This window comes from Enterobacter sp. 03-F-07-AD-ECC, assembly GCF_047530935.1.
GTDB classification, from domain to species: Bacteria; Pseudomonadota; Gammaproteobacteria; order Enterobacterales; family Enterobacteriaceae; genus Enterobacter; species Enterobacter cloacae.
In genome coordinates, this window is sequence record NZ_JBLKBZ010000024.1 from 1 (window position 1) to 56382 (window position 56382).

General features: G+C 44.9%; 56 protein-coding genes and 2 pseudogenes. 40 read left to right on the top strand and 18 right to left on the bottom strand.

The annotated features are described in order from the left end of the window. Nucleotides 1–98 precede the first annotated feature (98 nt). From ACMWKA_RS22060 to trhN, 5 genes and pseudogenes are all read left to right on the top strand, one after another. Nucleotides 99–779 (top strand): annotated as a pseudogene (locus ACMWKA_RS22060) (hypothetical protein); the annotation flags it as partial. A 277-nt stretch (nucleotides 780–1056) separates the two neighbouring features. Next, a complete protein-coding gene (gene trhF / locus ACMWKA_RS22065) occupies nucleotides 1057–1569 on the top strand; it encodes an IncHI-type conjugal transfer protein TrhF (protein WP_001286760.1) in 513 nt (170 codons plus the stop codon). Then, complete coding sequence (locus tag ACMWKA_RS22070) at nucleotides 1556–3067, top strand: TrbC family F-type conjugative pilus assembly protein (protein WP_001256132.1); 1512 nt, start codon at nucleotides 1556–1558, stop codon at nucleotides 3065–3067. Before trhF ends, ACMWKA_RS22070 begins: the two co-directional genes overlap by 14 nt. 144 nt (nucleotides 3068–3211) lie before the next feature. Beyond that, on the top strand, nucleotides 3212–4267 hold the full coding sequence (gene trhU / locus ACMWKA_RS22075) for an IncHI-type conjugal transfer protein TrhU (RefSeq protein WP_181231580.1): 1056 nt from the start codon (nucleotides 3212–3214) through the stop codon (nucleotides 4265–4267). 18 nt (nucleotides 4268–4285) lie between these two features. After that, nucleotides 4286–7474 carry an IncHI-type conjugal transfer protein TrhN gene (gene trhN, locus ACMWKA_RS22080; RefSeq protein ID WP_000776701.1) on the top strand — a complete coding sequence of 1063 codons (3189 nt, stop codon included), beginning with the start codon at nucleotides 4286–4288 and terminating at the stop codon, nucleotides 7472–7474. Between the two features lie 28 nt (nucleotides 7475–7502). Here trhN and ACMWKA_RS22085 read toward each other — a convergent pair whose 3' ends face one another. Then, nucleotides 7503–8375: a hypothetical protein gene (locus ACMWKA_RS22085; protein ID WP_000771834.1), complete on the bottom strand. Its 873-nt coding sequence runs from the start codon at nucleotides 8373–8375 to the stop codon at nucleotides 7503–7505. Between the two features lie 179 nt (nucleotides 8376–8554). Between ACMWKA_RS22085 and trhI the strand changes: the two genes are divergently transcribed. The 23 genes from trhI to ACMWKA_RS22200 all read left to right on the top strand — a co-directional run bounded on the left by trhI (nucleotide 8555) and on the right by ACMWKA_RS22200 (nucleotide 29770). Beyond that, complete coding sequence (gene trhI, locus ACMWKA_RS22090; protein WP_000517885.1) at nucleotides 8555–10339, top strand: IncHI-type conjugal transfer helicase TrhI; 1785 nt, start codon at nucleotides 8555–8557, stop codon at nucleotides 10337–10339. A 394-nt stretch (nucleotides 10340–10733) separates the two neighbouring features. After that, nucleotides 10734–11606, top strand: coding sequence for a hypothetical protein (locus tag ACMWKA_RS22095; protein WP_000041927.1), 873 nt, complete (start codon nucleotides 10734–10736; stop codon nucleotides 11604–11606). Nucleotides 11607–11663: 57 nt separating this feature from the next. Continuing rightward, the gene (locus tag ACMWKA_RS22100) at nucleotides 11664–12041 is read left to right on the top strand and encodes a hypothetical protein (protein WP_000120822.1); all 378 of its coding nucleotides are present in this window, start codon (nucleotides 11664–11666) and stop codon (nucleotides 12039–12041) included. Nucleotides 12042–12101: 60 nt separating this feature from the next. Beyond that, nucleotides 12102–13079 carry a hypothetical protein gene (locus ACMWKA_RS22105; protein ID WP_000810361.1) on the top strand — a complete coding sequence of 326 codons (978 nt, stop codon included), beginning with the start codon at nucleotides 12102–12104 and terminating at the stop codon, nucleotides 13077–13079. A gap of 57 nt (nucleotides 13080–13136) precedes the next feature. After that, nucleotides 13137–14195, top strand: a complete 1059-nt coding sequence (locus tag ACMWKA_RS22110) for an ATP-binding protein (protein WP_031942298.1) — start codon at nucleotides 13137–13139, stop codon at nucleotides 14193–14195. Between the two features lie 131 nt (nucleotides 14196–14326). After that, the gene (locus ACMWKA_RS22115; protein WP_031942299.1) at nucleotides 14327–14500 is read left to right on the top strand and encodes a hypothetical protein; all 174 of its coding nucleotides are present in this window, start codon (nucleotides 14327–14329) and stop codon (nucleotides 14498–14500) included. A 63-nt stretch (nucleotides 14501–14563) separates the two neighbouring features. After that, on the top strand, nucleotides 14564–15691 hold the full coding sequence (locus ACMWKA_RS22120) for a DUF3150 domain-containing protein (protein WP_000174396.1): 1128 nt from the start codon (nucleotides 14564–14566) through the stop codon (nucleotides 15689–15691). Between the two features lie 77 nt (nucleotides 15692–15768). Then, nucleotides 15769–17775 carry a VWA domain-containing protein gene (locus tag ACMWKA_RS22125; protein ID WP_000762700.1) on the top strand — a complete coding sequence of 669 codons (2007 nt, stop codon included), beginning with the start codon at nucleotides 15769–15771 and terminating at the stop codon, nucleotides 17773–17775. 72 nt (nucleotides 17776–17847) lie between these two features. After that, nucleotides 17848–18069: a hypothetical protein gene (locus ACMWKA_RS22130; RefSeq protein WP_000192120.1), complete on the top strand. Its 222-nt coding sequence runs from the start codon at nucleotides 17848–17850 to the stop codon at nucleotides 18067–18069. Between the two features lie 113 nt (nucleotides 18070–18182). Beyond that, a complete protein-coding gene (locus tag ACMWKA_RS22135; protein WP_000220379.1) occupies nucleotides 18183–19415 on the top strand; it encodes a toprim domain-containing protein in 1233 nt (410 codons plus the stop codon). A gap of 269 nt (nucleotides 19416–19684) precedes the next feature. Continuing rightward, a complete protein-coding gene (locus tag ACMWKA_RS22140; protein ID WP_001011130.1) occupies nucleotides 19685–20206 on the top strand; it encodes a hypothetical protein in 522 nt (173 codons plus the stop codon). A 78-nt stretch (nucleotides 20207–20284) separates the two neighbouring features. Further along, nucleotides 20285–21163, top strand: coding sequence for a hypothetical protein (locus tag ACMWKA_RS22145; protein ID WP_000762003.1), 879 nt, complete (start codon nucleotides 20285–20287; stop codon nucleotides 21161–21163). Between the two features lie 69 nt (nucleotides 21164–21232). After that, nucleotides 21233–22168 carry a hypothetical protein gene (locus tag ACMWKA_RS22150; RefSeq protein WP_000691119.1) on the top strand — a complete coding sequence of 312 codons (936 nt, stop codon included), beginning with the start codon at nucleotides 21233–21235 and terminating at the stop codon, nucleotides 22166–22168. Between the two features lie 68 nt (nucleotides 22169–22236). After that, a complete protein-coding gene (locus tag ACMWKA_RS22155) occupies nucleotides 22237–23157 on the top strand; it encodes a hypothetical protein (RefSeq protein ID WP_031942300.1) in 921 nt (306 codons plus the stop codon). Nucleotides 23158–23223: 66 nt separating this feature from the next. Then, nucleotides 23224–23844: a hypothetical protein gene (locus ACMWKA_RS22160; protein ID WP_031942301.1), complete on the top strand. Its 621-nt coding sequence runs from the start codon at nucleotides 23224–23226 to the stop codon at nucleotides 23842–23844. A gap of 489 nt (nucleotides 23845–24333) precedes the next feature. Continuing rightward, nucleotides 24334–25290, top strand: a complete 957-nt coding sequence (locus ACMWKA_RS22165; protein ID WP_000149830.1) for a hypothetical protein — start codon at nucleotides 24334–24336, stop codon at nucleotides 25288–25290. A 263-nt stretch (nucleotides 25291–25553) separates the two neighbouring features. Beyond that, a complete protein-coding gene (locus ACMWKA_RS22170; protein ID WP_001004201.1) occupies nucleotides 25554–25829 on the top strand; it encodes a hypothetical protein in 276 nt (91 codons plus the stop codon). 44 nt (nucleotides 25830–25873) lie between these two features. Continuing rightward, nucleotides 25874–26464 (top strand): hypothetical protein, encoded by a 591-nt coding sequence (locus ACMWKA_RS22175; protein WP_000578891.1) that lies wholly within the window; start codon nucleotides 25874–25876, stop codon nucleotides 26462–26464. A gap of 7 nt (nucleotides 26465–26471) precedes the next feature. Beyond that, on the top strand, nucleotides 26472–26729 hold the full coding sequence (locus tag ACMWKA_RS22180; protein ID WP_001371933.1) for a hypothetical protein: 258 nt from the start codon (nucleotides 26472–26474) through the stop codon (nucleotides 26727–26729). 73 nt (nucleotides 26730–26802) lie between these two features. Continuing rightward, a complete protein-coding gene (locus ACMWKA_RS22185; RefSeq protein ID WP_000107167.1) occupies nucleotides 26803–27339 on the top strand; it encodes a hypothetical protein in 537 nt (178 codons plus the stop codon). Nucleotides 27340–27355: 16 nt separating this feature from the next. Then, nucleotides 27356–27802: a hypothetical protein gene (locus tag ACMWKA_RS22190; protein WP_000549069.1), complete on the top strand. Its 447-nt coding sequence runs from the start codon at nucleotides 27356–27358 to the stop codon at nucleotides 27800–27802. 90 nt (nucleotides 27803–27892) lie between these two features. Beyond that, complete coding sequence (locus ACMWKA_RS22195; RefSeq protein ID WP_414760612.1) at nucleotides 27893–28855, top strand: DNA replication terminus site-binding protein; 963 nt, start codon at nucleotides 27893–27895, stop codon at nucleotides 28853–28855. Between the two features lie 9 nt (nucleotides 28856–28864). Beyond that, nucleotides 28865–29770 carry a hypothetical protein gene (locus ACMWKA_RS22200; protein WP_001198595.1) on the top strand — a complete coding sequence of 302 codons (906 nt, stop codon included), beginning with the start codon at nucleotides 28865–28867 and terminating at the stop codon, nucleotides 29768–29770. 301 nt (nucleotides 29771–30071) lie between these two features. Here the strand turns inward: ACMWKA_RS22200 and ACMWKA_RS22205 are convergent, their stop codons facing one another. Next, nucleotides 30072–31247: a tyrosine-type recombinase/integrase gene (locus ACMWKA_RS22205; protein ID WP_000795949.1), complete on the bottom strand. Its 1176-nt coding sequence runs from the start codon at nucleotides 31245–31247 to the stop codon at nucleotides 30072–30074. 169 nt (nucleotides 31248–31416) lie between these two features. On the opposite strand from ACMWKA_RS22205, the gene ACMWKA_RS22210 reads away from it, so the two are divergent. Beyond that, nucleotides 31417–31629 carry an Hha/YmoA family nucleoid-associated regulatory protein gene (locus ACMWKA_RS22210; RefSeq protein WP_001285422.1) on the top strand — a complete coding sequence of 71 codons (213 nt, stop codon included), beginning with the start codon at nucleotides 31417–31419 and terminating at the stop codon, nucleotides 31627–31629. 360 nt (nucleotides 31630–31989) lie between these two features. Then, complete coding sequence (locus ACMWKA_RS22215) at nucleotides 31990–33072, top strand: hypothetical protein (protein ID WP_001232447.1); 1083 nt, start codon at nucleotides 31990–31992, stop codon at nucleotides 33070–33072. 165 nt (nucleotides 33073–33237) lie between these two features. Here the strand turns inward: ACMWKA_RS22215 and ACMWKA_RS22220 are convergent, their stop codons facing one another. From ACMWKA_RS22220 to ACMWKA_RS22280, 13 genes are all read right to left on the bottom strand, one after another. After that, complete coding sequence (locus ACMWKA_RS22220; RefSeq protein WP_001284318.1) at nucleotides 33238–34737, bottom strand: helix-hairpin-helix domain-containing protein; 1500 nt, start codon at nucleotides 34735–34737, stop codon at nucleotides 33238–33240. Between the two features lie 25 nt (nucleotides 34738–34762). After that, complete coding sequence (locus tag ACMWKA_RS22225; protein WP_000081060.1) at nucleotides 34763–36400, bottom strand: PP2C family serine/threonine-protein phosphatase; 1638 nt, start codon at nucleotides 36398–36400, stop codon at nucleotides 34763–34765. Further along, a complete protein-coding gene (locus ACMWKA_RS22230) occupies nucleotides 36400–37440 on the bottom strand; it encodes a TerY-C metal binding domain-containing protein (RefSeq protein WP_001253656.1) in 1041 nt (346 codons plus the stop codon). The genes ACMWKA_RS22225 and ACMWKA_RS22230 overlap by 1 nt, the downstream gene beginning before the upstream one ends. An 84-nt stretch (nucleotides 37441–37524) precedes the next feature. Then, nucleotides 37525–38163: a vWA domain-containing protein gene (locus tag ACMWKA_RS22235; RefSeq protein ID WP_001253658.1), complete on the bottom strand. Its 639-nt coding sequence runs from the start codon at nucleotides 38161–38163 to the stop codon at nucleotides 37525–37527. Next, nucleotides 38163–38804, bottom strand: a complete 642-nt coding sequence (locus ACMWKA_RS22240; protein WP_000116681.1) for a TerD family protein — start codon at nucleotides 38802–38804, stop codon at nucleotides 38163–38165. Before ACMWKA_RS22240 ends, ACMWKA_RS22235 begins: the two co-directional genes overlap by 1 nt. A 22-nt stretch (nucleotides 38805–38826) precedes the next feature. Beyond that, nucleotides 38827–39465, bottom strand: a complete 639-nt coding sequence (locus ACMWKA_RS22245) for a vWA domain-containing protein (protein WP_001253657.1) — start codon at nucleotides 39463–39465, stop codon at nucleotides 38827–38829. Nucleotides 39466–39927: 462 nt separating this feature from the next. Then, entirely contained in the window at nucleotides 39928–40395 is a 468-nt protein-coding gene (gene terW, locus ACMWKA_RS22250; protein WP_001176767.1) for a tellurium resistance protein TerW, read from the bottom strand. A 17-nt stretch (nucleotides 40396–40412) separates the two neighbouring features. Then, nucleotides 40413–41621, bottom strand: coding sequence for a DUF4236 domain-containing protein (locus ACMWKA_RS22255; protein WP_011152964.1), 1209 nt, complete (start codon nucleotides 41619–41621; stop codon nucleotides 40413–40415). Nucleotides 41622–41631: 10 nt separating this feature from the next. Next, the gene (locus tag ACMWKA_RS22260; protein ID WP_031942304.1) at nucleotides 41632–42588 is read right to left on the bottom strand and encodes an HpcH/HpaI aldolase/citrate lyase family protein; all 957 of its coding nucleotides are present in this window, start codon (nucleotides 42586–42588) and stop codon (nucleotides 41632–41634) included. Continuing rightward, nucleotides 42588–43667 carry a cysteine protease StiP family protein gene (locus ACMWKA_RS22265; RefSeq protein ID WP_001585166.1) on the bottom strand — a complete coding sequence of 360 codons (1080 nt, stop codon included), beginning with the start codon at nucleotides 43665–43667 and terminating at the stop codon, nucleotides 42588–42590. Before ACMWKA_RS22265 ends, ACMWKA_RS22260 begins: the two co-directional genes overlap by 1 nt. 1 nt (nucleotide 43668) lies before the next feature. Continuing rightward, a complete protein-coding gene (locus tag ACMWKA_RS22270; RefSeq protein ID WP_001040058.1) occupies nucleotides 43669–44442 on the bottom strand; it encodes a hypothetical protein in 774 nt (257 codons plus the stop codon). Beyond that, complete coding sequence (locus tag ACMWKA_RS22275; protein WP_001280115.1) at nucleotides 44435–45577, bottom strand: phosphoribosyltransferase domain-containing protein; 1143 nt, start codon at nucleotides 45575–45577, stop codon at nucleotides 44435–44437. The genes ACMWKA_RS22270 and ACMWKA_RS22275 overlap by 8 nt, the downstream gene beginning before the upstream one ends. A 9-nt stretch (nucleotides 45578–45586) precedes the next feature. Further along, a complete protein-coding gene (locus tag ACMWKA_RS22280) occupies nucleotides 45587–46645 on the bottom strand; it encodes an ATP-grasp domain-containing protein (protein WP_012695441.1) in 1059 nt (352 codons plus the stop codon). Between the two features lie 320 nt (nucleotides 46646–46965). On the opposite strand from ACMWKA_RS22280, the gene ACMWKA_RS22285 reads away from it, so the two are divergent. From ACMWKA_RS22285 to ACMWKA_RS22320, 8 genes are all read left to right on the top strand, one after another. Further along, nucleotides 46966–47547 (top strand): tellurium resistance-associated protein TerZ, encoded by a 582-nt coding sequence (locus tag ACMWKA_RS22285; RefSeq protein ID WP_000254137.1) that lies wholly within the window; start codon nucleotides 46966–46968, stop codon nucleotides 47545–47547. Then, complete coding sequence (locus ACMWKA_RS22290) at nucleotides 47547–48704, top strand: TerD family protein (RefSeq protein WP_001054786.1); 1158 nt, start codon at nucleotides 47547–47549, stop codon at nucleotides 48702–48704. The genes ACMWKA_RS22285 and ACMWKA_RS22290 overlap by 1 nt, the downstream gene beginning before the upstream one ends. 22 nt (nucleotides 48705–48726) lie before the next feature. Beyond that, nucleotides 48727–49182, top strand: a complete 456-nt coding sequence (locus ACMWKA_RS22295; protein WP_000007449.1) for a tellurite resistance TerB family protein — start codon at nucleotides 48727–48729, stop codon at nucleotides 49180–49182. A gap of 22 nt (nucleotides 49183–49204) precedes the next feature. Beyond that, nucleotides 49205–50245, top strand: coding sequence for a tellurium resistance membrane protein TerC (gene terC, locus ACMWKA_RS22300; protein WP_000255079.1), 1041 nt, complete (start codon nucleotides 49205–49207; stop codon nucleotides 50243–50245). Nucleotides 50246–50293: 48 nt separating this feature from the next. Further along, nucleotides 50294–50872, top strand: a complete 579-nt coding sequence (gene terD / locus ACMWKA_RS22305; RefSeq protein WP_000116680.1) for a tellurium resistance membrane protein TerD — start codon at nucleotides 50294–50296, stop codon at nucleotides 50870–50872. Nucleotides 50873–50940: 68 nt separating this feature from the next. Then, the gene (locus ACMWKA_RS22310) at nucleotides 50941–51516 is read left to right on the top strand and encodes a TerD family protein (RefSeq protein WP_000301247.1); all 576 of its coding nucleotides are present in this window, start codon (nucleotides 50941–50943) and stop codon (nucleotides 51514–51516) included. A gap of 428 nt (nucleotides 51517–51944) precedes the next feature. Then, nucleotides 51945–53186, top strand: a complete 1242-nt coding sequence (locus ACMWKA_RS22315; protein ID WP_001053340.1) for a vWA domain-containing protein — start codon at nucleotides 51945–51947, stop codon at nucleotides 53184–53186. 90 nt (nucleotides 53187–53276) lie between these two features. Then, complete coding sequence (locus ACMWKA_RS22320) at nucleotides 53277–53732, top strand: hypothetical protein (RefSeq protein ID WP_000374058.1); 456 nt, start codon at nucleotides 53277–53279, stop codon at nucleotides 53730–53732. Between the two features lie 240 nt (nucleotides 53733–53972). Here ACMWKA_RS22320 and ACMWKA_RS22325 read toward each other — a convergent pair whose 3' ends face one another. Together ACMWKA_RS22325 and ACMWKA_RS22330 are read right to left on the bottom strand one after the other, a co-directional pair. Next, entirely contained in the window at nucleotides 53973–54164 is a 192-nt protein-coding gene (locus ACMWKA_RS22325; RefSeq protein ID WP_000398479.1) for a hypothetical protein, read from the bottom strand. 91 nt (nucleotides 54165–54255) lie between these two features. Then, on the bottom strand, nucleotides 54256–54597 hold the full coding sequence (locus ACMWKA_RS22330; RefSeq protein WP_001151572.1) for a hypothetical protein: 342 nt from the start codon (nucleotides 54595–54597) through the stop codon (nucleotides 54256–54258). A 625-nt stretch (nucleotides 54598–55222) separates the two neighbouring features. On the opposite strand from ACMWKA_RS22330, the pseudogene ACMWKA_RS22335 reads away from it, so the two are divergent. Together ACMWKA_RS22335 and ACMWKA_RS22340 are read left to right on the top strand one after the other, a co-directional pair. Next, nucleotides 55223–55443 (top strand): annotated as a pseudogene (locus tag ACMWKA_RS22335) (type I restriction-modification system subunit M N-terminal domain-containing protein); the annotation flags it as partial. A gap of 140 nt (nucleotides 55444–55583) precedes the next feature. Next, nucleotides 55584–55838: a hypothetical protein gene (locus ACMWKA_RS22340; RefSeq protein WP_000880375.1), complete on the top strand. Its 255-nt coding sequence runs from the start codon at nucleotides 55584–55586 to the stop codon at nucleotides 55836–55838. Between the two features lie 2 nt (nucleotides 55839–55840). Here ACMWKA_RS22340 and ACMWKA_RS22345 read toward each other — a convergent pair. Then, nucleotides 55841–56382, bottom strand: a 542-nt coding sequence (locus ACMWKA_RS22345) for a 3'-5' exonuclease (protein WP_414760613.1), incomplete at its 5' end; no start/stop codon positions are given.

Genomic DNA, 56382 nt, shown 5'->3' on the forward strand with positions numbered 1-56382 from the left:
AGTGCACTGGGGTATCGTTCGCCACGGGAATATCTGCGGCGACGAACCAGTCATGGGTTAAGTGATAAAAAGTGTATGGAAATATAGGGGCCAATCCATTTACAATTGAAAATCCTGGCAAATATACATTGATGGTTGTTTTCAAAGATAACCGAAACAATGAACAGCGTATCGAAAATACCTTTGTTGTCGATGAACAAACGCCAATGAACGTTGAGATGACACCCAAGTTCTCTAACAAATATATGAGAGCTCCACTCGATGTAACCTTAAGGTCAAACATCAAGCTATCTCATTCGGCGGACTCGATAGATACGGTCACATACAAGGTGAACGGTGAAGTAATACCCAGCGGCAAAAATTATTGGGCTCAACTGATCTCGGGTTTAAAAGAAAAGAAATACGAGATTACAATTGATGTTGTTAGTAAACTTGGACAGAGAGGTTCAGCATCTGTTGAGTTTGATGTCGTTAAAAACGCAGTGCCTAATTGTACATTGAGCTACACGGAAACCAACCTAAGCTGGAGCTTTACCAATAAATGTGATGATACTGATGGAAAAATGGTTAGATATGAATGGTTCATCAACGGCGAATTAAGGAACGTTTTCGGTAGTACGGCTACACTTTCTAAAAACCTTAACCGTGGTAAGCAGGACATAAAAGTAATTGCTTATGATGATAGTGGAGACTTTGCAACACAGCACGTGACAGTTTTCGGACCGGCTGAAGAGGCAAGTAAGTCTGAAAACACTGTATCAATACCAAGCAGTGAGTAGTTAATTTTTAAATATAAAGCCGGGACATTATGTCCCGGCTTTTTTATACCCAATAATTGGACCTTTGAAAAATTAATGTCGGAAAGTAACTTTGCTCCAAAGGCATCTTTCATGGCCGCTAACAAAGCTGCGTATACATGCTGAGGAATTAACATTCTTATAGGTGAATATTAGGTTAGTTTGCAGACTTCCGAGCGTTGAAAAACATGGATAATAGTTACTTGGATAGAGGTGCATCTGCCTAGTAAAAATATTCTTCAGTGCCAGTGAGAAAAATATGAGCGACTACATACCTAAAAAGAGAGGGCTGCTTATACTGGATTGGTATGTCCCCCTTAATATTTTATTGCTGATTCTCGTTATGTGTGTCTTTTTCACCCGTTATACATTTGGATACGGTTTATTGAATGGGTGCCTGCCTGCTGATTTTTATATGATTGATCATTCGGATAAAAGTATTAAAACTGGTGAACTCATAGCATTTAACATGCCGAAATCGGTACGTTTTATCCCAGAAAATGAACGAGTCATAAAAATTGTTGCCGGTGTGGGCGGTGACAAACTTAAAGTAACAATGGATGGGGTTTATAACGGGGACAAATTTTTTGAAGCTAATGCACGTCGTATTTCGAAGAAATACAATATTCCGTCCATTTTGATTGAAAAAGAATTGATAATTCCTGAAGGCGAAGTTTTCCTAATTGGGCAAACCGATCACTCATGGGATTCCCGTTTTTGGGGAACAGTAAAGCTGAATTCAGTAATTGGGAAAACATATGCGATCTTTTAATGTAAATAAAAAATATTTACCAATACTTCCTGGACTTGCGTTATGTGCAGTTTTAAGTAATACAAATGCAAGCACTGAGTATCAACATGATGCTGACCTAATCGCTCAGCAAGCAAAAGGGCTTGGGGCACAGGCTAAAGGTGCACAGCAGCCAGATGGGGCTCTTAGCCTTGATGCTACGCTAAAATCACCAGATGTGCAGAAGTACATAGCGCAAGCTGAAGCACTCCAAAAAAACCAGGACCTGAGCAAGCAAATAAACCGTGGTTACGTCCCCGGTATGAATGCGGATAGTGTTCAAGCAGTTATAGACCATACCCAGGCTATCAGGGCCCAAAGTAATAACTCTGAAGCTGTCAACGATATAATTAGAAGACGTGATGAAATTCAAGAAAACGCCAGCCTTAATGAAGCGGCTCTGAAAGCTGTGGAAAATAAGCCGGAAGTCATGCGAGGACAATCTAAAAATATCGAAAAATTGTTTGGTTCCTCGGGCATCACAGCTGCTGACTTCGAAAGAAAAATGGATAGCACACGTGAAGAAGCACTATCAACTGAAAATGGAATAACGATCTTTGCTTCATTTAGCTTGCCGGATTATGTACTGGAAGACCTTCTACGTACGGCCTCAGAGCATAAAGCTCGTGTAGTTTTCAATGGTCTAAAGAAAGGAACTACTCGGCTACCAGAGACACAGGCAGCAATAAACCAAATGATTGTCAAAGGAAAATTTGAATCTCCTTTGATTACAATTGATCCTGATAGCTTCAGTCAGTATCAAGTAACTCAAGTACCGACAATTATTTCTAGGGAGCAAGCTCGTTTTGCAAAAATGGTAGGCTCCTTCAACGTTGAGTTTTTTCAGCGAGAACTTGCTAAAAAACCCGATCAGGATATTTTCCCGGTTGCTGGTACCACTTATCCCGTTGAAGAAAAGAGCATCATTAAAGAACTGGAAGAACGTGCACAAAAATATGACTGGGAAGGTGCAAAAAAAAGGGCCGTTTCTGACACATGGAAAAATCAATGGATGGTCGACCTCCCTCCTGCCCAGGAACACAAAGAATTTTTAATTGACCCTACAGTGAGGGTCACTCAGGACGTAAAAGATAAGCAGGGCCGTGTAATAGCTTCCGCCGGTGAGTTGATTAATCCACTTTCGAGATTTCCTCAAAACCTGACGATGATAATTTTCGATCCACTCAATCCGGGCCAGCTGGTATGGGCTGAGCAGCAGTATCGACAACGTCTGGGTAGTGGAAAAGTAATGCCAATGTTTACCCGTATCCAAAAAGATAATGGATGGGATCACCTAAATGATTTACGTGAAAAATTTAACGGTAAGGTGTTTAAAGTTAACGAACAGATCATCTCACGCTTTCAGATTAAAAACACACCTGCGCTTATAACTACTGACCAAGATAAATTCCGGATCACCCTGTTTAGCGAGGCAGAAGTCCGTGGTATCGGAGCCCCAAATCTTTCAGAGGAAAAATAAGATGAAACTCGGATTTATTATAGGCGCTCTCTTTGCAACATGGCTGACGCTAAATTATCCGGACCAGATGAGAAGTTATTTTACCAAAGCCGTCGACTATATCGAAAGTGTTGCAACATTTATTACATCCAAGTGAGCATGATGGTGAAAAAATTCAAAAAGTTACTTTTAGAGTTCATTGTAGCAGTTATGCTTTCGCTTTCTATACCGGGTATGGCTATGGCAGCAGATGCTGGAGTCCCTGGGGCTATGTGTCAGTCAGCTGGAGTGTGGCAGGGCTTGATTAAGAATATCTGTTGGAGCTGCATTTTTCCCATGAGGATAATGGGCATAGGGGCAGCTCCAGAAGGCGCTGCTCCTTCACGTCCGGGTTGCTACTGCACAGATCAGAACGGCGTACCGGAAATAGGTTGGCAATTGAGCTTCTTTCAGCCGGTGAAGATTGTTGAAGTTGTAAAGAGCCCCTGGTGCAGCCCCTTTCTTGAAGGCACGATGCTTCAAAAATCGCAGTTTGATATTGGTAAAAGCAACACAAATCAGCCAATGACAGCAACTGAAGCCGGATTTTACGATGTTCATCTTTGGGAGTTCCCAATCATGACAATGCTCAAATTACTGATTATTGGCGAGTGCACTGCTGAACCCTATATAGATGCCAGCCTGACCTATATAAGCGAAGTGGACCCTATGTGGGAAAGTGATCTGCTTACACTCGTCCTGAATCCAGAGGCAGTAGTTTTTGCAAACCCAATTGCCTCAATGGTGTGCGCTGCTGACTGTGTAGCAGTAACAGCAGGAAAGGATAATCTCGCTGCATACTTTTGTGCCGGATGCGATGGCAACCTTTATCCATTAACCGGCCACATTTACGCAAATGATGACGCTGTAAGGACGAGTTCACTGATAACCCAGCGTCTTCTGACTAAACTACATCGCCAGGGAATGCTGATGCGAACGATGGGAGCAGACGCAATGTGTGAGAAAACGTGGGAATACTTTACACCTCGTTCCCAGTATCGGCTTTCAATGCTTTTCCCAACTCCTGAGGCGAAAGGGCCGGATTGCTGTCATCGTCTTGGTGATTCGGTACATGACTGGTCAACCCTTAAAGGTGGGCGCAAAAAAATAGGCAATGATAATTATGTCTATATGTTGTGGCGTTACAATGACTGTTGCGTCAGATATATACCAGGCGCTTGATTTCTAAGGGTAAAAATAATGAAACTTAGAAAAACGATAGCTTCAACTATTATTGCATCAATGATTGCCAATACTATGAGTTGGGCTTTTTATATCTCTCTCATAAATATGGTAATGACTCCTCGTATTTATGCGGCAGACGCTATATTTGACCAGCTCGAAAGTAACTTTAATCTTGCTAATCCTAACGCAAATCGCAATGCGACAACCAGTGCTCAGGACATTGTTGAGAAGTACAAGAATGCGGATTCAGGCGAGAATGTCAGTGGGAAGATCACCGAGAAATACGTGGGTAAAGCCGAATCCGCTAATCTTAATCTCGGAAAGTATGGGGCAGGGAACTCAAATGAAAGTGTCATGAAAAATGCCGCATCCGATGGAAAGTCCATTGGTAGCGCCGTACAACTGCCGAGTATGTCTGGAGGGACAATCAATTCAAACTATACCAAGGAAGGGGCAAAGCTGCTCTCTCGGGATGCTAATGGCAACATTGGTATAAGCAGTAATCCCAATACTACTCCTGGAACCAAAACAAATACCGGAGAGATTTTCAGCTCAGAGCAAAAGCACAGCGATATTAAGTTCAATGCCGCAGATCGTTATGGGGATGAGGATGGCTTTGTAAACGATATAAAGAATCGGAAAAGCCAGTTATTTGATGCTCAAAGTTATGATGGCGTTGCCTACCGCACCCTCGTAAATGCTAACAAGGACAACCCGGCATCATCTATAAAGCCTAACGATCCCATGTTTACTGCGGGGAGAAATGAGATAACAAATGCTGTTGCTGGTACTGGAAACTGGCTTCAGAACTGTAATGTTGAGACCTCTAAAAAAACAGTAACCACACACTATCCTGATTACAAAGAGTTCTACTGTAACTCGCCTAAGCAAGATAACTTCAGCAGCTGCACGATAACCCGTGATTTTTCAGTCCCTGTTTACATTTCAGGCGGAAACGGAGACATGTCGATGTGCGGCGATAATTGTGTGCGTATATGGTTTGGTCGCCGTGATGACAACTACTGGAGTGACGGGGTATATGATAACGAACTGACATTAAAATTCCATCCGGATGCAAAATTGGCCTCAGCAAAGATTGTTAACGCGGAGTGGGATGACCACATGCGGGTAACACTTGATGGCACGCAGATTTTTGCTCACATAGATGGTGCATATCGAGAAAGTGACTATCCGGCTCCTAAGGGATCTTGGGAGTTAAAAAAATCGTGGAAACTCGACAAGGTTTACGATGTGACTGATAAGGTCAGAAAATCGGTGTATGAGGAGCCTGATCGAGAAGTGACAATGGCATCCAGAGTATGGGTTGGTGGGAAGGGTGAAGGGTATTTTGAGGTTGAGCTGACTTTTGAAAATATGAAGCTCGAAGATAAGCACGTCCAGGAACCAGCTGGTTGTTACGATGCTGTACAAGCTCCGAATACATTCTGCCGTTTCGATCGGTTTAAAGATATGGATGTTGGCACAAAACGGCTTCCGGAAAGCGTGCTTTCATTGGCAAAGCCTCTGTATGAAGGTGATAAAGGATTTCTTACCTGGAAGACAAACCTTGAAGGCTACTTTTGTGATCCATTGGCCAAAGACAAAATTTGCTCTTATGACGCTAGTGGAAAAATTATGAAAGACGCTAATGGAAAGGACCTCTGTTACAACTATGAAGAAATAAAGAGTATGCCTGATGCATGTAGTGCTTATAAAAATGATGCAGCATGTGTACTCGATAAACAAACATGTGCAGAGGGTTGGTTCGATGAGGGCACTAACAGTTGCTACATGTATGAACAGAAATACACCTGTGACAGAGGGAAGGATGTAGTTCGGGAGGTTGAATCTTCTACAAATGCCTGTGTTGGCATGATCCCATGTTCAGGTGGAACATGCGAAACTGGGCCAAAGGAAGAGAACAACGATTTTGGAAAAGTTGCGGCTTATTCAAACATGGTTCAGTACATGCAGGGCGAAGCCAAATGCGAAGACCCTAACGATGCCAATTCATGTTCCGTCTTTGAAGGAAAACCTGAATGGTGTGGTCGTTCAGTAGGCTTTGTAAATGGCCTGGCAAAGACGGACTGCTGCGAAGCACCACAGGGAACCGCAGGAGCACTTGAAGGTATCATGCTTGCCGGATCTATGATCAGAAACACAAACTGGACCAGAGTTAATGCTCAGCTAATAAAATGGACCGGCGGTGATACAGGTACATGGGCTTCTATGTCTAATGCGGTCGGAGAGTGGACTGCATCAGCTGGTAAAACAGTAGGGCAAATGTGGAACAACGTCACGAGCTCCTTAACGAGCGTATATGAAAACGTCGCTGGTAATCTAAGCAGGGCAGTTGGGTCTTCCGCAACTTCTGGAGGGGCAGGAGGTGCTGGCCAGTTGGCACAGGAAACAATGTCCAGCTTCGGTATAGGTCAGCTTAAGCAGATGGCAATGAAGAAAGCCTACGAATTGCTACCAGATACAGTTCGTGACTTTGTCTTTAAGAACGTTGCTACTACCGGAGGAGAGGTTGTCTTCTCGGCTGCGGTTCAAAACTTTATGCTTGCATTAAACGTGATCGGTTGGATTTATACAGCCTATCAGGTCACTAAAATGCTTTTAGAAATGTTGGTAGCATGCGACCAGAAAGAGATGGAAGCTTCTATTCATAAGAATCAAAAATCCTGTTTTACATTAGATACGGAACGATGCGTCAAATATCTGAATGTTGGTTTCACAAAGAAATGCGTTAAAAAAGCAACAGACATGTGCTGTTATAATTCCATGTTGTCACGCGTTATTATGCAACAAGCTTATCCGCAATTAGGAATAGACCCTGTCGCCTCTAATTGCGTGGGGCTATCAATAAAGCAAATACAGCAACTGGATTTCGATAAAATTGATCTGACGGAGTGGATTAATGATGCAGTTCAGGTAGGAGAAGTTCCTGATCAATATTCAAAATTCTCCGAAGAATCAATTGTGGAAAACTTACCATTCCAGAATGAGAACTATCAACTTCCATCAGAACGTACCAAGGAAGCAATGGGCGGTGAAGAAAATATGATAAAGGCCAGACAAGAAAATGCTCAGGCTATAAAAGAGGAAAATGTAGATTGTAGCTATTTACCTCGACCGGCCATATGTGAGGTAGGTTCAACTACGCTGGATCCGGTTACGGGCAAGCAGTTGCCGAAATATTGAAGAAGGGGCCGTTAGGCCCCTTTTTTAATTACTTGGCTTTCAATGTTTTTTCTGGGAAGCCTTTTTTACCGTATTCACCGGTAAAGAGGTAATAATCTTTTCCGTTGATGGAGGCTGCAACACCCCCTGGAGTTGTTGTATTTGGGCTATCAGAACGGAAAATGATACCCGAAAAATCAGCGCTTGTTTCGTTTCCTTTAAATGGGATGAACACATAACGAATTACAGCGTAATCACCAGCGGGAAGGTTTAGCTCAGGAATTTCGGTTCCTGTTGCGGGGCGAATCGCCTGAAAGCTGTACATTGAATCTGTAGGGAAAACATCAGCATCAGGCTTAGAGGGCAGATCACAGGTACTCCATTTATTGACGACTGCCATATCAATTTTACATGTGGCCAGAGCTGCTTTCTGTTTTTCAGGGTTGTATCCAAATGAGGCCTGAGTTGCTTTTGTATGCTCAAAAACATACTTAGCTCCCTCACGTACCAAACTTTCATCATTGTAAGGCAATTTTTTTGGATTGGGGACGAACACTAGGTATTGATTGACCTGGATGTATTCGGCGTCAGAAGAACTGTACAAAGAGCTGAGGCTCATGATCCCAAAACCTTTTAGACCGCCTGTTACGTAGCCCATCGAACTATTGATGAGATACTTAGAAAGAAAGTTGTCGGCATCCCCTCCAGGAGTAACCTCTTGCTCCTTAAAATTAACGTCGAAACCAGCAAACGAATAGGCATTCTTGGCGACAGAATCATTTGCATTAGCATGCCAGTACTGGCCGTGACTGTACGCATTCAGAGCGGTGCCTGGCGTAGTGCCGGTGTCACCGGCACAACCCGATAGGGAAAAACCAATGACGACAGAAGAGACCAGAGATACTAAACGTAAAAGTTTCATTTAAAGCCCTTTTTGTAATGTCTTTTGGAGATGGAACCATTATTCCATAGTCACGCGTTTCACAAACAACCTGATTGCATAAAAAAGGAAAAAAAGTGATTTCCAGTAGAACCAGCAGTACACAAGAAAAGCGCTTTTATAAAAATGTATAATTATTAAAACGAAGTAATGAGGTTGAAATGGGTAAGCCAACAGAAGAGCAAAGACCTGTTATCGAGAATGCTAGCGCAAACAATATGGTGATAGCAGCGCCTGGATCAGGCAAATCGTTCACCATGATAGAAGCGGTTATATCGATTCTCAAAAAGTATCCATATGCAAGAATCGGGATGGTGACCTTTACTCGCGCTGCAACAAACGCACTTGCAGCAAAGTTACAAAAGCGATTGAGCAAGAAGGATCTTGACCGGGTGCTGGTGGATACTTTTCACGGACTCGTTAAGAAGCAACTGGACATGATTCGCTGGCCGGGAAAGATGTTGATAGGGCCAGCACAGAGATCTGTCATTCACCGGGCTTTGAAAGAATCCGGTGTAACGATGAAGTTTGCTGAAGCTGAATTCGTTATTGATGCTATCGGCAGAGAAATGGATACGGATGTGATTTCAGTTCGGCATAACAGACAACAGATCCATTTGTTTAATACCTATCAGGCGTTATGCCAGAAAGACCATGTGGCGGACCTCAATGCTCTTTCAAAATTTGTTGTCGGTCAAATGCATTCGGGAAAAATGCGCACGTTAGATTTGACACATTTGATAGTAGACGAAGTTCAGGATACTGACTCTATACAATTCTCATGGATAGCATTGCATACAAGAGCTGGAGTCTATACGAGTATAGTTGGAGACGATGATCAGGCCATCTACTCCTTCAGATCCTCAGGAGGAGTCAAAATATTTCAACAGTTTGAAAAACACTTCAGACCTAACATATTTTACTTAAACACATGCTTTAGGTGTGAACCTGAAATTTTAGAGGTGGCCGGAGCACTGATAGGAAAGAATGTTTACCGTTATGCCAAAGAGTTACGCTCGGCAAAAAAGGGAGGGGGAAAGGTCACTTTTCGTTCATATGTAGATATGGAGGAACAGATACAGGGTATTTTAAGCCTTATAAATCAGGATCCACATGGATGGGCAATTCTAAGCCGCAATAATGCTCACTTGGATGAGCTAGAAAGTTTGATCGAACAGCCAGTAATTCGTTACGGAGGTAAATCATTCTGGGATGAAAAAGAAACAAGCGATGTGTTAAGCCTTATGGCCTTTTTCCGACAATCAAATGATCCTCGCTTAATGAAGAGAGTATTGGCATTGTTTGGAGAACAGGAATCAGTTTTGGATGAAGTGGCATTGAGTATGAGAGGAAGAAAAGTTACTTTTGGCGACCTTGCCATCCCGGAGGACAGTTCTCTCGAAACAAAAACATTACATTCAAACTTCGTGCGCTTTACCCAGGAAAGTTCTGATAAAGTTGAGATAGCAAAACGTTTCGCCAACCTTACGAAATGGATGGAATCGTCGTCAATCAAGATGAGGAGTAATAAAGGTACAGCAACCTTAACAAAAATTGCTTTAGACACTTGTAAACAGTGGGCAGAAAAGACTGGTTGGATGAATATGATAAATCGTGCTGCTGCAATGTCATTAGGCCCTAGGAAGAAGGACGAGGAATACAGCCCAGAGAAAGTAGTCCTATCAACCTTGCATGGTTCAAAGGGTCTTGAGTGGAATAAAGTAATAATAATGAGTTGTAATGCGGATCAGATACCAAGTAAAAGATCAGTTGGGGAGGAGGCAATAGAAGAAGAAAGACGTTTGCTTTATGTTGGATTTACGCGTGCAGAAAAGCAACTTTTTGTAATGTGGTATGGTGATCCTTCTTTCTTTTTAAGAGAATGCAGTGAAGAAAAGATAAAAGAAGCAGCTAATATTCGAATTTCTCCACTTTATACAGAATAATTCGATATGGGCATTTACTTATGCTTAAAGCTATAGTATAAAAACAATGAGCTTAAATATCAGCTCCCAAATTTGAGTAACTTTGCTTAAAGTTACTTTCGCGTTAAGCGTTGATTTAGCCGTGAAAAGCGGCCAGCTTAAACAAGCTGTAAGACACCACCGGCAAAATGTCACCTTTGTCGCTGGTGCACTTCCCATGCCTGCAAAAGGCAATCTGAATTTACCAAACCGTAACTAATTTAGCTCCTCCTGGGGCTATTTTTGTTGCGTACTTCTAATGCCAGATAGTATAAATCAGGCGGTTCATAGCTTACGGGAGATGAATGACAGGCTTTGCCTTCGTGTTGAAACAAAAATTTGTTTCTTCCTTCTTACTATATATAGGTGACCCCAAATGTCTAAAAATAAAGCTCGCAGTAAAGCCCTTCATCAAACCTTTAGTGAAATTATTCCAGAGATGGATAAGGCGCTAAACAAACAGCTCTTAGAAGTTCTGATGAAATATACAGAACGTGATAATGAACTGATTGTTATTTTGAATGAGGACGGCCCAAATATCATTGAACTTAAGTCTCTTAAGCCTGTGTCTTTGTTGGCCGAAAAGCTTTCTGCTTATTCAAGCTATTATCATGTGGATGTTGTGGAGCTCGTGGTCAAGAAAATTGATTTCGAAGGAGCTTATAAGCTTCTTAAAGCTTCCCCAGATGTACCACTTTTTAAAAGCTTAACTGAACTGGATAAATATCTTGTTGAGGAGTTTGAAAAATACGGATTAAATTCATTTCTTGACGTGGATAATCTGGATTACTCACTTGAAAAAGCCAGTGAACTCAAAAATGAGCAGTTAATAAATTGGGTTTCGGACATCATTTGCAAACGTGAAAAATTAACTTTACGTAAGCGTTTTGATGTCGCAGTAAAGGCCCACTACGAAAATGTAGAAAAAATGTATGATACCATTCGTCCGTTAATGAAAAAACTGGGTTTCCCAGAAGATCTCATGACGCACACCTTTAGTGAGTTAAGCGTTTTTGAAACTAAAGGATGGGACCATGCAATAAAATCGAAAATTGAGACTCTCGCTAAGCGTGAAACTCAATATTTAGATGATGCGGCTAAAGCAGAGAATCGACGTCTTGTAACAGAGAAGTTGGAGAACTCTTTAGCGATTGCACCAACTAAACCAACAAGAAATTGGTTACATATTGCCGGAATTGCCTGTTTGGTAGTCTGCACGTTCATGTATGTAACTAATAAATTTATTTAATCCTGTTAAGGGGGAACCCTAACGGGGCTTCTCTTTGAACAAATCGAGGAGCGGAAAATGTCATATCTTGAATATATCAATGAAGTAAAAGTGTCCGGGATAGTTATCAGTGCTGTGGAGAAAAAAATGACTGACCAGAGTATAGGTTTGTTAATAAAGCTCAAAAATAGGATGAAGACAGAAGTTGATGGTGAAATCACTGAGAGAGAATTTTCAGTTCAAATCAAGGTGTCGCCTGAAATGTATTCAACCTGTTTCACTGGTATAAATCAGGGTGATGAGTTGATGGTCTCCGGTTATATTGTTGTCGATACTATTATGATTGAAGGGAGAGAACATCCTCTTGACTACATGAGAGTGGTAGCAACAAGTAAGTTGGCTCACATACCTAAACCTCTAAAAGGTTTTGGACAAAGTAGCTTTAATCAGATCTGACATTAAACCCACCCTAAAGGGGAGAAATCCCTTCATGGGATTTCTCCTTTTGGAGTCCCCATGAAACAAAAATTTAGGGCTACTGCAATAAGTAGTAATCAACTTAGTTTTTTTTCTATATTCGATATAGATGAAGATGAAATAACGCAAATAGTTGATTCACCCAAAGAGCATTTAAATGATGCATACACGTCCGGATTAAACTTTAAATCAGATGAAAGTAACATTTCTGAGATAAATTATGATTCTGAAAGGCGTGAAAATCACCTTTATGAAAAATCCAAATTACTTAAAAATCAGATTTTGCATACAATTAATTTTGCAGCAGAAACAGATTATCTATATTCGGTTGAAGAATATAACCCAGATTTGGGTGGTCTGGTAATAGAATGGACCCCTGAGGATGTGTATGTTGTTTTTCTATCCGCTATGGAAGAGTCTTTGGAAATCATTAAAGAACTAGTGTTGAGGAGAAAGTTATTCTTCAAAGATGACAATGGTAATATCACAGTGAATCCACTTTTAGAAGCTGAAACACGGTGGTATATGTCAAAATCATTTGAATACACTTGTTTATCTCATGGACTTGATGCATGTGAATTTAGAGCGGAATTAAAATCATGGCTCTATTATCATTCGCATCGTTCGATTAGTGAAAACACGAAATTAGCTGAATGCAGGAATGATGATGAAATCATTTTGCATGATTGCAATGACGATATGGGCTGGGACATCTTCTTTGATCAGGATTATTTAATGTCAGAAAAAAAACTGGCTGTTAAATGGACTGACAGGGAAATTATGGATGTTTACATAAAAGCTTTTAAATCCACATTAGAGTTGTTTGACGAGCTTGTTTCATGTGATCTGTTAACTAAACGAAACGCTTTTGGCAAGTTAGAAATAAATCCAATATTCGAAAATCATTTTGAATGGATCATGTCTGAAGCTTTTGAAATAGTGGGAAATCATCTTGGTTATAATGTGCCTCAAATCAGGAAACTGATGGCAACTATTTGCCAAATGAATCTCAAATAAAATGCCACTGGCAAACATCTGCCAGAGGGCGGTGTTTGCATTTTACCGGAGTTAAAAATGTCTAATGCCGCTATGAAGTTAAATGAAACATCTTCTGATGCTTATGAAAAATTAGAAGCTCTTCTTTCCCCGGATGTTATAAAGTTAAAACATTATGTGGATAAAGGTGAGTATCTTTTAGTTCTAGCAAAGGACCTTTTTGGTATTCCAGAAATGGATCCAAAGATGGCTGTGCCTGTTTTCAAAACTAAAACCTCGTATCGAGCTCCGCTGAACAAAGACTACATACCAAATCCCCGAATACTTGAACAAGTGGTTAAACTGCTTATCAGTCCGGATATAGATTTAAGTGTGTGTCTTAAAGGTGAGTCCGGTTCTGGCAAGACTGAAATGGTAATGTACATTAGCCACATGATGAATTGGCCGCTGACAATTAAGCAGATCAACAGCAATATTCGAGTTGATGAGCTTGAAGGTGAGCGCAGTCTTAATGGTGGTAATACAGGTTTTGTACACAGCGATTTGGTAACGGGATTTCGTAATGGTCACCTCATTCTTCTGGATGAAGTGGACAAAATCGATCCTGATACGGCAGCAAAACTTCACATGCCCATTGAACGTAAGCCCTGGTCACTCAGTGCTAATGGTGGTGAGGTTATAACTGCTAATGGCTACACGCGATTTATTGGTACTGCAAACACAAACATGAGTGGAGGCGCTCGCCGGTTCGTTTCTTCTCAACGTCAAGATGCAGCTTTTATAAAGCGGTTCTTGATAGTTGAAATGGTGAAGCCCGACAAAGTTGCTTTAACCAATGTGCTTACTAAACGATATAGCTCTTTGCCTTTTCAGGTCATTGAGAAGTTCGTAAGAGTAGCGATTGCAGTAAATGACTCTGGTACAGAAGACAGTGTGATGGATATTCGTCAATTAGTAGCTTGGGTTGGCACGTCGATGACGTTAAAAACCTTTAGTCTTCTTGACACTTTCAAAATAGCTTTTGCTTCTGCTTTACCTTTACATGTGGTCGATCTTGTTCTTCAAGCTATAGATCTTTCTCTTGGCGAAGACAAGGATAAATCGCTGGAGTATTTCACAGCAAAAAAGTCGAGTTAGATGGGATTTGTTATGAAACCTCTGATATTTGTATCTCAGAGTTATCCCATCTTGAATTTAGTGCGTTTTTAAGTACGGATGGTGCTGCTACCATTGCTATAGCAAAAAACGGAACTAATTTTACTGGACTTATGCAACTGAATAACGACTATTCTTTATTGTTTTATCATGATGGTAAAATAAATATGGAAGGTATAATTAAAGAAATGGAATTAAAAGGTTATATGTATCAGGGAGCAATGGGCAATGATGATGTTGCCGCTGAGTTTCCCGGTATTCTTTTAATTGCGCCAGAGAAGCTTTAATATCAACCCTATCGGGAAATCTTTCCCGTTGGGGAGGGTTTCCCCTTTTTTTTGGAGAAACCCATGACTTTAAATACTTCAATGCTTAACAAAGTATCTGCAAAACAAATCTCTGAGAATTTTGCAAAATCATATCCAGATTTACTGGAAGGTGCAGTTATAACAAAAATTGAAATAAGTGGCTGTCAAGGATCGCGTCGAACCGATAAAATCGATTTGTCTTATGATGGAGATGATATTACGGATCAAAAAAGCGTATCTAAAAGCGAAGTACGTTGGATTGACATAAAAGCCCTTAGCTTCAAAAGTACGATTACCAGCAGAATATCAACCCTTTGCTCACGCTTGTGCATCCGCTATAGCAATATGTGGATTTTACCAGTTTCCAGTATGGAAGAGTTTCTGGAAGGGGCCCAAGAGATTGAACGAGAGTTTCAGGCAGGTATTCAAAACGTTGTAGACAATTATGAGATGCATATTGAGGCTGAAAAAAATAGAAGCCCAAGAATGTCTTCTTTGATTGATCAGTTGAAATTAACTAAAGATGATTTCATAAAATCCTTTAGATTTAATATTGCTCACTTTATTCCTTTTACGCCTATTAGCGTTGAAGGTGATGAAACCCAGGACTACTATCAGGAACAATTGATAACAGATCTGGCAGAAGAAGCAATGAGGGTTTATGAAAAAATTAGTAAAAATAATAATTTGCGCTCAAGTACTATTGACCGACTGAAGCAAATGCAAAATAAGATCATTAGCTTCATGTTTATACATAAAGAGGCGGCAGTACTTGCAGAAGCTATAAAACACATAATGAATAATTTACCTAAAGGTGCCATTTCTGAACCTCGCGACGTTGCGGTGTTACAGCAGTGGTTTTATTTCATGAGTGATGCTTCAATGTTAAAGCGTATTATTTCAGGAGAGCAAAAGGTTACTGACTGGTTGGAATCTATTACCAGATCATTTAATCAAAGCTCACAAACAGAACCGAACGCGCTACAGAACACAGGTATTGAAGCTATTTTAGATTCAACAAATGTGTTTCAGGTTGAACCTGTCGTAGAGAACGATATAAAAAACAGCACGTTTTCAAACACTGATTCTGTAGCTGAACCTGAGAAATCAGTTTCGCAACAGGAAGACAATGCTGAAAATGGTTTTGATATCGAGCTCAAAGGCTGGTAACTGTTTGCTTTATTAAAAACCCCAGATGGGTACTTCACCATCTGGGTGAGTACCCCTTTTTTATAAAGAGGTATTCTATGAAATTAGATCTTAAATCATCGCCGCGCCATATTAAGCGTTTACAGAATATAGCAAAAGTCATTAGCGGCTTAGGCGATGTAAGAGTTGTAATAGACGACAATACCAAAGGACCGTATTTTGATCCTGTCAATAAAGTTTGTGTTTTACCAAACGGCGATTATAGCGATGATGACTTTGTCAGTCTGATTGAAGGTTTTACCTGTCATGAAGCTGGTCATGGTCGCTATACCGTCAGTGAGGTTTACAGTGACGCCTTTAATAGTGTTCTCATGTCATCTGAAGGGTTTACACGCTTCGATGACGGAATGAATGCAGAGTTTGAGAGCCTCGCTGAGAAACGTAAAGCTTATAGCAGGGCAAAACGTCTTACCGGGCTTATAAATCTGTTCGATGATGTACAGATGGAAGAGAAGGTTGGTAACGATTATCCGGATGCAAAGCGGCGGCTTGCAGCCACTTACGCACTGATGGTTAAAGCCGGAAGGATGACTCCTGATATATCTTCTCGTCCGGAAAATCCTGTCCTATTTATTGAGTGGTATCTGCTTAACTCATTGCGAGTAAAAGTCCTTCAGCAGGTAGGTCACAAAGAAACCCTCGATCCGTTTTTTGACTATGCCCAAAAGATACTTTCTCCAGTAATTTCTGATGTTGAGGAAATTTTTCATGATGCTCTTGGTTGTGAAAATACTCAGGGCTGTGAATCCCTTGCTCGTAAGACCCTGGCTCTTTTAGAGAGACTGCGGGATGAGGCAAAGGAACAACAGCAGCAGACAGAGCAGGAGGAGCAGGAGGCATATGATGAATCCGAGACCGATACCGATACCGAATCAGAAGATAAATCGCTTACGTCGACTGATAGTCGTGAGGATGATTCTGAGGACGATAGTGAAGGTCAGGCAGATACTTCCGATAACGCTGATCTTGCTCAAGAGGGATGTTCTGAGCCTTCAGAACTTGCTGAAGATAACGAGGGAAATAATGAACCCACCGGTGGCAATCCCACGGGTGATAACATTATTGAAGACGATACTGATGCGATTAACCCTTCCGAGAGTGAATCAGATGAAGCCAGTTCGACTAACGTTGAAGATGAAAGTAACTTTTCATCGGCTCAATGGGAGATACTGGCAGATTTGTTGGATGCCTTTCTTAGCAGTGATGAGGATAGCGAAGATTATCACGATGCTTTGGCTAAAGAGATTGAAGGTATTGCATCAAAAGTATCCGATGACGTGAAAGCCGAATTCGGTGCTTCTGAATGGGATATCCCTGATCTCCTTATCGATTTGAATGTTTACAATGAGGCTTTGTCTCTGAGTCATTCAATCGGTAGCGACTTGTCTGTTTTACAGCAGGTTAAAATGCGTGGCCGAAACAAAACTCATGAGCGTGGAATTACCTTCGATGGAAATCGATTAATTCTGTCACAAATGGGAGTTCGTGATGTCTTCAGAGCTCAAAGCGAATCTAAAAATAGAGGGCATGTTGGCCTCGTATTAGTTCGTGATATTTCAGCGTCAATGGCTAATGATGAAAGATATATTCATGCCATTAAGTCAGATCTTGCTTTATCGATGGCCGCTGAAAGTTTGTCAAAAATGCATGTCTCCAATATAGTTTTTCCCTTCAAGGAAAGTGAATTTGAGATTATCAAAACGTTTGATCAAAGCGTTGAGGAATCTCTATCGAAATTCACTCTTGGATGTAAGGGTTATTATACCCCTACGGGATCTGCTTTAATGGCAGCTGTTGATCTGTTACTTGACAGCCAATTCGATAGGAAAATAATTTTTCTTATAACTGATGGTTATCCGAATAAATCGGAATTTACTATCGTCGAAGTTATGGAAAAGGCTAAATGTAATGGAATAGAAATCGTTGGTGTTGGTATTAAGACTGATGAAATAATTGGTTTTGAAACGGACACTTTCGTAACAGTTGATGATACTTCTTTATTGTCTATTGAAGTCAGTAAGCTAGTTCATCAAATACTTTCTTAATAAACTCTACCCAATCGGGGCAAAAAGGCCCCGGTGGGTCTTTTTGCTCCATGAAGGAATAAGGAGCAAAATATGACTCAGATAAAAACTTACCGTGTAGAACATGAAAAAGTCGGTGCGATGCATAAAGTCCGTATTTTCGGACGTGTTGGTGAAGTTATAAGCAATGATAGCCCTCAGGAAAGAATCTTCCGCGAAGTCACTATAGCGGAGGGTAATAGCCAGCAGGCTGCGTTACTTGTAGATAACTACATACAGCGTCTTGAGAATAATGGCTTCACGACTGAAGCATAAATGTTGAGGGCCCCCGGGCCCTCTTTCTTAAATTCTGCGTTGTGGGTTTCTCCCTGTCTTCTGCACCGCAGAAGGCATTGAGAAACTCACAATGCCAGATAAGAGAGATCATCATGACTTATGCATCCCCGGCTCTTCGTCGTAAACCACAGGAAGTATCTGAACACTTTATTAAACTCGTTCATGCTCGAATTGCTGAAGTGTCTGGCTGGAAGTATATATTCGAAAGAATACCTGCTTTCAAAGACGCTTGTGCAAAAGCCCCGAGCCAGGTTCCTTGCCCGTTTACTGGCGCAGGGAAATCGAAGTTTCGTTTCCGGCAAAAAGACCTTTATACCGGATGTGCGATCCATAATGACTTTCCGGTAAATGAGTTTTGCGACGGAATTGATGTTCTGGCGAAATATTATGAATTAAGTAAAACGCAGACTTGCAAAAAGATTCTCTCAGATTTTTTCGGGATGGATCTGCATGCTCCGTTAACTGACGCCGACATTGAAAATGAACGACGCTATAAATCAGCAGTTCGTGCCACAGAAACTCTTGACCGAGAGGAAGTGGCAAAGCGAATGCGAAAACTTGATGTGATGTATCACTATACCGGTGAAATAAAGCCTAATACTCCTGTTGCTTTGTACCTCCGTAATCGTGGGATCTCCCGCTTACTGAGTCACTTACCAAAGGATTTAGGCTTTAATAACCGGATCTACTATTGGGATAAAGATAAGCAGAAATCGATTATCTATCCGGGAATGATTGCAATCTATCGTGACACCCGAGGTCGGCCTCTGACTATCCATAGAACATACGTAGACAAAAACGGTGATAAGGCACCTGTAGAAAATCCAAAGCTGATGATGAAGCCTCCTGCCGATATGACAGGTGGCTCAATTCAGTTGTTTGACCCTCACTATGATTCAGGTAGTTCGACCTGGACACTGGGAGTGGCTGAAGGGATCGAGAATGCGCTTTCTGTTGTAGAAGCGACTTCAACACCATGCTGGGCAGCCAGCTCCGCATGGTGCCTTGAAAACGTTACTGTTCCTGATTTTTTACTGCCTCCGCCGGATGTAAAATATATAAACTTTTATATCTGGGCGGATAAGGATATTGCTAACTCACAAGGCACTCGTGCCGGTATCGAAGCTGCTCAGCGACTTCAAAGCCGCATGGTTGAGTTTTTGGCTAAACGATATCCCGCATCAAAGCTGACAATTGAAGTCTTCGAACCAGCACAAGATATTCCTGATGGGAAAAAGGGTATCGACTGGAACGATGTTCTCCAGTTAACAGGGCAGGATGGATTCCCGATTCACTGGGCTCCTGAATGTCTTAATCAGCTGTAACAACGATAACTCCCCCGCATTTTGCGGGGGGGGTTATCTTATCAATATTATTTTTTAAATTGTATTGATAAGATAACCGCTTTCCTTCGTGATAATTACCTGCCTTTAAGGTCTTTTCACGGCTGAGATGCTTGCTCAGTTAAATAAATGTGCGGTACTACTGGCTATGGTCGGTTGTATGACATGGTTATTCCATAAACTATTAAAACCCATAACGGGAGTATTACCGTTATGGTGATGCTCGTCGTTTTACATCGGAGAGCATTTTAATGAATTTTCAAACTAACGAAGTTTTTAATAAATTTGCTGCTGTTATAAAATCGCGCATCGTCAATGAACCATCGTCATGCTATTTGCTGCATGATAATGAGATAGATATAACGATTTTGAAACATGGCATATTAGAAAATGACAGAAACCTGTTGTACGTAGTTCGTCCTTCAGGAACGTGTTTGTTGCGTTGTGACAAATATTTCTATCCGAAATATTATCTTCGTTGCCGTGGAGATTATAAGTCATTCATATATGTCCATCTTGATCTACATAGTGGTGAAGCTAAAGAAATCACATGGGAGCAAGCAGACGATATGCTGTCTAGTCCAGGAAAACCCCCATTAAAAGGAAATCTTGGACGATTTGAGTATATAAAAGTTGTGGTTGAGGACCTTCGTATTCGAGGTTACGCTGATTATCTTCCTGCGTATAATCTTGATGACCTTCGCCGTTTTGCCTTACAGGACGACCGCCCATCCCTTGTCAGATACATTGACAATGTAATGGCAACGGTCTGATTGGTTGCTAATTGATTTACATATTTTCCCTGATGGCCAACCTGCATCAGGGAGGCCTCAATAACGACTGGAGGCTGTATGAAGTTAGCTACGGACCTGGTAAAAGCTATTTTGATTAGAAATGGTGTTGAACCAGTAAATATAAGCGAATCATCTAAATTATCTTTGAAACAACCACTGACAGAACTTAAATTCAGTTTATATTTGCGAACTGAGCATTTATCTCACTTCCTACCCGGTTATGTTTATTCTATAAAAGAATGTCCACTGTCATATGACATCGGGATCGAAATTCAGAAAATCTTCGAAAGTTTACATTTGTTAAACGAAGAATTTGAATCCCTCGGTTTTGTTTCTGTATGGATAGAAATGCATCAAAGCATTTTTGAACAAAGTCGGTTTAAGAAAAGTAACTTTACTTTTCGGGAGGAAGAGGTCGAGCTTGCTAAAGGGCTTGTTTGTTCTCACAATTCACAAATAAGTAATGCGGCTTATTTCTGGCTTCAGCACTTTGAGGAGTTTATGATTTATGTTCGTAATAAGCTTATCGACCTCTTTCGAGAGGCCTATGACCTGATCCTTGGAATGCAGCAAGTATTTTTCATTCGGGAAAAGGAAGAGCTGTTGAAAACTATAAGTTATGGGGATGACCTGTATGAGGTGAAATTAATGGCGGCTGAGCTTTACTCTATCGAACAGAACTTAAAGTGTTCTGAATCGATAAGTACAAAATCTCAAGCTTCGGCATATATTAACCGCATCCGTGAGTTTGTGCGTTCGGGGTGGAGGCAGGGCTATATAGTCTGCCATCATAAGCGAAGTAATCAAATCTCATCATTGTCATTACCGATGTACTTGAAAGATACGTCAGGCCGAAGTGCTCGAAAGCGAGTAAAACGTCTTATATCTTCTACAGTTTGTGGTAGAAATAAAGATTTAGGTCTTACAGATTTTTAATTAAATTATACCCATGTGGGGATCACACCCCATATGGGAGTGATCCCTTTTTTATTGAGAGAGGATCACATGAAAATTATCGAAAAAATCATTAATGCCTTTTTGGTTGTTCAACATAAAAAAATACAGGTTAAAAACATTACATTTTTAGACAATGGGCAGGGCATGTTCTCTGGTATGTCTTTTGATGCTGATGTTTCACTGGAGTTTATGTATGAATCAGCAAAAGCATATAGTTCTTGTTTCTGTGATATTCCCTTTCCAGGTTTTGAAGATGCAAATCTGGAGGAAATTACGAAATTTCAATTAGATGCTTTGAAGCAAAGAAAGAATCATTCTTTCATTGTTAACCATTTGAGGTTTCCTATAGTTTTAAGGGAAGGGTGCAAAATCGAAAGAGGAGAAGTCTATTCAATTTCGAATTGCACTTATAATAAAGAAAGATTGCAGTATCTTTTTTCTCAGGATATTTACGGTAAGTTGTATAATTCCTTAGAGAAAGAATTAAGCTCGTTTTTCTCATTTATCAATGTTGAGGTGCACGAGTTGTTAAAAGATGCTGTATGCTTTGCATTAAAAATCCTGAATAAGATATCTTTGGATACACCTGAAAGACTTATTAAAGCTTTTAATTATCGTGACTGGTATTGTAGTTACGATGTTGAGCTTTTTAGGAAAGGCTTACCTGGTCATATTCTGGAAGAGCTCATTGCTCCAGATATCTTACTTTCAGACCTTAACGGTTGTAGAAAAATACTTAGAAATGCAAAACGATTTCTAAATGGACATACAAAAACCAATTGTGTTTATATTAAATATGAATGGTGGTTGGGGCCTGTGGATACCTCACACTCAGCTAAGTTGATGTCTGACAAAGAAATTAACAACCGAAGTGACTTGAAGAATTTTTCAAAGGTCTTTTTCAAAGAGTGTTTAAGTTCTGGTAAGTCGGAATATGAAAACCATCTTAGTGAAAAAGAACATGCGCTTCGCTACAATTATTAATTAAAATTATTTTCTCCCATAGGGATTTCTCCCTTTGGGAGAAATCCCTCTATTAAGAGGGTATTTAAATGAATGCGATACAAAAGTTAGTTGAATCTATTCTTGTTAAAATGGGTTTTGTTGGCGCTGTAGTGGAAAATATATATTTGGATTCAAAACCATTTCGGCATATTCGATTTGTGGCTGATATTCCAGTAATATCTTTTCTACCTCATTTGGTGAAATATCTTAAGGGCGCAGACCATCTTTACTGTGGTAACGATGATTTGCATCCTCTTTTCATTTATTTTTCCGAAGCGGCTACATTAAAAGCAGGCCCTGTAAATCTCGCGAACTTTCGTTTTGAAGTTTCTATAGCTTCAACTCATTTACGACTGGTCTCAGAGAAGCCTGATTTGCTTATCAAAGGATTTAACCGGGATAATCTAGAATACGTTTATTACCGCTCAGATTTGGCCTCTAAGGATCTTATACTAGGCCTTGTTGAACACGGTTCTCCTTTCATAAAACATCTACATGGACTTATACAAAAGCGAATTTTAAACGAGTTCTCTCTGATTTTTTCTGTTCTTGAAAAGATTTTAGAAAGCGCGAAGCCACAAATTCTTGCTTGCTTCCATAGTGTTGATTATGAAATGAACGTAAAAATAATAGCCGAAGCTATACCTGAAACTGTATCTAATCAGATAGTCACATCTGATTATATAGTTAATTCTATATCAGATGCGGACAAGTTTATAAATCATGTTCGTCGCTATTTAGCAGGCAGGGTAATGAAGAGGCGGATATACGCTGAATTAGATGTTTGTGAAGAAACATCAAATATTTCACTAGTGAACTTAGGATGCTTTACGTCTCCTCTGCTCGTTACGGAATATCAAATGTTTAAGCCACACTCTTCAGGGTTATATCGAAAAGCTATAAACAACTCCTTAAAACAGTTCAAACCAGAAATGCATGTACCTTCTGAAGAACTCTTTTATAATTAATCTAACCCATCCGGGAACTTGCTTCCCGGTGGGAAGCACTTCCTTTTTAGTCATGAGGTAGTGTAAATGTTTAAAGAATCTGACCACGTGGAATTTGTTAGTGCCTTTCTTTATCAAAATTTAGGCCTTAATGTTCCCGCTGACGATATAACCGTTCAATTATCTGATACTTCGTTCGACAAAGTAACCTTTGATTACGATGTAGATATCGATAATTTAAATTGTATGTTGGATCTCTACATATCTGAACTAATAAAGCACAACGCATCTTACTCCGATTCTATTCTTTTGAAACAAAAAATAATTTATTTTCTTGGAGTATTTAAGAATTTCGGATTTTTTACGTTTGATATTCGCGGATATAGTAATACTTTAAGCCCAGTTAAAGTTATTGATATTGTTTCAATGATTATTAATGACTGTGAAGAGTTATCTAAAGCTAATTCTTCTACTGATGCTATAAGAAATCTTTATCTCGATAAAATGAAGGTGGATGGGAAAGTGTTAGTTGCGAAATTTGCACTTAAACAGTTTTTTCATTCCGACTTTGGTGACTTTATCTCATTTGTCGAGAAAAGAATTACAGATTGTCTTAATGAAACTTTAAGGATTATCAAAGCTGTTGAACATGGCTTTGTACGTGTTGGGCAGCATAAGATTAATCGCCGTATTAATGATGACTTATAGTTATGCATTGATTTCAATACTGATGATTATCCGGCAAATATGCCAGATATATATATTAAGTTTAACGATACATTTGATGGGAACGGGGCGTTATATTGTGACAATGATGCCCTCATATCCCTCTATACCGATGTTGCTTCAATTATCAATGTGCCGGTGATGATGGAAGTAAGATTGATCAATAAAAGAGGGCGTGTTGTCTGTGATTCTTCGCATTCAACTTACGTATCTCTCGAAAGTAATGACCGATACAGAGTAACTGATCGCACATTACTAATAACTGAAGCTTTTGACGATTTTCGTAACGCGTCTCAATGATCCTTTTGCTTCAGTCCAAAAAAGTAACTTTGGTTGGCTGAAGACACTTGTCTATGACAATGTAAAATCTGTCGCTGGCATCTTCTTTTAGCTTAACCAAACTTTTATCTAACCCAGTGGGGAAGTCGCTTCCCTTCTGGGGCACTTCCTCTCAAATTTGAGGTAGTGTATATGACACATTCATCTGATGATAAAAACTATGTCCGAGCAGTTCTGAGCTATCTTGGCATAGATTTTGATGAGGCGGATATAGTATTAAGTGTTTGCCATTGTCAAAGTGACGAGCTTTCTTTTACCTGTAATATCAAAGCTATTGAACTCAAGAATGCTGTTGATTTATATGTCGATAGTATCTCTGAGAATGAAATAGAAGCTTTAAACAGAGAATCTTTAAAATCTCGACTCTGTTACTTTCTTGAGGTGTTTGACGCAGTCTCTGGTCAGTACCTTGAGATTTCAGGAAAACACTTTGCAACTAGCCGTTTTGAATATGATGATGTTTGTAGTGAAGTTCTTAGCATGTCTAATGATGTTTCTCAGTCGAAAGGTTATGACCGGGATGAATATAACAGACTGATGCAGGTTGATGGTCAGGTTATGATTGCCCGTTTTGCTTTGCAACAGTTCTGGGATACTCATTTTATTGGACTAATAACATTTGTATCTGAGTCTATAACATCGAGCCTCTATAAAGCTTATGAAACTTTTAGTGATATAAGTTTGGCTTGCTATAAACTGAGTGAATATTCTTATTCACGCTCTATCAACAGTGAATTGACCCTTAATATTTCACTTAAAGAAAATGACTTCTGTGAGGACCTATCTGATTGCTATATGGAAGATGAGGCTTTACCTTCTGGTAGGGTAATTTCTCGACGCAACAATGACTCCATAATAAGTATTTATGAGAGCTATGCTGCGGCTTCTTATATTCCGATGATTGCATCTTTGGAAGTCGTTGATGAATACGGCGAAGTGGTTACTGACCTCTGCCATACCGTTTATGTTTCAGAGTTAACCGGTGGGCGGATTAAAATCCACGACCGTAATGACTTAGTATCTGAAGTTTTCGATAACCTAAGAAATTTAAATCTTGCAGTTGGAGATTCAGTTTCACAAGCTGCTTGATTCTTTCCCTGATTTTGATTTTTTCTCACATACTCTTATGGCACGGTTTCCGTGCCTTTTTTTTGCCTCGCTTACAAGCGTCTACTCCTCTTCTACCTATCCCACCTTACATCACCACTTAAAATCTATCTTTCTAATTCCATTATCCTTTTCGTAGCCTCTAATGCTCTGGTATGAACATACTCTTTAAACTCAAAAAAGTGCTATTAACGAAAAAAAATCCCTAAAGAGATTTGTATACTGTTCTCAACCAAGGAGAGCTCATGAATGAACTAAAATCCAAAAACGAGAACAGTACCAAAAGCAACTTTCCCCCGGTTGATAATCAGTTTTGCTTTTACCATGTTGATTTCAGCATAGAACGACTACTTTCAACGGCCGAGGATCTCCAGCTTGAGTACATCTTCCAGAAACCTGGAAGTGAAGTAAGAAAGGATTTGGTTGAGCGATTCGAACGTGGAGAGCGCTTTGTTACAGCTTCACACTGTGACAATTTCTGTGAAATCCTTGGTTGTCAAGGCCATCAGGAAAATGCATAAACCCATAAACCTACATTTCCACTTTTAAGGATGTTCACTAAAGAATGATTGGAGAAAGTATTTTTGACTGGGTAATTTACGGAATATCCATTTTGATATTTGCCTCAGCACTAATTGAAGGAAAGACAACTCGCTACCCAGCACTTTTTTTCTATGGGAGTTTAATTTTAATGTTAATCCTGATAGTTGCTGGAGGCCTTAACTGGTGGTTCTACAGGTCAAAATATGGCGCAGTAATCGTTATCTTCACAGTGGTCTCTTTACTGATGACTCGATTCCGCCTGGTCATATATAAATTAAGATTAAGAAAGTTAGTTTCAGAAATCAGATTTCGTATAAAAACGGGTTTTCGTATAATTCTTGTTTTGTCGGATAATGAGGATGAGCGTAATGTTCTGCTGTCTATGCTTAGCAACGTATTGCCAGAGCAAACGCTTATTCACACGCGTGATGCTCTCGGACCTCATTCAGAGCCTATCCTAAAAGCTCTTGAGCTACATCATCAACAGGGAACAGGTTACATACTCGTCTGTGAACAACAAATCTCAGCGCGTACGTGGTTGAGTATCGTAGAAAATGGGAAACCTGATACATCTATAGCTGTTAATTTTCATTCGATCCCAGAAATGGAGTGATTTTTCAATGAGTAGAACCGTTTCACAAAGTGTCACAGAAGATTGTCTTTTTGATACCCGCACACAAGTCAGATTACAACTAAGTCGAAGCGTTCATAAAACGCTGGCATCTGCTAAAGAAATTTTACAGGGAAGGGGGGTTGATTCGGTCTCTATTGAAGATCTTGTGCGAGCCTGTCTTGAAGAGAACCAGCCAATTGATCTAGCCTCACTTTACCTTGAAAATCTCTTAAAACAGAAAGGTACCAGCATTTGCGATTTTTAGTGTTTTCAAACCTATTAGATAAAATGCCGGTTGTGTTTATATAACATCAATAATTTCATGCAACAGGTAAAACATGAGTACTCAAAAGCAACTTTCCAGAACTACCGGCACTGAACGTATGTTTAAGGAAGAGCTGGCGTTATCCTTAATTTGTTGGGTTTTCACCAGTCCTTTTACCAACTGGACCGATAAAGTCTTCAGTGGTATTGAAGTTCCGTCTGAAGGACCGTCATCATTACGGGGTGAGACAGAAAAATTCTTTCGTTTTGTCGTTAATGAAGAAGGCTACGACGCAGGAAGGGCTGCTATTGGTCTTGACCTATGTTGTTTTTCACTTCCGTTGTGTTTGTTCCCGGACGCTGCCCTGTCTGAGGAAGAGGTTATGAGTAAGTTAACCGGAGAAGTTATCCATGGAATTCTTCTTTCCTTACCTGAGTTTATTGATATGCCAGAAGTGCTCGCTTACCAGGTCAGGGATGAAATTCTTGCTTTTAACACTCGCTGTGGAGACGGGATCTTTCATGGTTGGAACACGGCTTCAGAATTGTGGAAGTTTGAAATCTTTCCCCGCACCACCATCATGATGCAGCATACTTCGGCAATACATTAAAATTAGGCGGGGCAGAATGCATAAAAAACTTTTTCTTCTCGAATGGAAACCCTGTCAGAGCCGCGTATGGGCCGGTTGGATGGCCCTGTGGTTGACTATCAGTTTTCTGATGTTATCTGCCTTGCTTATGACAGATCATCTCCTGAACAAAGTCATCCTGCCGCCAACATGGTTGTTGATCTGGTTTTCGCCAATGCTGGGGTTTTTGATAAAAGTTCGCGTCGTCGAAACTCAACATTTCCTGGAGCATGACCTCTGTGTTGCAGGTTTCTCTTTTTACCGCTGGAAGAGGTTAGTTTCTCCCGGGCTTTGGTCAGTTGACTGTATAAATGGTCGTTTTCGCCTCAATCGGATCACCCAGGTGGGTAAGACTATCCACTATCCATGGCGTCTCCATTATCATCCTTTGTTCATGAGCCCTATCGAACATAAATCGCATGCTGTGAAAGCTGTTTCAAAATGACTTCTTTAGAGGTTTACATGACATTTATGTTCTGCAAGGTCAGCCTGGGCAGCAAAATTGATTGGAAATAACATGAGCCTGGAGAAACGTATGAGTTATGACGATTTGCCCTATTTTCGTGACCAGATTCTGGAACGCATCGACTCGCTCAAGTCTTTTCTTTCGAACACCCCCCCGATGATGGCAAACCTGATGACTGTCTCCACCGTATCTAGAACAGAAGAGCGCTTGAAGCAGGTTAAACCCATCAGGGTTAGTATTAAAGACGATGCTTCGGTTGAGGAAATTATTCAGGCACTTACTGACATCTGTGTGGATGACATAGAGTCATTAAGTCATGATTCCACCAAAGTAACCACTAAATACCCGGGTCTAATCATTGTCCCCGAAAGAGCAGATCTTCTCGAAAGCTTGATCACTTCTATAAACGAAGCAAAAAATGATTTTGCTGCGGCAATGAGGCGTATCGATAATAAAAAGAATGTCCGTTTTGATAAAGTGCACAAGAAGCTCCCGGGCCTTGTCGCTATGCACTCAACAAGAAATATCCTTTTCATCAAGTCCCAGCTTAAAAAAGTTACTTTTTCATGGCGGCTAAACCGAAACCAGGAAGTTAAAACAGCAGAGCAACTTGTGAGTTTGTTGGAGCGCAGGAGAGCCTCAGAAGTAAAAAATGTAGCAACTACCAATTTGAATGTCGTGTCTAATATCGATAAGGCTTTACACCGTCTTGAATTTCACCCACTGAAGCAGGGCGAATCTTATCGCCTTTGTCGAACTAACTCTTTCCCTGTTCCGATTGCTCACATTTTTGCATTTAGGCCTGAAGGGCAGGAACGAAACGGGAATAAATATGCTGAGACTGATTATTCAGTAGTAAAAGCATCCTTGCCCATTTTCGCAGCAGGCAACATACCTCAATTAAAAACGCTCTCTGACTGGGCTCCTGAAAACAGCCAGGGTCCGTCCAACCAACGGAAGCTGAGCCTGAAATATACAGAACTCGTGCCGGGGGCTGAGCTGGGCATTTTCATTGTCAGCCCCGAAAATTAAGGAACAACAATGCAATGGATTTCCACAGCCAGCCAGAAAATCGATGAGCGTCTCTATCGTGTCTGCGTCTGGGTAAAAAAATATCACGCTGATGCGATTAACCGCGTTGTGCTAACCGTTGATCTAAGTAAAGCCCGACATGACCCTGACGAGGACCAGGTAAGAGCAGAGCTGCTGTGCGGCCATTATTTTTTGCTTCGTAAGGAAAACGCTTCGAACTCTGCGCCTGACGATCAAAAGTTTGCTTTCCTGCCTGACGGGCGCAATCTGTGTTGGCAGACCGCAACCCCGGTGCTTCAGCATCTCCTACTCAATAAAAACGTTCCTGAGTCGCTGAGGTTGCTTACGGACTACATACATATGCGTCTGGCCAGGCTGACAATGGTACCTATGTCCGGAACCATCATGAACGAGGCTCTGCTGGACAGCATCAGCTGGGTTAAGGTGGATTTGACCTACTTCTGGCAGTACGAACAGCTCAGCTCTCATCTGGGACCCATCCAGATAACCCACAAGGCACTTGTACGCTTCGGGCACCTGGCAAAGAATGATGAAAACTCCAGTGCCATAAGAATTCTGCGTCAGCGTCTGTCTTCAGAATTCTTACAAGAATTTCAGATGGCTGAGGATGAGCTAAAGCGCAAACAGTCGTTGATGGGCACCATGGACGTGAAAATGCTGTTTCATGCTCATTACCCCAGCCAGAAGATGCTGGTGGCTCGATATAAAAATGGTTGGGTAATGGTGGATTGTTTTCTGTTTCACCATACCAAACCTAAGAAAAAAGCAAAAAACAAAACTACTGTGGCTAAGCCTCAACTTAAACAGACTAAAAGAGAAGGGAGTGAAAATGGAACTGGGCATTATGGTGTGCATCGTGTTGTTACTCTCAGTGGCGGCGGCGTGGATCAGTAATAAGACAGTTGATTTGCTCGAAAGATTCTATTTCAAGCGTCCGCTGAGCATGGAGTACGCGGCATGGCTACGTGTAATGTGTGCAGGCTTGTTATTAGTTTTTATTCAGGTTGCTCCCCAATTTACACTCCTGTATACCCTTAAACTTGTCACGCTTATTAATCTTGGAATCCAGACAATGAAATTAAATGGCGTGTACAAATATAAAAGGACGGGAATTTTGCCTCCGGGAGGGGCACTCTCTAATCTCACCAGACTTAACCCGTTCAAGAAAAAATAAAGTTATGCGCCCGTGAGGGCGCTATTCATCAAAGGCATTTCGCATAAGCTTGATCATGGCTTTTTTACCAGCTTCAATATTGCGAATGTAGCGCATAACCATTTCTTCATTCGACCAGTTCCCCATTTCCATAATCTGTGGTAGCGAGTAACCTTCAATATCCAGCTGTATCGCACCGCCTACACGAACGCTGTGCCCTGTCCAGTAACGGGTTTTAGTCTCATTTGGATAAAGCTCATTCCACATTTCTTTAAATGCCCGTAAAAGGGAATTTTTGCTGAGCATACCGGCATCGTCCACAGTGTCTTCCTCATCTTCATCGTTCAGAAGACTTTGTTTAGCACGGTAGGGCAGGTTATGCCGTTTAAGAAGCTCAGATAGCTCATTCCCTTTACTCCGAAGCTTCCAGCCGGGTGGCATATAGCCTGTATCATGGAAATTTACGGCCTGGAAAAGGTATTCATCCGGATGACTGTGCTGATCCATTTTCACAAGGTTCATCAATCTCAAGAGGCAGTTAGTTAACTGACGTGTCAGCCGGTAGGTAAGAAGTGTACTGATGTTCGTTTTTGTACGGTATACCGTCAGGTTAAATTCACCGGTCATACTATCCAGAGACAGATCTTTCAGACGTATACGGCGAATTTCGGATGAACGGAGCAGTGTTTCAAAGCCTGTCCAGATCAGGCACAGGTCACGAAGCTTACGAACTGAGTTTGTAGTACTGCGTAACTTTATCAGAGCCTTGAGATCGCCAATAAGAAAGGGAGTTGCCTGTTTAGTCGTCTTTCGCTTCCGGGCTTCCGATTGTTTTAAGGCTTCCAGCATGTACCATGCTTCAGACGTAATAATCCCGGGCAGGTTAAGCCCTTTTTTATGGATACTGTTTAAGGCCTGAAGACAGCTGTTTATGCTGCTTCGTGACAATTTGCCTTCAAGATGCCCCATAAACGCCAGCAGAGCTTCCTCAGACACGGGGAGCGAACTTACTGGCCAGTCTGTATGCAACCGGGCATTCGCCTGATACCATTCGTTCCATACTCGTAGCCAGTGCAGATAGGTTTTAGCTGTGTTGTATCTCAGATGGGAAAAGTAACGGATCAAGCGTGAAAGCTGTTTATCATGGTTGCCGAACGTTTCCAGCTGCTGATGCAATTCGCTTTCCGAAAACTGTCTGATCACTGATTGATTCTTCATCCTGCTCACCGGGATACACTGGTTTTATTTACAGTCATTTTAGCACTCATGTACCTGGTTATGAACAGGGTGGAAACAACGAAAAAGGTTGTGAAATCGTTAGGCTTAAGTGAAAAATGATATTAAGATTATCCCTGGCCAGTTGAGGCCTGTCTAAAGAAGGTTGATTATGTCTGACACAAAGCAGTCTTATTTAATGAAATTCCGTAAGTGTAGTTCGTTCGAAACGCTCGAAAAAGTATTTGAAAGGTTATGTGAAAAAAACTCGGGTGTCGCCTCTCTTGAAATTTCTGGTGCTTATGATCATCGTAAAGCTGAACTGACAATGAAAAAGTTATATGACAAAGTTCCTGCGAGTGTGTGGACCTTTGTTCGCGAGTAATTATTGATATTGGCACAACAAAAAGACTGTGTCTGGATTTGAAAATAGTTTATGCCCCTTTCGGGGCTAAAGGCACTGTAATAGCCTGTCTTTTTAACTTTCTTATTAAGTTCGGAGAAAGACTTTAATCATAAGCCAAGCCCACTGCTAAATACATCCGATATTCTCCTTAATTTTAGAAGTTGTGATAAAAGTTACTTTACCTAAACTTCTCTCTCCATATTTGTAAGGCTCTCATTTGATTCTTGTCAAACATTAATCTGGAAAACTAAAAAATCATTTCTTTTAATTCGTTTTACAGAAATCCTCCTCCGTTATTTCGGATATAGTTTGAATAATTATCAAAAACGGGGTGCAGCCATGCGTAAGAGTTACACATTTGGTATTCCATTTGGACTCCAGAGAGAATCAGGACTCTTTTTAGATATTACAGAGGTCAGCCGGGGTATCGACTGTAACTGCATCTGCCCCGCTTGCAAAACTGATCTGTTAGCAAAGCAGGGGGAGGTCAAGCTTTGGCATTTCTCACACAGTACTGCTGTAGCCGGTGACTGTGATGGTCTGATGGAAGCCATCCGGGGAAAAATTATTGAAGTCATCAACGAGCACCAGGTTCTTGGTTTCCCAAATCTTCTCGCTGGCGACGATGGTGGGCCGGTTTCACTGAATGAGGTTATTGGAAGCGGCAGTATGTTCGGAGGCACAGCTGATCTGTTCGTAAAGGTTAATGATTTATGTGTGGCCGTCTTTCTGGACAGGGATCGTAGCATTTCTGCGAAGTTAACCTTTGACCACCTTCATCCTTCCGAAAGAGTTGCCGCATTGCGTATCGATCTTCCAGATATTGAATATGAAATCAGTCAGGTGCAGCTCGGGCGACGTAAAACAACATACAGTGAGTGCATTGAAAGCCTGATCATTGATGAGACCAGTTCCCGGGAATGGCTATATCATCCATTAATGCATGAACTTGAATCTGAACCTCTTCAGGAGTATCGGGGACGGGAGCCTTCAGAGGAAGGGCCTCTTCTTCAGCGCCTTGCTGACTGTAAGATGAAATTGCCTGATATCCTTCCGGGCAGTCATAACGCGTTAGTCAGGTTACAGCAGGATACGATTGTATGTCTGTGTCGGTTAACGGTTCGGGCTTATGACATCGCTCAGACCGATGAATTTCCTTTGTTCCTTCGCTATTTCAGGTTGCACTGCCTGGAAAACAGCGAACATGTCAGTTACGAAAGACTGATCTGCTGGCAGGAAATGATTTCAAAAACCCAGGAAGGCCAGTCCTTGACACAAAACGAACTTGAATATCTTCATGAGATTGTCCGCATCGCCTTATACAATCACCGGCTTAACAATGTCAGTATTTCAGATGTTAAAAACCATGACACAGGAAAGGAGAGCGGCAGGGTAGAGCCACAAAACTATTCACTCTTATAAATAAATTGGGCTTTGCGCATTAAACCCTTGCCGCAGGAGGTGTACCGCATATCCGGCACAGACAGTCAGTTTTTCTGGCAGCTTAAATTTGACACAGCTTAATATAGTGATTCATTAAACAGGTTCAGTATGCTGCCAGAACGTTTTAGTCGTTATGGGCGTCCGTTAGTTTTCTACTAACTGAACGACGACCAGCCTGCCGCCTTCCTCCTTTGACAGAACAAACTGAGCGTTATTCGTCAGTTCAATTTTTTCCCCAATGGCAATCTGTCGTTTATCCGGTAATGACATAAGCCCATTTATGCCTTCATTTACTAACCACCACTGATCGTTATGGAAAACAAAATACCCAACTCGTTTCCTTTGCAAATCGGTTGTACGCTCATTTGGCGCAATGAGGCGATTCACATGCCACGCATAGATTGACTGCCCGCTCCACACCATCAACCGGTGGTCGTCAGGACGATAACTGCCTTCCTTTCGGGAAGAATATAAATTTAGAACCGGTAATTTACCCTTGTATGGCGTACCGCAGTAGGGACAAACCGGCTTTGTCTTACCCGAGAAAACGTACCATTTCTGTTCACACGCCTTGTTCTGGCAGGGCTGTATCAGATCGACTGTTTTAACCAGGGCGCTTTCCCACTCATCGGCGGTCGGGCGTTTAGTGGCATCGTGTAAGCCATCTATAAAGGCGCGCTCAAACAAAGGTGTCAGATAAGGGCCCATGATGGTGTAAGGAATTTTCTCCGGGTCAGCCCAGGGCAGTGAAAAGGACGATAGCTGACTGACTTTGACTGCATTGCTTTTGTCTGTCGGATGTTCAATGAAGAGTGCCTTCTCACCCATAGATAAGGTCTCATCACGTACTTCATCCGACATGTCATGTATTTTTCCGCCACGTAGCGGATGACGGAAGAACAGATACATGTAGATAAGCACCGACAGCGCATGACGGTCAGTAGTAATGCTTGGCAATACGCGGTTCGGATCCTCTTTGGAAAGATGACTGGTTTTCACCACTTCCGGAGCGATAAAATCCGGGGTGCCCACCACGTCGGGAGGATACTTTCCAGGGACAACCAGGCCGTCTACGTCAATGATGCAGGCATGTCCCATTTCTGGATCGATAAGCACGTTTTTATAGCTTAGATCGCTGTGACAGAGACCTGCCGCATGCATCCTTCTGACGGCTCTTGTCAGCAGCAGACAGACCTTGAGATAGGTAAGCGTATTGCCTCGTTCACGTGGGTCGAGAAATTTGTTCTGGTTGCTGGCGCTGGCAAACCATTTGCCTTCCTTTTCACGACCTTTTATGCCAAGAAAATCATCGTTTTTAGAGCCGTATTTAAAGAAAAAGTAGCTTTTGTAGGTTGGAACCACGATGCCGATTTTATGCCCATGCTCAACAACATGGGTCGGCCAGCAAAACAGGTCCTTCCAGTATTCACCTCCGGACTGGCCAAAAATGTTTTGCCTGTAGCGTCCGGTGATCATATCAATCCGATCCCGGGCCTGCTCGTTCTGCGGTTTATGATAAAAAGCGACGACGTATGATTTATCAGGCGAAAAGTAAACATCCTTCATCGAGCCCGAACCAATTACCTCGTCAACATACTGGACTGTTTCGCCGTCCTTTGTTTTGCACGTAACGATATTTGCCATATTGATCACCGAAAAAGCGTATCCCTTACCACAACACCGCAATAGTGCGGTCATCATGGTTCCCTGTGGAGAAAAAGTTAAGCCAGTCGCCTAACCTCTCAGGCGCAATACTGGCGTCTGTAAGGACAGGGTTGAGCTCATCAACGAGACGGGTCCATTTTTCGTCACTGCGAAGCCCATTATCCGTCTCAAACAGAGGGTCTGAGACGCCGTCTGTCATGAGGATCAAGTGAGATACATCATTCCATTTACCCACGCTGATGCGGCCGCTAAACGAGGGGTCTGCGATAATGCTCTGGTCAAGGAAACGGGTTTGTCCTGCGTATTCTCCGCTATCGGGATTTCCCAGTATCCTGACTTTACCGGAAGGGCTGTATGCACCTATCGCACCATCACCAAGCCAGAATGCAGTCGCAAACAGCTCGTTATCAGTTCGTAGCGCTACAGTTGCCAGAAGGGTTGTTGAATAGGATTTCACAGGTTGTTCTGCACAAATGGCTTCGTTCTGGATACTGTTGACCGCGAGCGTAGCTGCCTGTTTAAAATGATGAAGCATGGCGTTTATTGTTGCCTGCTGATCGCTCCCTTCCCACGCCGTGATGTGCTGCTTTAAATGGACGCCTTTCACACCACTGAGCTGATTTAAAAGGTAATCGCCAGCCGTTTTGACTGCAATCCGGGAGCCTTCCCGGGAATTTACCGCACTACCGGCTCCGTCTGCGACCAGCATGACAGACCATCCTGTTTCCTGGCAGTGGTTGATGTAGAAGTCGTCATCTCTGAAGCTTCCGGCATGCTCATGAGAGCGTCCCCGGCGACTGGCGGCAGCAATACGTATATCACCCCTGACCAGGCCAGCAGCGTCCAGATGGGACTTAGGGTAGGGAGCGTCTGCTGGTGGCTCTACCACCTTCCACAGGCTTCTCGGATCGGGATTGATTATAAATAGCTGTTTTGTTTCACATTCGTCGTGCGACGTGCATGACCAGATTACTGAAAGCTCTATATCGCCGCTTTCGGTGGGAGTACCTGTCAGCAACTCCTGTTCTTTGTCAAAAGACAGGCCAATGTTCCGGGGAAAGACAACGTCCCTGACAGTAGCCTGCTGGCCCTCACCCAGAACGATAGCAACCGGCGAAGAGAAACGTTCGCCTGCGCGGGCGTTGGGGATCGTTATTTTAGCTCTCGGGGGAACGGCAGGTGGCACAGCTAAGCTGGCCCGCTGCTGGCCTGTCGGTATCTGCCCGGGTTTTAATACCAGGGAAGACAGGTTTTCGTCTTCCCTCTGTGCTGGTTTATCAAATTCGTAATAAGGCATCAGCTTCCAGAACGGAGGATGAGGCTCATTTTCTGGCAGGGGTTGCAGTGCTGATGTATCGGTAGCGTCAATGCCCGGGTTATCAGCAACACTTACGACCGTTTGTTGCTGATCGGAAAGACTGGATGCTGACGAGGCGGCAATCTCTGCGTCGTTATCACCTTCGCTAACCCGCGCAGATAAACCCTGTGCAAGGCTCTCAATCCGCTCTTTAAGCCGCATAATTTCTTCGGTAAGGGATGGGTCCTGCGATAGAAGTAAAAGCCGCTCACCTTCAACAGGGTGGCCCAGCTCAGACAGAACTAAGCGGATAATCTTCTCTTCAAGTAAAGCATTTTGCGACATCAACCTCTCCCTCTGTTTACGTCGAAGTTAGTGTTTCCGCCATCATTGCTGAATGACAGGCCTGTTTCACACCACGGGCAGATCACGTCATCCGGGCCGTCAATACACAGCAACTTTCCGCATGAGCACAGGGCAAACGCACTGGCATTACCGCAGTGGGGGCAACCCGGTACGCCATGCAGTTCGCTGGTATTTACCTGCAAACCGGTAGCGGTGGCATCTGACCACGCAAAATAGTCCTCATCGATGGGATAGCATCCGGCAATATTAAAGCTGTTCAGGTTCAGACTGAAATCGAGCCCGGAAACCCTTGCTGGTGGCCGTTCATACTTCATCAGGTACGGACGACGGGTCTTGCTGCAACGGCCGGTAAGCGTAACGCAGTTTTCGTCGTACGCTTTTACTGGCTCGTCCTTGGCCAGCCGGACTATGTATTCAGTCTGGCTGAGCTCAGGTTGTTTGTCGTCCCCGACGCTGCGGCTGTGCGCCGTAACCGAGGCCGTGATCCATTTGATGAAGCGGGTAAAGTCCCCTTCCTGAGATTCGGTGAACAGCATGACATTCTCTGTCAGTTGCCGCAGGATATTCAGGTCCGCTGACGGCCCCAGGCCAACGGCAATGAGATTCACTTTACTCGCGTAGTGATCCTTCCAGCGCTTCACTTCTGCGGTTGTGTCGTCAGTCGGACGTCCGTCGGTAAGGAGATACACGACGGGTTTCCAGTCGCCTTTAGCCTCATGAGTGGTTTTTCTGACCTGGGTATCAATTTGCACGGTCAGCTCACGCAATGCAGCTCCAAGGCTCGTACCGCCGCCAACGGGAAGGCGGGGAGGGTAGAACGAGGCAATTTCGTGAAGAGGTACAATCGTACGGGCTACACCGGCAAATGCGATTACCGAGACCCAGGCTGTTTCAAGTGCGTGTGGATCCTTTCTTAAATCTCCGACGATCATTTGCAGACCATCAGTCATTTTTTTCAGGTTTTCACCAATCATGGACTCTGAACAGTCCAGGACAAAAAACACGGGAAGGCGTCTCATAATTTTCCTCGTACGGCTGGTACGGCCAGCAGAAAACGTTGCTGTACAGAAAGGTGCTGCCCGGAAACAGCACCTTTCTGTCTGTCAGAGCACCAGCTGGATTTCTGGTGGAGGAGGGGGAAGGGTATCAGTTCCGTTATTAATCCCCGCGCTTGTGCTGCCGGAAGACACGCTGGCCGATACCCATTTAAAGAAACCTGCAAACGCGGTTGAATCTAGCGTCTCCAGAGACACAACCTTATCGGTGAGCTGTTTTAAGTGCTCATGGCCTGCTTTAGGACCAACGGCGCAGGCAATGATGGATCCGAATCCCCGGCCGCGAATCGCTTTTACCGCTTCACCGTACGCCAGGGCATCAGAAGGGGTTCCATCAGTCATCAGGAATACCAGAGGACGCCAGTCTCCTTTGGTATCACCATCTGAGCGACGTACATCCCGTTCAACACACTGCATCAGACATTCAAGGGCAGCACCGGTGAACGTCCCGCCTGCGCTTGGCACAACGATGTCAGAAAACTGGAAGTCTTCCAGCGGCGTGAGAGGAATGAACTCACGCGCCTCATTGTCATAGGTGATAATGGAGATATGAACGCTTTCGAGGGCGTAGGGATCCTGGCGAAGAGCGCTAAGCATCGCCTGAATTCCAACGTTAACGGAATGGATTGACTCACCGCGCATCGAGCCGGATGTGTCGATAACAAGGTAAACAGGCAGGCGGCGCATCACATGTAATTCCTCAGGTGCGAGACAAACGAATCTGATTCTGAAGGCTCACCAATTGCCCTGAGTTTCCAGCCTGTAGCCTCGCGTATCAGCTCGGCAAAGACCATGGAGCGCTGGCTGGCGAAGGCGGGTCCGCCAGAAAGATCGAATCGTGCCATTTCAATATTACGGGCATCTACTGCCCGGATGAAGGCATTCTGAACTTTACCAAAGTGCTGCTGGAGCTTTTCACCATTGTAGATCTGAACGATGAACACAATTTTCTCGTACTGAGCGTCAAGGGAATTCAGGCGCACAATAATTTGCTCATCGTCACCGTCACCGGCTCCGGTTCGGTTATCGCCCGTCAGCCAGATATTGCCTGACTTATGGCGAAGGCTGTTGAAAAAGATGATATCGCCATTCACAAGCGTTGGTTTACCATTTTCCACATTGCCGAGATCGGTCACCTTTCCGGCTGAATTACACAGGAAAGCGATCACATCAAGGTCGTATTCTTCTTCTTTTTTACCAAAGATCCCGCCGAGAAAACCTTTCTTTTCCTCATTAATATCCCAACCGAGGCCGATAGTAACGGACGAGAGATCGTATTCATTTTTTTTCAGGCTTACGCCCTGGCCTTTGCTCAGACTGACAGACATGATATCCCCTTAATCAATAAAATTATAAGACCACATTTACTTCTGGCGGCGGCGGTGGCAGGTCTTCAAGACCGATCACTTCTTTTTTGCTGGACTCCACTTTCTGACTGCCTACCGAAATGCTCGCACTGACCCATTTAAAGAAAGCTTTAATCGTCGAACTGTCAGCTGTATCGAGCTGAACCACGATTTCAGTGATTTCTTTGAGGACGCTGGTATCGGCATCATGCCCGGCTGCACATGCCACAACAACGCCGGTTCTGGCCGCTTTAAAGTCATTCAGGCCTTTACGCCAGTCATCATTCGGACTTCCATCCGTCATCAGGAATACAAGGGGACGCCAGTCACCTTTAGTGTCAGCCGTCGTTTTCTGTACTTCTTTGGCAATGGAGCTGGCCGTGAGGGAAAGCGCTTCGCCAAGAGACGTGGTGCCGCTGGCTGTTAGTGCTGGCATCTGGAAACTCAGGAGGTCTGTCAGGGGGACTGCCTGTCGGGCTGAAGAATCAAAGGTGATCACTGACACGTGAGCCGTTTCGAGTGCATACGGATCCTGTTTCAGCGTGGTAAGCAGCGTCTGAACGCCATTTTTAACCGCTTCGATAGGCTCTCCGTGCATAGAGCCGGACGTGTCGAGTAGCAGATATACGGGTAAGCGTCTCAAATGTAATTCCTTCTTAAGAGATCGGAAGAGGAGAGTAGTTTCAGGAAGAGGCCAGGGTTTGTTGATTTGATAAAACGGCACGACATCTGTCGGGTGGAGATTAAATACTCAGAAGCGGCATTAAAGAAATAAGTTAACCACCATAGAATTACCGACATGTGAATGGCCTCTTATCAACAGAAAAATAATTCAGACCGGACTGGAATATAAGATTTCTGAAAAAACTCGGACAAATAAACTGTCTTATGTATGAAATTCATCATACATCACAGATCTGCATGAATGGAGTGTAAAACGCCCAAAGATTGATGTGTAGCACAAGAGGATGTCAAGACACCAGGTTTTGTAGTCAGTAAGGCGCTGCTGGCATTGCGGGAGGAGAATAGATCAAAACTACGTCACGCCAATACAGAGGTAAAATATGACAAAACCGGGGTTTTCACCCCGGTCTGAGATTTAGCGTCAGGACTTTTTAGCGCTGTATTCTTTTATCAGTTCGTCAACGGAGTGCAGAGCCAGCTTCTCTACCGCTTCACTTCGGGTCGAGCCACTCAGCGCAGCCAGACGGTCAATTTTTCTTAAGATCCGCATGCGTAGCGATAAGGACACGGCTGTTTTTTTATCCTTATCGAGTACGACCTTCCCTGTAGACTCACCGGTTTTCAGTTCAGCATTCTGTGCGAGCGCTTCATTCATCCGGCGAAGGGTCTTTTTATCCAGCTGGCCCGGATTAACGAGATGGTAGGAATGACCTGCCTTGCTGTATTTGATCTCCGCAGAATATGACTCGCGTAGCTCTTTGAGGGCCCGGGTTAATGTCGGCTCTGAGCATTCCAGACTGGTTATAATGTCGGCAGCGGAAACGGGCTTGCCGGTGCCCAGTAAGTTGGCAAGCTTAAAAATCCGGGCCTGTCTGGTATTTAATTGCATCGTAAGATTTAGCCTGCTTAAAGGGTTAGTGGTTCAATAGGCTGAAAAATGAAGGTACTGCTCATCTTTCGAATAACCGGGTGATCGCCTAACGCTTCAACCGGATCAATGTGTTCTATGCCTGCAAAATTTACTGACGACATCTGGCTGCGAGTGCATTTGCAGGACAGGATATACTCATCCTCCAGATAGCCGGTCCGCTTACTGACCCGTTGCGTAAAGCCTGACACAATCACGTTGTCGAAAGGTAGCGTATGTAAAACGATACCGACCAGGCGGAACAAGCAGCCATGGACGTGGCGGGCATAGTTTTCGCGTACGGCTTTTTGCGTCATGGCTTTTTCCGTCAGCTCCGTGCCCCGGGCATTAACGCCGTAAATCTTATCAGGGAAATCTTCAATCTCAGCTAAATCAACGTCCAGCAGGACTGCTGATAGCTCCGGCTTTACTTCAAATGCAACAATCGTTTCACGCGGCCATTCAGTTTCTGCCAGCACACCCGCCAGGTATGATTCGAAAAACGCGGCGTCTGTCCGGAACTGCTGCCGGGCATCTGCCTGAGCCGTGGCGAGCCGTTTTTCATGTTCTTCTGCTTCAAACTTCCAGTTTGCATACTGTTCGGCCCAGGCCGTCCGTTGTTGCTGGTACCGGTGCTGTCGAAGGGTATTCTCACGCTCCACATCAATCAGCTCCTGCTGCCACCGGCGAAGATTTTCGGCGTGGCGCTCAGCTTTAGCTGATTCCGATTCAAACCATTTACCCAGAAAACTAATGCCTTCGCTCTCGGCAGGCTTTTCCGGCAATGCAAGGTAGTCTGGCTTTTCTGGACGCACCGGTGCCGGAACCTGAAAAGGCGACGTTCTGTTATGCAGGTATACTGCTTCCAGCTCTGCCCAGCTGATGCCTGTTTTTGGATCCGGCGTCAGCTCGTGAATATTACGGATTGCGGTTACCGCTGACATGAGTTCAGCGGCTTCCTGCTCAAGCGCCTGTCTGAGCCCCGGGTCGGTTGCCGTCCGGTTTCCACCTCCGGAACGCGCGGCCCGGTCAAGCCGGGTACGGTAACTCAGCCCGGTACCGGGCAAGCCCAGATTGGCATAGGTCCCCCGGCTACCAAAAGAAACGGAAGCACCTCTCGGCCCGACACTCAGGCTCGGTGCACCGTTACTCAGGTTGAGGCGAACGCCAGGAATAATGTTGATCGACTTTCTGAACCTGAACCCCATTATGATTTCCTTAATGATGCTGGGTCACGGTAAGTAATCTGATTCCATCAGCGCTTTGCTCGTTCTGTAACCCATAAAAACGAGCTCTGTCCAGAATGCCAGCCGCCCAGCGGCGATGTGTGGCGGGTTCACACATTGCTCCCTGCGACTTAAACACGGCCTGGGTAGAGTTCAGGATCCGCAGAGCGTCAGAATACTCACCCTGAGTGACCATCAGCGCGTTTTGAATGACCTCTATCTGACCCGGGTGAATGGCCGTTTTCCCAACAAGCCCATGTGCCATATCAAGAGCCAGCTCTCTGGCCATAACGGCATGATCGTCAATATGCTCACATACGGGCGCGGTCAGGGCAAAATCACGCGGGCCGAAGACTGAAACGAGCATTTTGATGACGTAGCCCATCGGGCTGTCATACAGCGTCAGGTCCCGGGGGCGGCGAAGCGACACAACGTTCATAAGATCGTTGCCGCCGATTCGAAGCGCAATAATGCGGTCGTGGCAGGGATGTTCCACCAGGCGAGTGGCCAGCTCGCGCATCTGAACCACGTCAAAGACGTCTTCTGTTTCCAGCGTTGGCATCATGCACAGGTGAGTCCCGCCCATGATATCCCACCATTCAGCTAACGAACTGAGGGTAAATTTCGGCAACACAAACCCATCGACAGCGGAAAGATCATAATGCGCTTTTAACCATCTGCCCATGTCGGCATGCCGGGGGCGAATGAACACCAGAGGCCAGTCATTTTTACCCAGGCTACGCATGCTGTTACTGAGCTCGTGCAGCAGGTGCTCCAGATTTTTGAGGGCGATGGGGATGTCTGCTTCACTGACAGCATCCTCCAGGCAAATCACCAGAGAGCGCAAACCCGGGATTTTCCCGTGCAGGACGGCATCAGCAATATCTTCCCGTGTTGCAGGCATGTATAGCGTGGCTCCCAGATTCCAGGGAGAAAGACGATTTTTCATCAGAGTACCTTCTTGATAATGGTTACAGCCCGATACTGGCCGAGGGTTCCCCCCATTTCTGTAACAACTATTCCCTTTTCACGAGCAAGCCCTACAAGCAAGGCAACGTCCGGGTCGTCAATAGAACGCACAAATACATGGTCCGGTACCCGACGTAATACAGCCCGGGTTGCTTCAGCAATACCGGGTTTAATACGATTGACGCTGTCCACTTTAAATTCATCGGCCAGGAACGCGATAACGTCGCGACTTGTCTGCCATAAGACCCGGGCTGACTCCATATTCCAGCTCAGGGTAGCGAGGGATGACGGGGTTAACTTCTTACGGAAATGGGCGACGGTATCGACAAGCATCCGGCTGCATTCGAATTCACTGAGATGCTCGCAAACCATGCACCCATGTAATCCTTCAGAGGACCATACTGACCGGGAGATCAGGCCTGATACCGGCGCACCCATGATGCCAAAAGGAATGAGCCAGTCATCATCACTGGCTGCAAGCCAGGAGCAGCCACAGGGATCGGCCAGGACAACCAGTCGCGGCTGCTCAGGATAGCCCGGGCGATCTTTCAGTGCGCGTACAAGCTCTCCGGTAATTGCGCCTTTACCTGTCCATCCGTCAACAAAGACAATACCGCTGGTACCATGGCGCTCTTCAATGACGTCGAGGGCTGCACCGTCAATTCCACGATCCCGGATAATGCTGATACCGTAATGCCATGAGGTTTTCCCCATGTCACGCAGGGCCTGGTGCAGCATAACGCCGAGCGGCACGCCAGCTCTGACGAGACTGGCCAGTACAATGGGCTCATCACCGAAGCGTTCGGCCAGAGCAATAGCGAGCTGTGTGACTTCTTTTGCAAGTCTCTCTGCGCCCCGATCCAGCGCCCGGTGAAACAAATCAAGATGCCATTGTGTTGGCGCTGGCTCCTGACTGAGCATGTCCGAATAATGTTTCTTCCCTGACTGAATCAGCTCTTCTTTTTGCTCAACCGGCGTCATCTCAATGACTACCGGCTTTAGCAGAAATTCCACGTCACCGGGCTGGTATGAGCCGGTAAATGTGTCATGTGGCTGCATTTTAATTTTCTCCAAAAATTCGCTGTGAAATGGCATCTGCAAACTGACTCTGACGCGGGATGCCAAACCAGCTGCACAGTTTCATAAAACGATGATCGCTCAGGCTGTCGCCCAGACCAATTACGGGGAAGACTCCGCGTTCAGCCCGAAGTTTTTCAAGAAGCCATCTGACTGCCAGCCCTTTCTCAACCGCGGTGGGAAGCCAGGCCACGTTATTACTGTTGCGGTGGATGTAGAAGCCCTCGGTCGGAAACACCGTTTCTATCTCATCTGCAATGGCATTGAGCTCGTCAAGGCGGGTGCTGTCGCGGTGCTTCATCACCATATAAACCGCCGTTTCACCGTATTCGAAGTTCAGCCTTGCCCAGGCATTGATCCCTTTTGCGTCCATCATTTCAGTGATCAGACGCTGCATCGATGTCAGCTTTTCCTGATAGGGAGCCAGCTGGCCGAGCATATGGGCCTTCCACTCCTCGTCGGGTTTGCCTTCTGGCGTGAGAATGACGGCCCCGTGAGTGGTGATTGCCCAGGAGTGGAAAGGGATCCGTACGCGGCTGATTTCTTCAGTTCCCCGTGCGGTAACGGGTATGAGTTCAGCCTGCTCCAGGAGCCAGTCCACCAACATGGACTGTTCTTCCGTCATAAAGCTTCGTGGATTCAGGGTGCGATCAACGGCACCGGTACGGAATGGCTCCAGGGCCAGCTCGTCCACCATTTTACGACGGGTCTGAAAGAGCGTGTCGTCAAGGTCGCTCAGAACAACGGGTTTATTCATAGGTAACAATCTCCACGACGGCCGCAACCTCAGCCAGCGCTTTAAGAAGCTGCGTGTCAATACTTTCTGCGGGTGTCTCAGTACACACAAGAATGCGGTCAAACTGCTGGTGGGCGACGTTATAGACAAAATTGGGGATGCCCAGCCCGTAGTTATCCGTAAAGGAAATGGCGGACTCAATGGCATAACCAACGGCGATAGGGGAGCGGGTGGTCGATCCATAAAATGCCTGTGCTCCGGCAGCTTCGAGCCGTTCAGCAAGCAGGAACGGCTCCCAGACGAATTCCCCGGTCCCGAGAACCAGAATACGTTCCCCCTTGTGGACGGAGACCTCATGGCCGAGATCGGCCGCAGGTGCGAGCATCCCCAGTCGGCCCCAGGACTGTTTTCCCTGGATGTCCCATTCTCCTCGTGAAGTTACGTTGACTTTCGGCATGTCCGGGACAGGTGCATCAGGTAATGGGGTCCATCCCCACTTACCGCTTACAAGAGAAACCGAAGTGACTGGTAAGGTGCTGCGCTCGGACAAGGCTTTGCCACTCCAGTCGGTAAGCGTAACGGCTATAACCTGTTCAATATGTTGAAGCTTGCCGGTATTACGCAGGGCTGAAAGCAGGTTAATAAAGGTATTACCGGTGGTTGCCTCGTCATCAATCAAAACCAGCGTTCGTGCGTTGGTAACACGACGTCTTTTCTCTTCATCATCTGGCAGATAGATCAGATGATCGGTGGCGTGGCTGTGTTCTTCCTTGAACTCGCAAAGCAACGTGCCATCAACCGGGTGACGGGTAGAGGTCAGATAGACAGATTCAGGATGCTGGTGGCGCACTTCATCAAATACACCGGCCCCAAGCCCAACGGCGGTTTCAGCCATACCGATAAACAGTACGGGTCCTGTCAGTGTCGAGGGGAACTGGCTGGCAAGCTGTCTGTAGGCCTGCCGCATGACTGAGGGTGGCACGGGAATGTGCCTGCCGAGTACTTTGCTGACAAACAGAAAGGCGCGTTTCGGGTTACGTCTTTCAGCGATGTCAAACAGGTCATCGAGCGAAACTTCACCCTGGTCGCGGGTTACCTGAATCGTACCGCATGAGAGGGTACGGCGATAAATCATATCTTCGAGGATATCAGACATAAATACGCCTTAATTCAGAAGGTTAGAGAGTGATTCCGGGTATGCAATTACATCCGTAATGGATCTCACCGCAACCGGAGAAAAGGTGTTTTTAGCGCTCTGGCGCACCATATCTTCAGACATCAGACCGAGCTTAAAGGCAGCAAATAACCCAGGAAGGTTCACCCCGCTGTGAAGGGTATAACCCACCCCCCCTGACGGACGCATGTTGGTTTCAAGCAGCACCGGGTTGCCATTCACATCGTTTCGCGTCTGAACATTCACCAGCCCGTCGGCCTTCATAACCCTGGCGCAGTCACACGCCAGTTCCCAGGCGCTTCCTTCGTTTACCAGATACTGGATAACCCCTTCCTTACGGCGTCCCACGGCTGCGAGTATTTCGCCCTTATCCGCGAGGATATCGACGGAAAATTCCGGGCCTGGCAGGTACGGCATCAAAACAAGGGGTTTAAACGACTCAGCAGCTGATGCTGCTGCAATATACTGTTGCGGACTGACCAGACGATGTTCGGGATGATTAAAGACGGCCATAGGCGAAGCACTGTCATCAAAGCGCCAGAATCCCATGCCATAGATACCCGTCACCGGCTTCACGCATACCGGGCTGTCAGTGAACGGCGGGGCCGCGAGGTGTGTTTTTAATTCTGCCAGCGTATTCACCCGCCAGGATGGTACGACCGGGAGACCCTTTTGCTCCATAAACTGAGCAAAAGTAACTTTTTCGTCAGCCAGAGTTAACCAGTCGACGCCCGTTGCACCGGTAGTAAGGGTGGCACCGGTCGATTCAATGGCTGAACGGTGTTCTTCAAACCACTGGCTGTTACGGCCAGTATGAATATGGTGGATGCCGTAGGACTGAATGGTTTCCTGGATAAACTGAAGACGTTTTTGAGGATCTTCAGGTTCAGTCAAAGAATAGTCGGCAACGGAAAGGATTTCATTTCTTTCGTTACGGTGGGAGGCAAAAACGGTAATGGCAAAATTATTTTTTTTTGCAAATGATTTTACCCCCTGAATAATATCTCGCTGGGAGGATAAACCTTCCATAAACCAAATTTTCTTGTTCATTTTTTTTAATTATCCGGAACGCCATGCAAATTTATGATTGAGAAGTGAGTCTATGAGTGTCTAAGCTACATGTCAATCATAATATGATTTATAACTCCTGTGGTTATGGAGTGCGTCAGGTTTTTTGGATTCCTGATAACACATTGATATTTAAATTAAACTTAGAAAATTAACACCCTGAAAAGGATTTCTTTTTGTGTTTTTACAGAAAACTACCAAAATTTCCCTTGTCAGAGAACTTCATCATGATATGATTTTCTTCGTCAGTTACTAAATATACCTTTGATTGTCTCGGTCATTACCATTTTAAGGAATAAAACATGGTTTCATTAGTTAAGAACCAGACGGTATCACTCAGCAAAGAATCATCTGCATTAAGCCAGCTTCATTTCGGTCTCGGTTGGGATCCGGTTAAGAAAAAAGGTCTTCTTGGAGGATTGTTTGGAGGCAACGACTCAATCGATCTCGATGCTGGCTGCGTATTAATGGACAGCACCGGTAAAACAATTGACACCATCTGGTTCCGCAAACTGGAATCCACCTGCGGCGCTGTTGTGCACAGTGGCGATAACCTGACCGGTGAAGGTGACGGTGACGATGAGGTGATTAATGTCAACCTCTCCCGACTGCCTGCAAACGTTGAATACCTGGCGTTTACGGTAAACAGCTTCCGTGGTCAGTCGTTCAATGACGTCGAAAACGCGTTCTGCCGCGTTGTCGATCAAACCGGCAAAGAGCTGGCTCGCTACAAGCTGACTGAGCAGGGCTCACATACCGGGATCGTTATTTCTTCGCTGCGCCGTAATAACGGCAACTGGGACTTTACCGCCCTTGGCCATGCCTGTCGCGGCCGCACAATTGACGATATGCACTCCGATATCGTTTCAGCGGTTATTCGCTAATGAACCTGACGCCGGGGGGCAATGCCCCCGTTCCAGCCCAGGAGTTGCGGGTCCGGATCACCTCGGGCGGCCAGGTGGATGCTTCGGCGTTTCGCCTGTATGCCGACGGGAAGGTGCAGGGTGATGCGGACATGGTGTTTTATGGTCAGCCACGTAACGATGATGGTACCGTCAGCCTGGTCAGTGAAGGCCAGTACTCAACCTTTACTGTCGCGCTCAACCGGCTGAAACCTGATGTCCAGAAAATTGCGTTCACCGTGACCTGTGACGGTGGGCAGACGGTGTCCGGTCTTCGTAATCTTTCCATCGACGTGGAGCAAGGGGCTACCGGCCTGGTTAGCGGCAGTGTCGAACTGAGCGGCCGTCAGGAAGCAGCCTTAATTCTGGGTGAATTTTACCGTCGTAATAATGACTGGAAATTCCGCTTCGTTGCGCAGGGGTTCAACGGTGGACTTAAACCGCTGGCAGAGCATTTCGGCGTAAATATTGCCGACGAACCGGCTCCCGCAGCCCCGACTCCTCCGGTTGTAACCCCTCCGCCAGTTGAGACAAAAATCAGCCTGAGCAAGGTATCGCTGACAAAAGAGAAGCCTGCAATCAGCCTGACCAAACGGGATAACTTCGGTGAAATCCGGATCAACCTGAACTGGCACCGGGGCAGCGGCAAATCAGGCTTTGCAGGCATGTTCGGCTCCAAAGGAATCGACCTGGATCTGGGGGCCTTTGTTGAGCTTCAGGACGGGTATAAATCGGTCATTCAGGCGCTCGGTAATGCATTCGGTGATTATCGCGATGAACCGTATGTTCAGCTCAAGGGCGATGACCGGACGGGTGATGTATCAGACGGCGAGTGGCTGCATATCAATGGACGTGAATGGAAGCATATCCGCGAAGTGCTGATTTACGCCTTTATTTATGAAGGTGTTCCCAGCTGGGACAAGACTGATGGTGTGGTCACCATTCATGTGCCGGATCAACCGCCCATTGAGACCCGCCTGACCGAAGGTGAAAACCGTCGCACATTGTGCGCCATTGCCAGACTCGTAAACGAAAACGGCGCAATTAAAGTCGAGCGAATTAACCAGTACTTCAAAGGCCAGGACGAAATGGACCGGGCATTTGGCTGGGGATTTCGCTGGAGCGCCGGTTCTAAATAACACAGCAACAAAGGAAACAGGTATGAGCTTTTTCGACAAAGTTAAAGGTGCCATTAACTCAGGCCGTGACGAACTGACCCGCCAGGTTGGCCGTTTCAAAAACAAAAAATTCATGCAGGGCACCGTTGCTGTATGTGCCCGTATTGCCGTATCGAGTGACGGCGTAAGTTCGGAAGAAAAGCAGAAAATGATGGGCTTTCTGCGCTCTTCAGAAGAGCTGAAGGTCTTCGATACCAATGAGGTGATTGAGTTCTTCAATAAACTGGTTTCAAGCTTCGATTTCGATGTTGAAATCGGCAAGGGCGAAACCATGAAATACATCCTGGCGCTGAAAGATCAGCCTGAGGCCGCTCAGCTGGCCTTACGTGTTGGTATTGCCGTTGCGAAAAGTGACGGTAACTTCGATCAGGACGAGAAACTGGCCTCCCGCGAGATCGCTATCGCGTTGGGCTTCGACCCGGCTGAATTTGGCCTCTGATCCACATCCCTAAGGGTAAAATATGGTTTCCACACACATCGGCTTCCCGACTGAAACGGTCATTGTTTTTATTGCGCTTTCAGTCGGTGCCATCTTTATTGACCTGTTTATGCACCGTGATGACAAGCCTATTTCGCTGAAGAGTGCGGCGCTCTGGTCCGTATTCTGGGTTGTGGTTGCGATGGCATTTGCCGGTTTCCTCTATATCCACCACGGTGCTGAGGTTGCCAGTCTGTTTGTCACGGGTTATGCGCTGGAGAAAGTGCTGTCGGTCGATAACCTGTTCGTCATGATGGCCATCTTCTCCTGGTTCGCCGTTCCGGATCGTTATCGCCACCGTGTTCTCTACTGGGGGATCATTGGTGCCATTGTCTTCAGGGGCATCTTTGTCGCCATCGGTACGAGCCTGCTGAGTCTGGGGCCGTATGTTGAAGTTGTCTTCGCTATTATCGTTGCCTGGACAGCGGTCATGATGCTTAAAAGCGGTGATGACGATGATGAAATTGAGGATTACTCCCAGCATCTGGCTTACCGCATGGTTAAACGCTTCTTCCCTATCTGGCCGAAGCTCAGAGGGCATGCCTTCCTGCTTAACCAGAAGGAAGTGGATGCTGAACTGGCGAAACCAGAAAACAGCGATGTCACCATTGGCCGTGGTAAAAAAGCGGCGCTGTATGCGACCCCGCTGTTCCTGTGTGTGGCTGTGGTTGAACTCTCGGACGTAATGTTCGCGTTTGACTCGGTACCGGCAATCATTGCCGTCAGTCGTGAACCGCTTATCGTCTATAGTGCCATGATGTTTGCTATCCTGGGCCTGCGTACTCTGTACTTTGTCCTTGAGGCACTGAAACAGTACCTGGTTCATCTGGAGAAGGCCGTTATCGTGCTACTGTTCTTCATCGCGGCAAAACTCGGCCTGAATGCGACCGATCACATCTGGCATCATGGTTACAGCATCGCGGCAACAACCAGCCTGTATGTTGTACTGGGTGTACTGGCGCTGGGCATTCTCGCAAGCGTCATGTTCCCGGGCAAACCTGAATCTGAGGAAAAGGGGAGTTAATCCCCTTAAGTGTTAACCTGAACAATTACTAATCGAAGAGGTTATTTTATGAGTGTTTCTCTTTCCAAAGGCGGGAACGTCTCCCTAAGTAAAGCAGCTCCGTCAATGAAAAACGTCCTGGTGGGCCTTGGCTGGGATGCGCGTTCAACAGACGGTCAGGACTTTGACCTGGATGCTTCAGCATTCCTGCTGGCCTCAAACGGCAAAGTGCGCGGCGATTCAGATTTCATCTTCTATAACAACCTGACGTCATCCGACGGTTCCGTAACGCACACCGGCGATAACCGCACCGGTGAGGGCGATGGTGATGATGAATCGCTGAAAATTAAACTGGACGCCGTCCCGTCTGAAGTTGACAAGATCATCTTCGTTGTGACCATCCACGATGCTCAGGCTCGTCGCCAGAGCTTTGGTCAGGTATCCGGTGCGTTTATTCGTCTGGTTAATGACGATAACCAGACTGAAGTTGCTCGCTACGATCTGACCGAAGATGCGTCCACTGAGACTGCCATGCTGTTCGGCGAGCTGTATCGCCACAATGGTGAGTGGAAATTCCGCGCAGTAGGTCAGGGTTATGCTGGTGGTCTGGCATCTGTATGTGCTCAGTACGGCATTAACGCGTCCTGATCAAAAAGTAACTTTTCTACCCGGGGCTGTTAATGCAGCCCTCATTCAACTGTTTGCAGGAGCTAAAAATGGCAGTTTCTCTCGTAAAAGGCGGCAATGTATCTCTGACCAAAGAAGCACCAACCATGAATGTTGCTATGGTTGGCCTAGGCTGGGATGCCCGTGTAACCGATGGTCAGGGTTTTGACCTGGACGCTTCCGTGTTCGCAGTAGGCGAAGACGGTAAAGTGTTGTCAGATGCGCATTTCATTTTCTTCAATAACAAAACCAGCCCTGATGGCGCGGTAGAGCACCAGGGCGACAACCGTACCGGTGAAGGCGACGGCGACGATGAGCAGGTCAAAATCGATCTGACCAAAGTCTCAGCAGATATCAAAAAACTGGTGTTTGCCGTTACCATCTATGATGCAGAAGCGCGTAAACAAAACTTCGGCATGGTGAGCAACAGCTTCATGCGCGTTTACAACAACGACAACGGCACGGAAATTGCCCGTTTCGATCTGTCTGAAGATGCCTCAACCGAAACCGCTATGGTCTTCGGTGAACTGTATCGTCATGGCGCTGAGTGGAAGTTTAAAGCTGTCGGTCAGGGCTTTGCCGGTGGCCTGGCGGCTCTTGCCTCCCAGCACGGCGTTAACATCTAAAATAACGCTGAATCATACCCCGGCAATGCCGGGGTTTTTTTTGGTTGCGATCCGCTATCAGGAGGGGGGGGGCAGAAAGGGTTCGGGAATCTCAGAAAGCAGAGAGATGTTAATTCTGACGTGAGCCTTTTAAAGGCAGGAAACGGATTTTTCTCTGGTTGCTGGTTAAAGCCTGTATTCCGTGCCTTATATCAACAGCATGCCCCTCTGATATATGTTACGTTTGCGACTTATGAAGGCACGGGTTCTGGAAGATAAAATACCCGACCAATGGAAATTCCAATTCAACAGGTATAGAAACTTCAACGTGATGAAATATGGTGTCACACCATATATACGCCTCACCAGAAATCCAGCGTCCTGAACTAAGCCAGGGGAACCTATATAAACGCTGCGCTTTAAAATAATCAAAAATCAGGAGAGTTAATGTGAATCTACAATCCGGACAAAACATACCACTTCAGCAATCTGCGATCAGGCTGAATCTTCAGTACCCTACCAAATCCGGCTTTAAAGGCGAACCCGATACCTGCCTGTTCCTGCTTAATGCTCAGGGAAAGGTCAGCGGCGATTCTGACTTTATCTTTTACAATAATCTGTCTTCTCCTGAAGGGGCAGTAAAGCTCGTTACCGGTTCTCAGCAGTCCAGCATTGAGATAGCACTGGATCGTGTTCCTGCGAACATCAGTAAAATTGCAATCACAGTTGTCATTGATGGTGAAGATACCATCAGTGGGCTCAGTTCGTTGAGCATGCAGGCTCAAGGAATCGCTGAGTTCCAGGCTGAGACTCAGGGCCGCAGTGAGAAAGCAATTATCCTGGGTGAAGTATATCGGCACAATGGCGCCTGGAAGCTTCGTGCGCTCGGGCAGGGTTTCAACGGTGGTCTTGAGCCTCTGGCCATTAGCTATGGCGTTGATGTCGCACAGCCAGCTCCGCAGCCAGCAAAGCCTGCTCGTATCAGTCTGGAAAAGAAACTGGAAACCAGATCTCCGCGCCTTGTAAGCCTCGCTAAAAAAGCCTCGGTCAGTCTTACTAAAAATAAACTGGACACCCTTGAGGCAGCGGTTGCATTTGTACTTGACGCATCCGGCTCAATGAGTGGCCAGTTCAGTAAGGGTAACGTTCAGTCTGTGCTGGACCGCATCGCCGTTCTTGCCGCCCAGTTCGACGACGACGGTGAAATGGATGTCTGGGGATTTGGAGAGAAGCATAAGAAGTATCCAAACGTCACACTGGACAACCTGGACACATATATTCAGTCCATTCGCGGGGCTGGAAAGCGTTCAGCCTGGGAGAACCTGCCGGGCCTCGGAGGGACAAACAACGAGCCTCCTGTGATGGAAGAAATAGTCGACTACTTTAAGGACTCGAAAATCCCGGTGTATGTTGTATTTATTACCGATGGCGGGATCAGCAAGACCCGGGCGATTAAAGATGCAATCCGGCGTTCTGCCAACTACCCCATCTTCTGGAAGTTTGTCGGCCTGGGTGGTTCAAGCTACGGTATCCTCAAAAATCTGGATGACTTTACTGACCGCCGGGTTGATAACACCCACTTCTTTGCCATGGATGATTTCGGTTCGATTAGCGATGAAAAGTTATATGATAATCTACTGGAAGAATTCAGACCGTGGATCGATGAAACAAAAAGGTTAGGCATCCTTTAATACGCACAGTTTGAGCTTGGTTGAATGAGCTCTACAGCAGCTTAATACTGTAGAGCCTTTGTTCATTGGAAATCGTACAGGGAGGCGCATATGGACCGCATCAAGTACCTGAAATGGATAGCTGAAGAATCACCAAGTACGGCTCAGCAGCTGGTGGCCTGGTTAAACAGAGCAAGGCACTATACGCCCGACATGAAAGAGCATCAGGCAGGTGTACAGATTCAAGAAAAGGGGATTGTTGTAGGGCTTAGACAAAGTACTAATCGTTATCATGGAGATTGTCTGACCATACATGTGGTACGGCTTCCGGAAGAAATACAAAACAAGGGATGGTTTAAGTCTTTTCTGAAGCTTTGCTGTGAATCGAATCCCTGGTGCGATGTTGTAATAGAAGACGTGAAAAACCCATATTTATTAAGCTTTTGTAAGAAACTAAACTTTACTGTATTAGATGAATTTTACCCGAATACTTACATAGTAAACACAGATGCCATTATGAGTTTACCTATCCCACCCTTAGGGAGATACGAAACCTATCTTTATTAAACCTGCGAACCTTTACCGGTTGCGTGGGGAGCGGATGGACTTCGGCTAAAGAAAAATCACATCGTCTATTTTGACCAGAAAAAGCTAATCTGCTTGATGTAATGCAGAAACGCATTACATTAATATCTTCTCCCAACAATCACCTGAACAATTCCCTGATTGCTTTTCACCTCATACCAGTGCTGGCTCATAGTTAGTCCTTAAGCAAATTTGTTATCGGAATAAAGAACGAAGCCAGCCTCATCGAGGCGCATAACCTTCTTCCCTTAACGCCTGTTGTAATTTTTCAATTGCGCTTTTCATTACCCAGGCTTCTTCGTCACTCACAGCACAGCCACGAAGATCGCTCCAGCTCAGACGTTTAACTAATTGAGCAAGGGCCATAGTTTCATTCTCATCAAGCTGCAAACTCAGTGTCTCAATACCTTCCACTATCTAACCTCCCTTATACTGAAAAATGGCGCTTTATTTCTGACCAGATGCCGAAGCCTTGAATGCGGCCGGAACTGCCGTTGTTTCTACTTTACAGAAATGGAATTAAAAAGTGGTGGTGCTGGGCACGTTTCTTTTCCAGTCGGGGTTTAAGCCAGAGCCGAAACTCATTCAACTTCTCAGCAGCCAAAACCGCTTCAACGGGGAAAACTTTATATTTACCCTGCTGCTGAGGTTCACCCAACCATCGCCTGATGGCTCCGTCAGTCCATAAACGAGTCTCTTTGAGCCTGGTTACAGTGACCCATTTCCTGGACCATTCATCAAATTGTCGCTGGCGATCCCGATAACGTTGTTCTTCCTGCTGACGAAGCCAGTCGCGATCAACAGCGAATTTTCGGTATCCAACAAAGAGCCCTTGTACTTTGGCCATGACAACATTCCGGTTTGCTTAGAACTGTTCAGACAGACATGTCAGGGATAAAGCTGAAGAAAAAGGTACAACGAAGAATAACCAAGACATAGGCCTGCCGGGTAAGTGGTGCGGTGCACAGGACTGTCGGAAAGTACGCTCAGAGAGGGTCGTTTAAGCATGATGCACCACCGCCAGCCAGCCTTAATAATGGTAATGTACCACTGGGTTACCAGACAGACCAGTAACGCATCAAACATAAAACTGTTTTTTAAAAAACGTCAGGAACGTAGCCTGACCTTTTAACCAGTGGTGTAAAAAACATACAGATTGCTCTGAGGTATGAGGTTCAGCAACTAGCCTTGTCGACGCAGAAACATTAAGTAATCAATAGCAGCTATCGCAAACAATGGTGAAAACCACCACGTGCTTTTCAACAAGCCAAGCGGCAGAAAGAGTACAGTTGCCATCGAATAAACAAAAACACGAACCATACCATCTGTAATAAACATAGGCTATTTGCAATCTGAGGTTGGATTGTAGATTTTAGTTAGAAATGGATCAAAGTCCGTTTTGTGCAAAACTTGGTTGACAACCCTCTTTTGGAAGATGTGCCGTTTCGTGCAAAAGTTGGTTGGAGGCCAAGATGGCAGAGTTCGTAGGTTCGGCTGCTTCGCAAGCTGATTTCATTTGGAAGAACGCGGAAGACCTGTGGGGGGGGATTTCAAGCATACCGACTTCGGCAAGATCATTTTGCCGTTTACTCTGCTGCGTCGATTGGAGTGCGCACTGGAGTCTACACGGGAAGCATCGCTCGATAGCCAACCAGCCACGATTGAGTTCTTAGAAGCAGAGTTCAGTGTTGATTTCGATGCGCTGCTATCTTGACCGCCAATCAGACCCGCATGGTTCAGGTTTGTGTATGAGAGTCCCCAAATGGCTGTAGTTCTAACCAAAGCCTTGATTGAAGCCGGCCGCGCCGGAAATAGTGGGTACAGAAAAGGCAGTTGCTTGCGCTGGGCGTAAGTTACCCGCCGAAAAGCGGCTGGATCGAACGACTGATCGGCACTGAGGTATCTGACGAGCAGTACGAACGCTTTCTGGGGCACAGCACGAGCAAGCAGGCTGAACAGATCCTACGCGGAGAGCAGCCAGCCAAGGGGCTTCAGTATGCAAAGCGAGCGAAGAAGCTCGCTTCTGAAAGAAAAGCCACAATTGATCTGGATAACGAGCACCTGTCTGAAATCGAAAAGTATCGGTAGCCCTAGACTTTTAGCCGCTGAAGATCTCTTAGATACCATTGGTGAAACTTGCTGAAGTCAGCCTTCTGTTTCTCTACCGTGCTGTTATAGATCGCATCACTGGTAACCGCACAAGCAGTCCAGCCAGCCTCATAGACGAAGCGAGTAGCTATCGGTGACTTCTTCGGGGTGCTATCCCAGCGGTTTTTGAGCCACCGCGCAAGCCCTTCATCAAGAGGGACCACCAGATTTAGCTGCTGTTTTGTGCGAGTGATACCGACATAAAACAGCCGACGTTCCTCCTCGATTTCCTCTTCGGCCGGAGGGGTGTTCATCGATGTGCGAACGCTGTAAACATCATCGGGTTTGCCGCCAGGAAATTCCTGCTCATTCAGCCCGATCAGGGGTCGTCTCAGAAAACGGAATCTATGGTCACTCCCGTTTTTGCAACACCGATTTTGACGATAAGTTGGCTTGCTTGAATCTATCCGGCGTCTGAATGGGATTTTATTCCCGCGCCTCGATGAGTTCCGCGCCTGATGAACCTCCAGAAAATATACGGCTT

Bases quoted from the DNA above. Each gene is read 5' to 3' on its own strand.
- ACMWKA_RS22110 (WP_031942298.1), top strand. From the start codon at position 13,137: ATGTCTAATGCCGCTATGAAGTTAAATGAAACATCTTCTGATGCTTAT.
- ACMWKA_RS22225 (WP_000081060.1), bottom strand. From the start codon at position 36,400: ATGTCGCAAAATGCTTTACTTGAAGAGAAGATTATCCGCTTAGTTCTG.
- ACMWKA_RS22135 (WP_000220379.1), top strand. From the start codon at position 18,183: ATGACTTATGCATCCCCGGCTCTTCGTCGTAAACCACAGGAAGTATCT.
- trhN (WP_000776701.1), top strand. From the start codon at position 4,286: ATGAAACTTAGAAAAACGATAGCTTCAACTATTATTGCATCAATGATT.
- ACMWKA_RS22200 (WP_001198595.1), top strand. From the start codon at position 28,865: ATGCAATGGATTTCCACAGCCAGCCAGAAAATCGATGAGCGTCTCTAT.
- ACMWKA_RS22115 (WP_031942299.1), top strand. From the start codon at position 14,327: ATGCAACTGAATAACGACTATTCTTTATTGTTTTATCATGATGGTAAA.
- ACMWKA_RS22105 (WP_000810361.1), top strand. From the start codon at position 12,102: ATGAAACAAAAATTTAGGGCTACTGCAATAAGTAGTAATCAACTTAGT.
- ACMWKA_RS22210 (WP_001285422.1), top strand. From the start codon at position 31,417: ATGTCTGACACAAAGCAGTCTTATTTAATGAAATTCCGTAAGTGTAGT.
- ACMWKA_RS22145 (WP_000762003.1), top strand. From the start codon at position 20,285: ATGAAGTTAGCTACGGACCTGGTAAAAGCTATTTTGATTAGAAATGGT.
- ACMWKA_RS22320 (WP_000374058.1), top strand. From the start codon at position 53,277: ATGGACCGCATCAAGTACCTGAAATGGATAGCTGAAGAATCACCAAGT.
- ACMWKA_RS22140 (WP_001011130.1), top strand. From the start codon at position 19,685: ATGAATTTTCAAACTAACGAAGTTTTTAATAAATTTGCTGCTGTTATA.
- ACMWKA_RS22275 (WP_001280115.1), bottom strand. From the start codon at position 45,577: ATGTCTGATATCCTCGAAGATATGATTTATCGCCGTACCCTCTCATGC.
- ACMWKA_RS22170 (WP_001004201.1), top strand. From the start codon at position 25,554: ATGAATGAACTAAAATCCAAAAACGAGAACAGTACCAAAAGCAACTTT.
- ACMWKA_RS22165 (WP_000149830.1), top strand. From the start codon at position 24,334: ATGACACATTCATCTGATGATAAAAACTATGTCCGAGCAGTTCTGAGC.
- ACMWKA_RS22180 (WP_001371933.1), top strand. From the start codon at position 26,472: ATGAGTAGAACCGTTTCACAAAGTGTCACAGAAGATTGTCTTTTTGAT.
- ACMWKA_RS22150 (WP_000691119.1), top strand. From the start codon at position 21,233: ATGAAAATTATCGAAAAAATCATTAATGCCTTTTTGGTTGTTCAACAT.
- ACMWKA_RS22175 (WP_000578891.1), top strand. From the start codon at position 25,874: ATGATTGGAGAAAGTATTTTTGACTGGGTAATTTACGGAATATCCATT.
- ACMWKA_RS22100 (WP_000120822.1), top strand. From the start codon at position 11,664: ATGTCATATCTTGAATATATCAATGAAGTAAAAGTGTCCGGGATAGTT.
- ACMWKA_RS22330 (WP_001151572.1), bottom strand. From the start codon at position 54,597: ATGGCCAAAGTACAAGGGCTCTTTGTTGGATACCGAAAATTCGCTGTT.
- ACMWKA_RS22215 (WP_001232447.1), top strand. From the start codon at position 31,990: ATGCGTAAGAGTTACACATTTGGTATTCCATTTGGACTCCAGAGAGAA.
- ACMWKA_RS22285 (WP_000254137.1), top strand. From the start codon at position 46,966: ATGGTTTCATTAGTTAAGAACCAGACGGTATCACTCAGCAAAGAATCA.
- ACMWKA_RS22235 (WP_001253658.1), bottom strand. From the start codon at position 38,163: ATGCGCCGCCTGCCTGTTTACCTTGTTATCGACACATCCGGCTCGATG.
- ACMWKA_RS22125 (WP_000762700.1), top strand. From the start codon at position 15,769: ATGAAATTAGATCTTAAATCATCGCCGCGCCATATTAAGCGTTTACAG.
- ACMWKA_RS22095 (WP_000041927.1), top strand. From the start codon at position 10,734: ATGTCTAAAAATAAAGCTCGCAGTAAAGCCCTTCATCAAACCTTTAGT.
- ACMWKA_RS22155 (WP_031942300.1), top strand. From the start codon at position 22,237: ATGAATGCGATACAAAAGTTAGTTGAATCTATTCTTGTTAAAATGGGT.
- trhF (WP_001286760.1), top strand. From the start codon at position 1,057: ATGAGCGACTACATACCTAAAAAGAGAGGGCTGCTTATACTGGATTGG.
- ACMWKA_RS22085 (WP_000771834.1), bottom strand. From the start codon at position 8,375: ATGAAACTTTTACGTTTAGTATCTCTGGTCTCTTCTGTCGTCATTGGT.
- ACMWKA_RS22185 (WP_000107167.1), top strand. From the start codon at position 26,803: ATGAGTACTCAAAAGCAACTTTCCAGAACTACCGGCACTGAACGTATG.
- ACMWKA_RS22230 (WP_001253656.1), bottom strand. From the start codon at position 37,440: ATGAGACGCCTTCCCGTGTTTTTTGTCCTGGACTGTTCAGAGTCCATG.
- ACMWKA_RS22280 (WP_012695441.1), bottom strand. From the start codon at position 46,645: ATGAACAAGAAAATTTGGTTTATGGAAGGTTTATCCTCCCAGCGAGAT.
- trhI (WP_000517885.1), top strand. From the start codon at position 8,555: ATGGGTAAGCCAACAGAAGAGCAAAGACCTGTTATCGAGAATGCTAGC.
- ACMWKA_RS22270 (WP_001040058.1), bottom strand. From the start codon at position 44,442: ATGAATAAACCCGTTGTTCTGAGCGACCTTGACGACACGCTCTTTCAG.
- ACMWKA_RS22220 (WP_001284318.1), bottom strand. From the start codon at position 34,737: ATGGCAAATATCGTTACGTGCAAAACAAAGGACGGCGAAACAGTCCAG.
- ACMWKA_RS22120 (WP_000174396.1), top strand. From the start codon at position 14,564: ATGACTTTAAATACTTCAATGCTTAACAAAGTATCTGCAAAACAAATC.
- terD (WP_000116680.1), top strand. From the start codon at position 50,294: ATGAGTGTTTCTCTTTCCAAAGGCGGGAACGTCTCCCTAAGTAAAGCA.
- ACMWKA_RS22260 (WP_031942304.1), bottom strand. From the start codon at position 42,588: ATGAAAAATCGTCTTTCTCCCTGGAATCTGGGAGCCACGCTATACATG.
- terC (WP_000255079.1), top strand. From the start codon at position 49,205: ATGGTTTCCACACACATCGGCTTCCCGACTGAAACGGTCATTGTTTTT.
- ACMWKA_RS22290 (WP_001054786.1), top strand. From the start codon at position 47,547: ATGAACCTGACGCCGGGGGGCAATGCCCCCGTTCCAGCCCAGGAGTTG.
- ACMWKA_RS22195 (WP_414760612.1), top strand. From the start codon at position 27,893: ATGAGTTATGACGATTTGCCCTATTTTCGTGACCAGATTCTGGAACGC.
- ACMWKA_RS22160 (WP_031942301.1), top strand. From the start codon at position 23,224: ATGTTTAAAGAATCTGACCACGTGGAATTTGTTAGTGCCTTTCTTTAT.
- ACMWKA_RS22070 (WP_001256132.1), top strand. From the start codon at position 1,556: ATGCGATCTTTTAATGTAAATAAAAAATATTTACCAATACTTCCTGGA.
- ACMWKA_RS22130 (WP_000192120.1), top strand. From the start codon at position 17,848: ATGACTCAGATAAAAACTTACCGTGTAGAACATGAAAAAGTCGGTGCG.
- ACMWKA_RS22205 (WP_000795949.1), bottom strand. From the start codon at position 31,247: ATGAAGAATCAATCAGTGATCAGACAGTTTTCGGAAAGCGAATTGCAT.
- ACMWKA_RS22265 (WP_001585166.1), bottom strand. From the start codon at position 43,667: ATGCAGCCACATGACACATTTACCGGCTCATACCAGCCCGGTGACGTG.
- ACMWKA_RS22255 (WP_011152964.1), bottom strand. From the start codon at position 41,621: ATGGGGTTCAGGTTCAGAAAGTCGATCAACATTATTCCTGGCGTTCGC.
- terW (WP_001176767.1), bottom strand. From the start codon at position 40,395: ATGCAATTAAATACCAGACAGGCCCGGATTTTTAAGCTTGCCAACTTA.
- ACMWKA_RS22295 (WP_000007449.1), top strand. From the start codon at position 48,727: ATGAGCTTTTTCGACAAAGTTAAAGGTGCCATTAACTCAGGCCGTGAC.
- ACMWKA_RS22240 (WP_000116681.1), bottom strand. From the start codon at position 38,804: ATGTCTGTCAGTCTGAGCAAAGGCCAGGGCGTAAGCCTGAAAAAAAAT.
- ACMWKA_RS22310 (WP_000301247.1), top strand. From the start codon at position 50,941: ATGGCAGTTTCTCTCGTAAAAGGCGGCAATGTATCTCTGACCAAAGAA.
- ACMWKA_RS22190 (WP_000549069.1), top strand. From the start codon at position 27,356: ATGCATAAAAAACTTTTTCTTCTCGAATGGAAACCCTGTCAGAGCCGC.